The sequence below is a fragment of the Micromonospora sp. NPDC049081 genome (assembly GCF_040648835.1).
GTDB lineage: Bacteria > Actinomycetota > Actinomycetes > Mycobacteriales > Micromonosporaceae > Micromonospora > Micromonospora antibiotica.
This window is the reverse complement of sequence record NZ_JBEZEK010000009.1, coordinates 57,672-109,763: the sequence shown is the minus strand read 5'-3', so window position 1 is coordinate 109,763 and position 52,092 is coordinate 57,672. Positions and strand designations below refer to the sequence as shown.

Annotated in this window: 46 protein-coding genes and 1 pseudogene (1 of these 47 cut by a window edge); 25 read left to right on the top strand and 22 right to left on the bottom strand. The window is 72.6% G+C overall.

Going from position 1 to position 52,092, the window contains the following annotated elements; genetic code table 11:
* Nucleotides 1-134 precede the first annotated feature (134 nt).
* A complete protein-coding gene (gene ddaH, locus AB0B63_RS15810) occupies nucleotides 135-968 on the bottom strand; it encodes a dimethylargininase (protein WP_357018900.1) in 834 nt (277 codons plus the stop codon).
* A gap of 59 nt (nucleotides 969-1,027) precedes the next feature.
* On the opposite strand from ddaH, the gene AB0B63_RS15805 reads away from it, so the two are divergent.
* Entirely contained in the window at nucleotides 1,028-1,486 is a 459-nt protein-coding gene (locus tag AB0B63_RS15805; RefSeq protein WP_208565114.1) for an Lrp/AsnC family transcriptional regulator, read from the top strand.
* 144 nt (nucleotides 1,487-1,630) lie between these two features.
* Here AB0B63_RS15805 and AB0B63_RS15800 read toward each other — a convergent pair whose 3' ends face one another.
* The 3 genes from AB0B63_RS15800 to AB0B63_RS15790 all read right to left on the bottom strand — a co-directional run bounded on the left by AB0B63_RS15800 (nucleotide 1,631) and on the right by AB0B63_RS15790 (nucleotide 4,069).
* A complete protein-coding gene (locus tag AB0B63_RS15800) occupies nucleotides 1,631-2,743 on the bottom strand; it encodes a hypothetical protein (protein ID WP_208565115.1) in 1,113 nt (370 codons plus the stop codon).
* Nucleotides 2,744-2,912: 169 nt separating this feature from the next.
* The gene (locus tag AB0B63_RS15795; protein ID WP_208565116.1) at nucleotides 2,913-3,209 is read right to left on the bottom strand and encodes a DUF6457 domain-containing protein; all 297 of its coding nucleotides are present in this window, start codon (nucleotides 3,207-3,209) and stop codon (nucleotides 2,913-2,915) included.
* Nucleotides 3,206-4,069, bottom strand: a complete 864-nt coding sequence (locus AB0B63_RS15790) for an NTP transferase domain-containing protein (protein WP_357018894.1) — start codon at nucleotides 4,067-4,069, stop codon at nucleotides 3,206-3,208. The genes AB0B63_RS15795 and AB0B63_RS15790 overlap by 4 nt, the downstream gene beginning before the upstream one ends.
* Nucleotides 4,070-4,291: 222 nt before the next feature.
* Between AB0B63_RS15790 and fdhD the strand changes: the two genes are divergently transcribed.
* Nucleotides 4,292-5,146: a formate dehydrogenase accessory sulfurtransferase FdhD gene (gene fdhD / locus AB0B63_RS15785; RefSeq protein ID WP_357018891.1), complete on the top strand. Its 855-nt coding sequence runs from the start codon at nucleotides 4,292-4,294 to the stop codon at nucleotides 5,144-5,146.
* A gap of 306 nt (nucleotides 5,147-5,452) precedes the next feature.
* On the opposite strand, the gene AB0B63_RS15780 is transcribed toward fdhD, so the two are convergent.
* A complete protein-coding gene (locus AB0B63_RS15780) occupies nucleotides 5,453-5,707 on the bottom strand; it encodes a flavin reductase (protein WP_357018888.1) in 255 nt (84 codons plus the stop codon).
* Nucleotides 5,704-6,057 carry a hypothetical protein gene (locus tag AB0B63_RS15775; RefSeq protein ID WP_357019186.1) on the bottom strand — a complete coding sequence of 118 codons (354 nt, stop codon included), beginning with the start codon at nucleotides 6,055-6,057 and terminating at the stop codon, nucleotides 5,704-5,706. The genes AB0B63_RS15780 and AB0B63_RS15775 overlap by 4 nt, the downstream gene beginning before the upstream one ends.
* A gap of 414 nt (nucleotides 6,058-6,471) precedes the next feature.
* On the opposite strand from AB0B63_RS15775, the gene AB0B63_RS15770 reads away from it, so the two are divergent.
* The 3 genes from AB0B63_RS15770 (at nucleotide 6,472) to AB0B63_RS15760 (ending at nucleotide 7,733) form a co-directional block, all read left to right on the top strand.
* Complete coding sequence (locus AB0B63_RS15770; protein ID WP_357018885.1) at nucleotides 6,472-7,218, top strand: Scr1 family TA system antitoxin-like transcriptional regulator; 747 nt, start codon at nucleotides 6,472-6,474, stop codon at nucleotides 7,216-7,218.
* Complete coding sequence (locus tag AB0B63_RS15765; RefSeq protein ID WP_208565123.1) at nucleotides 7,206-7,400, top strand: DUF397 domain-containing protein; 195 nt, start codon at nucleotides 7,206-7,208, stop codon at nucleotides 7,398-7,400. Before AB0B63_RS15770 ends, AB0B63_RS15765 begins: the two co-directional genes overlap by 13 nt.
* 141 nt (nucleotides 7,401-7,541) lie before the next feature.
* Entirely contained in the window at nucleotides 7,542-7,733 is a 192-nt protein-coding gene (locus AB0B63_RS15760; RefSeq protein ID WP_357018882.1) for a DUF397 domain-containing protein, read from the top strand.
* A gap of 437 nt (nucleotides 7,734-8,170) precedes the next feature.
* Here the strand turns inward: AB0B63_RS15760 and AB0B63_RS15755 are convergent, their stop codons facing one another.
* The gene (locus AB0B63_RS15755) at nucleotides 8,171-9,217 is read right to left on the bottom strand and encodes a DUF4192 domain-containing protein (protein WP_357018879.1); all 1,047 of its coding nucleotides are present in this window, start codon (nucleotides 9,215-9,217) and stop codon (nucleotides 8,171-8,173) included.
* Nucleotides 9,218-9,370: 153 nt separating this feature from the next.
* Here AB0B63_RS15755 and AB0B63_RS15750 point away from each other — a divergent pair, with 153 nt between their 5' ends.
* From AB0B63_RS15750 to AB0B63_RS15730, 5 genes are all read left to right on the top strand, one after another.
* Nucleotides 9,371-10,285 (top strand): fructosamine kinase family protein, encoded by a 915-nt coding sequence (locus AB0B63_RS15750; protein ID WP_357018876.1) that lies wholly within the window; start codon nucleotides 9,371-9,373, stop codon nucleotides 10,283-10,285.
* Nucleotides 10,282-11,295, top strand: coding sequence for a GTP 3',8-cyclase MoaA (gene moaA / locus AB0B63_RS15745; RefSeq protein WP_357018873.1), 1,014 nt, complete (start codon nucleotides 10,282-10,284; stop codon nucleotides 11,293-11,295). Before AB0B63_RS15750 ends, moaA begins: the two co-directional genes overlap by 4 nt.
* Nucleotide 11,296: 1 nt before the next feature.
* Nucleotides 11,297-11,542: a MoaD/ThiS family protein gene (locus tag AB0B63_RS15740; RefSeq protein ID WP_088643614.1), complete on the top strand. Its 246-nt coding sequence runs from the start codon at nucleotides 11,297-11,299 to the stop codon at nucleotides 11,540-11,542.
* 12 nt (nucleotides 11,543-11,554) lie between these two features.
* Nucleotides 11,555-12,802: a metallophosphoesterase gene (locus AB0B63_RS15735; protein ID WP_357018869.1), complete on the top strand. Its 1,248-nt coding sequence runs from the start codon at nucleotides 11,555-11,557 to the stop codon at nucleotides 12,800-12,802.
* A gap of 127 nt (nucleotides 12,803-12,929) precedes the next feature.
* Nucleotides 12,930-16,121 carry a UvrD-helicase domain-containing protein gene (locus tag AB0B63_RS15730; protein WP_357018866.1) on the top strand — a complete coding sequence of 1,064 codons (3,192 nt, stop codon included), beginning with the start codon at nucleotides 12,930-12,932 and terminating at the stop codon, nucleotides 16,119-16,121.
* A gap of 108 nt (nucleotides 16,122-16,229) precedes the next feature.
* On the opposite strand, the gene AB0B63_RS15725 is transcribed toward AB0B63_RS15730, so the two are convergent.
* Together AB0B63_RS15725 and AB0B63_RS15720 are read right to left on the bottom strand one after the other, a co-directional pair.
* On the bottom strand, nucleotides 16,230-16,925 hold the full coding sequence (locus tag AB0B63_RS15725) for a prepilin peptidase (protein WP_357018863.1): 696 nt from the start codon (nucleotides 16,923-16,925) through the stop codon (nucleotides 16,230-16,232).
* A 26-nt stretch (nucleotides 16,926-16,951) separates the two neighbouring features.
* The gene (locus tag AB0B63_RS15720) at nucleotides 16,952-17,926 is read right to left on the bottom strand and encodes an EamA family transporter (protein ID WP_208565132.1); all 975 of its coding nucleotides are present in this window, start codon (nucleotides 17,924-17,926) and stop codon (nucleotides 16,952-16,954) included.
* Nucleotides 17,927-18,213: 287 nt separating this feature from the next.
* On the opposite strand from AB0B63_RS15720, the gene AB0B63_RS15715 reads away from it, so the two are divergent.
* The 3 genes from AB0B63_RS15715 to AB0B63_RS15705 all read left to right on the top strand — a co-directional run bounded on the left by AB0B63_RS15715 (nucleotide 18,214) and on the right by AB0B63_RS15705 (nucleotide 22,128).
* Entirely contained in the window at nucleotides 18,214-18,681 is a 468-nt protein-coding gene (locus AB0B63_RS15715; protein WP_357019182.1) for a hypothetical protein, read from the top strand.
* A gap of 1,589 nt (nucleotides 18,682-20,270) precedes the next feature.
* Entirely contained in the window at nucleotides 20,271-20,702 is a 432-nt protein-coding gene (locus AB0B63_RS15710; protein ID WP_357018860.1) for a hypothetical protein, read from the top strand.
* 181 nt (nucleotides 20,703-20,883) lie between these two features.
* A complete protein-coding gene (locus tag AB0B63_RS15705; protein WP_357018856.1) occupies nucleotides 20,884-22,128 on the top strand; it encodes an ATP-binding protein in 1,245 nt (414 codons plus the stop codon).
* Nucleotides 22,129-22,185: 57 nt separating this feature from the next.
* Here AB0B63_RS15705 and AB0B63_RS15700 read toward each other — a convergent pair whose 3' ends face one another.
* Nucleotides 22,186-22,731, bottom strand: a complete 546-nt coding sequence (locus AB0B63_RS15700; protein ID WP_208565135.1) for an N-acetyltransferase — start codon at nucleotides 22,729-22,731, stop codon at nucleotides 22,186-22,188.
* 181 nt (nucleotides 22,732-22,912) lie between these two features.
* Here AB0B63_RS15700 and AB0B63_RS15695 point away from each other — a divergent pair, with 181 nt between their 5' ends.
* Together AB0B63_RS15695 and AB0B63_RS15690 are read left to right on the top strand one after the other, a co-directional pair.
* Complete coding sequence (locus AB0B63_RS15695) at nucleotides 22,913-23,458, top strand: DoxX family protein (protein ID WP_357018853.1); 546 nt, start codon at nucleotides 22,913-22,915, stop codon at nucleotides 23,456-23,458.
* 204 nt (nucleotides 23,459-23,662) lie between these two features.
* Nucleotides 23,663-25,102, top strand: coding sequence for a glycosyltransferase 87 family protein (locus AB0B63_RS15690; protein ID WP_219465345.1), 1,440 nt, complete (start codon nucleotides 23,663-23,665; stop codon nucleotides 25,100-25,102).
* 63 nt (nucleotides 25,103-25,165) lie between these two features.
* Here the strand turns inward: AB0B63_RS15690 and AB0B63_RS15685 are convergent, their stop codons facing one another.
* From AB0B63_RS15685 to moaC, 4 genes are all read right to left on the bottom strand, one after another.
* Nucleotides 25,166-25,597, bottom strand: coding sequence for a molybdenum cofactor biosynthesis protein MoaE (locus tag AB0B63_RS15685; protein WP_208565793.1), 432 nt, complete (start codon nucleotides 25,595-25,597; stop codon nucleotides 25,166-25,168).
* Nucleotides 25,594-26,853: a molybdopterin molybdotransferase MoeA gene (locus tag AB0B63_RS15680; protein WP_208565138.1), complete on the bottom strand. Its 1,260-nt coding sequence runs from the start codon at nucleotides 26,851-26,853 to the stop codon at nucleotides 25,594-25,596. Before AB0B63_RS15680 ends, AB0B63_RS15685 begins: the two co-directional genes overlap by 4 nt.
* 78 nt (nucleotides 26,854-26,931) lie before the next feature.
* Nucleotides 26,932-27,402 carry a MogA/MoaB family molybdenum cofactor biosynthesis protein gene (locus AB0B63_RS15675; RefSeq protein WP_208565139.1) on the bottom strand — a complete coding sequence of 157 codons (471 nt, stop codon included), beginning with the start codon at nucleotides 27,400-27,402 and terminating at the stop codon, nucleotides 26,932-26,934.
* On the bottom strand, nucleotides 27,399-27,890 hold the full coding sequence (moaC, locus tag AB0B63_RS15670; protein ID WP_208565140.1) for a cyclic pyranopterin monophosphate synthase MoaC: 492 nt from the start codon (nucleotides 27,888-27,890) through the stop codon (nucleotides 27,399-27,401). The genes AB0B63_RS15675 and moaC overlap by 4 nt, the downstream gene beginning before the upstream one ends.
* A 698-nt stretch (nucleotides 27,891-28,588) precedes the next feature.
* On the opposite strand from moaC, the gene AB0B63_RS15665 reads away from it, so the two are divergent.
* The 5 genes and pseudogenes from AB0B63_RS15665 to AB0B63_RS15645 all read left to right on the top strand — a co-directional run bounded on the left by AB0B63_RS15665 (nucleotide 28,589) and on the right by AB0B63_RS15645 (nucleotide 34,381).
* Nucleotides 28,589-31,117 carry a bifunctional diguanylate cyclase/phosphodiesterase gene (locus AB0B63_RS15665; RefSeq protein WP_357018847.1) on the top strand — a complete coding sequence of 843 codons (2,529 nt, stop codon included), beginning with the start codon at nucleotides 28,589-28,591 and terminating at the stop codon, nucleotides 31,115-31,117.
* A pseudogene (locus AB0B63_RS15660) lies at nucleotides 31,114-32,373 on the top strand (glycosyltransferase 87 family protein); the annotation flags it as partial. The gene AB0B63_RS15665 and the pseudogene AB0B63_RS15660, both read left to right, overlap by 4 nt.
* 69 nt (nucleotides 32,374-32,442) lie before the next feature.
* Nucleotides 32,443-33,075, top strand: coding sequence for a phosphoribosyltransferase family protein (locus AB0B63_RS15655; RefSeq protein WP_357019179.1), 633 nt, complete (start codon nucleotides 32,443-32,445; stop codon nucleotides 33,073-33,075).
* 29 nt (nucleotides 33,076-33,104) lie between these two features.
* Nucleotides 33,105-33,533, top strand: coding sequence for a zf-TFIIB domain-containing protein (locus tag AB0B63_RS15650; protein ID WP_219465352.1), 429 nt, complete (start codon nucleotides 33,105-33,107; stop codon nucleotides 33,531-33,533).
* A gap of 164 nt (nucleotides 33,534-33,697) precedes the next feature.
* Complete coding sequence (locus AB0B63_RS15645; RefSeq protein WP_357018843.1) at nucleotides 33,698-34,381, top strand: maleylpyruvate isomerase N-terminal domain-containing protein; 684 nt, start codon at nucleotides 33,698-33,700, stop codon at nucleotides 34,379-34,381.
* 21 nt (nucleotides 34,382-34,402) lie between these two features.
* Here the strand turns inward: AB0B63_RS15645 and AB0B63_RS15640 are convergent, their stop codons facing one another.
* Nucleotides 34,403-37,999 carry a replicative DNA helicase gene (locus AB0B63_RS15640; protein WP_357019176.1) on the bottom strand — a complete coding sequence of 1,199 codons (3,597 nt, stop codon included), beginning with the start codon at nucleotides 37,997-37,999 and terminating at the stop codon, nucleotides 34,403-34,405.
* Nucleotides 38,000-38,407: 408 nt separating this feature from the next.
* Between AB0B63_RS15640 and AB0B63_RS15635 the strand changes: the two genes are divergently transcribed.
* On the top strand, nucleotides 38,408-40,171 hold the full coding sequence (locus AB0B63_RS15635) for a hypothetical protein (protein WP_357018840.1): 1,764 nt from the start codon (nucleotides 38,408-38,410) through the stop codon (nucleotides 40,169-40,171).
* Nucleotides 40,172-40,354: 183 nt separating this feature from the next.
* On the opposite strand, the gene rplI is transcribed toward AB0B63_RS15635, so the two are convergent.
* The 4 genes from rplI to rpsF all read right to left on the bottom strand — a co-directional run bounded on the left by rplI (nucleotide 40,355) and on the right by rpsF (nucleotide 42,003).
* A complete protein-coding gene (rplI, locus tag AB0B63_RS15630) occupies nucleotides 40,355-40,801 on the bottom strand; it encodes a 50S ribosomal protein L9 (RefSeq protein ID WP_208565147.1) in 447 nt (148 codons plus the stop codon).
* Nucleotides 40,802-40,815: 14 nt separating this feature from the next.
* Nucleotides 40,816-41,055: a 30S ribosomal protein S18 gene (gene rpsR / locus AB0B63_RS15625; protein ID WP_007073789.1), complete on the bottom strand. Its 240-nt coding sequence runs from the start codon at nucleotides 41,053-41,055 to the stop codon at nucleotides 40,816-40,818.
* Between the two features lie 41 nt (nucleotides 41,056-41,096).
* A complete protein-coding gene (locus tag AB0B63_RS15620; RefSeq protein WP_208565148.1) occupies nucleotides 41,097-41,633 on the bottom strand; it encodes a single-stranded DNA-binding protein in 537 nt (178 codons plus the stop codon).
* Nucleotides 41,634-41,712: 79 nt separating this feature from the next.
* Nucleotides 41,713-42,003: a 30S ribosomal protein S6 gene (gene rpsF / locus AB0B63_RS15615; protein ID WP_067301247.1), complete on the bottom strand. Its 291-nt coding sequence runs from the start codon at nucleotides 42,001-42,003 to the stop codon at nucleotides 41,713-41,715.
* A gap of 553 nt (nucleotides 42,004-42,556) precedes the next feature.
* Here rpsF and AB0B63_RS15610 point away from each other — a divergent pair.
* Both AB0B63_RS15610 and AB0B63_RS15605 read left to right on the top strand, forming a co-directional pair.
* Nucleotides 42,557-43,339 carry a deoxyribonuclease IV gene (locus tag AB0B63_RS15610; protein ID WP_208565149.1) on the top strand — a complete coding sequence of 261 codons (783 nt, stop codon included), beginning with the start codon at nucleotides 42,557-42,559 and terminating at the stop codon, nucleotides 43,337-43,339.
* 456 nt (nucleotides 43,340-43,795) lie between these two features.
* On the top strand, nucleotides 43,796-45,802 hold the full coding sequence (locus AB0B63_RS15605; RefSeq protein WP_357019173.1) for a hypothetical protein: 2,007 nt from the start codon (nucleotides 43,796-43,798) through the stop codon (nucleotides 45,800-45,802).
* A gap of 151 nt (nucleotides 45,803-45,953) precedes the next feature.
* On the opposite strand, the gene AB0B63_RS15600 is transcribed toward AB0B63_RS15605, so the two are convergent.
* The 3 genes from AB0B63_RS15600 to AB0B63_RS15590 all read right to left on the bottom strand — a co-directional run bounded on the left by AB0B63_RS15600 (nucleotide 45,954) and on the right by AB0B63_RS15590 (nucleotide 51,205).
* Nucleotides 45,954-47,462, bottom strand: coding sequence for a glycosyltransferase 87 family protein (locus AB0B63_RS15600; RefSeq protein ID WP_357018833.1), 1,509 nt, complete (start codon nucleotides 47,460-47,462; stop codon nucleotides 45,954-45,956).
* A 177-nt stretch (nucleotides 47,463-47,639) separates the two neighbouring features.
* Nucleotides 47,640-50,561, bottom strand: a complete 2,922-nt coding sequence (locus AB0B63_RS15595; RefSeq protein ID WP_357018829.1) for a transglycosylase domain-containing protein — start codon at nucleotides 50,559-50,561, stop codon at nucleotides 47,640-47,642.
* Nucleotides 50,562-50,758: 197 nt separating this feature from the next.
* On the bottom strand, nucleotides 50,759-51,205 hold the full coding sequence (locus tag AB0B63_RS15590; protein ID WP_208565152.1) for a DUF5318 domain-containing protein: 447 nt from the start codon (nucleotides 51,203-51,205) through the stop codon (nucleotides 50,759-50,761).
* A gap of 175 nt (nucleotides 51,206-51,380) precedes the next feature.
* Between AB0B63_RS15590 and AB0B63_RS15585 the strand changes: the two genes are divergently transcribed.
* Together AB0B63_RS15585 and AB0B63_RS15580 are read left to right on the top strand one after the other, a co-directional pair.
* Nucleotides 51,381-52,022 carry a PadR family transcriptional regulator gene (locus tag AB0B63_RS15585; protein WP_208565153.1) on the top strand — a complete coding sequence of 214 codons (642 nt, stop codon included), beginning with the start codon at nucleotides 51,381-51,383 and terminating at the stop codon, nucleotides 52,020-52,022.
* A gap of 17 nt (nucleotides 52,023-52,039) precedes the next feature.
* A protein-coding gene (locus AB0B63_RS15580) for an inositol-3-phosphate synthase (RefSeq protein WP_208565154.1) crosses the window boundary here: on the top strand, nucleotides 52,040-52,092 show its start. The gene runs 1,027 nt beyond the window's last position; the window shows 53 of its 1,080 coding nt (coding positions 1-53); the start codon lies at nucleotides 52,040-52,042; its stop codon lies beyond the right edge, outside the window.

Sequence of the window (52,092 nt, the reverse complement as noted above, 5' to 3'; positions counted from 1 at the left end):
CGGGGCGCAGCGGTCAGGGGCGCAGCGGTCAGGGGCGCAGCGGTCAGGGGCGCAGCGGTCAGGGGCGCAGCGGTCAGGGGCGCAGCGGTCAGGGGCGTAGCCCGTCAGGGGCGCAGCGGTCAGGGGCGCAGCGGTCAGGGGCGCAGCTCGGCGATGCAGCACTTGACGCTGCCGCCGCCCTTCTTCAGCTCGGCCAACTCCACCGGCACCGGGGTGTACCCGGCCGCCTTGAGCTTCCCGGCCAGCCGGGTCGCCTCGCTGTTGAGCACCACGTTCGCCCCGTCGCTGACCAGGTTCAGGCCGAAGGCCAACGCGTCCTCGTCGTCGGCGAGCACCGCGTCCGGGAAGAGCTGGGTGAGCACCCGCTGGCTGGCCGCCGAGAAGGCCCCCGGGAAGTACGCGACGTTGCCGTCGTCGATCGAGGCGAGCGCCACGTCCAGGTGGTAGAAACGCGGGTCGACCAGGCGCAGCGACACCACCGGGCGGCCCAGCGCCTCCTGCGCCTCGGCGTGCGCCGGCAACTCGGTGCGGAACCCGTGCCCGGCGAGGACCAGCCCGCCGTGCGCCTCCGGCAGGTAGGCGAAGTCGCCCTCCCCCTCGTTGGTCTCGCTCGGCGCGATGAAGTGCCAGCCGTGTTCCTGGTAGAACGCCCGGTGCGCGGCGGCCTCGGCGGCCCGCTGCTCGTGCTTGAACTGCGCGCCGTAGACCGTCCCGTCCACCACGAAGGCACCGTTGGCCGCGAAGACCATGTCCGGCAGCCCCGCCTGCGGGGTCAGCACGTGCACCTCGTGCCCGAGCCCGACCAGCGTGTCCCGCAGCCGGTCCCACTGTTTGACCGCCAGCACGACGTCGACACCGGTGGTGACGTCCATCCACGGATTGATGGCGTACTCGACCGCGAAGTGCTCCGGGGCACACATCAGATATGTCCGCTTTCGCGGGGCGCGCTGCTGGTTCACGGTCACCAAGGGTAGGTAGCGTAGAACGTTGGTAACAGCCACAACCATTGCTTCCACGAGGCGGAACGTTGCAGATAGACGCGGTCGACCAGCGAATCATTGCGTTGCTCGTGGCGGACGCCCGAACCTCGTACGCGGACATCGGCAACCGGGTGTCACTCTCCGCTCCTGCGGTCAAGCGACGGGTGGACCGGCTGCGGGCCACCGGGGTGATCCGGGGCTTCACCGCCGTGGTGGACCCGGCCGCCGTCGGCTGGACCACGGAGGCGTTCGTCGAGTTGTTCTGCGCCGGCCGGACCACACCCACCCAGCTCGGGGTGGCCGCCCGCCGGCACCCCGAGGTGGTCGGCGCCTACACCGTCTCCGGTGAGGCCGACGCGCTCGTGCACCTGCGGGCCGCCGACATCTCCCACCTGGAGGAGGCACTGGAACGGCTCCGGGCGGAGCCGTTCGTCACCTCCACCCGGAGCACCATCGTGCTGTCCCGACTGGTCGAGTCGCCCGGCGTCGGCCCGTCCACCCCCTGACCGCCCGCGCCGCCCATGCCGGCCGCGCCGCCCATGCCGGTCGGGCCGGTCGGGCCGCACCCGGCGGCGCAGCCAGCAGCCGGGCAGCAGCACGGCGGCGCAGCGGCAGGCCGGCGGCGGCGCGGTTGTCTGGTGGGCGGAGGATCAGAGGTACATGCCGGTGCGGTGTTCGCTGTCGCCCCGGCCCGGCTTGTCACCCTCGCCGAAGAACCGCTTCCCGCCGAACTCACCGTGCAGCCGGTCGTCCAACTCGTCGGCGAGCCCCGTCATCACCTGCACCGCCAGCATCAGGTGGGTGGCCTGGAAGTTGCGCCCGAAGACCGGGATGGACGCCCACACCGTGTCGTCGGCGCAGTACAACCGGCCGATCGGCATCCGGTTGGTCAGCTCGGAGAGTTTCACGTACAGCCGCTCGGTCGGCTCGACCTCGGTCAGCACCGGCGAGAAGACGTCGACCAGCGGCGGGTTGTCCCGCACCCGGACGAAGACCATCGCCGACCCGGCCCGGATGTTGATGTCGCCGTCGGAGTCGATCTGAAGGTGGTCGGAGGTCGACTTCAGCATGGTCGACACCACCGTGCGGACCCGTTCGGGCAGGTCCAGGACCTCCTGCTCACCGTTCTGGGCGCTCGCCGCAGCGGCCAGTGCCTCGTCGAGGTCGGCCTCGACGTCCTGGTCGGGGCCGAACTCGCTGCGCGCGGTGCCGAGCGCCTCGATCGGCAACGACTCCCCCTCGGCGTCCTGACTGAGATAGACCAGGAAGGCCGGGTGCGGTGCGCCGTACACGTCCCGCAGGGTGCGGGAGAGCAGCCCGGCCAGCTTGCTGGCGTCGTCGGCCACCCCGTCCAGGCCGAAGTGTTCGCCGGAGCCCGCCACCACGCCGGGCGGCGACCAGCCGAGCGCGATCATGTCGGCCACCGCCGCACGGTCCAGCCGGAAGCCCTGCGGCAGGGTGGCGTTACCCACCGCCCGGGCGGAGATCCGGCCCCCCTCACCGACGCTCACGCTGATCGAATAGACCGCGTCACCCGTGCCGGAGGCGGTCGGGTCCAGAGTGAGTTCGAGCTGCGCCCCGGCGGGCAGCTCACGCAGCCGCGCGGCCAGCGCCCGGGCGAACTCCCGCCACGCCTCGGTGACCTTGGCCCGCAGATCGGCCGTGCTCGGCTCGTCCAGCAGGACCGAATCGTGGTGGTCGTGGTGCGCCGGCGAGGTGCCGGGCTGATCACCGGTCGGCTTCGAGGGGTGGTCCGCCGTCATGATCGCCTCCGTCCGTCAAGGTCACCCTACCCAGGCGGGCCGGAGAACGAATCCACCGCGACCGGCATCGGACACCGTCACCGACGATCGTGGCGGCGAGAGATCACGACGTGACGGGTCACCGGTGGGGCGGCCGGCCAGCCGGCCACGACGCTCGTTGCCGGGCCGCTCAGGGTGCCGGCGGTGCCGACCGGCCGACCTCGGACGCCAGCCGGTCGGGACGCTCACCGCCCAGCTCCACCGGCCACTGGGCGGCCAGTCCGCTGAGCCGGGCCGCCGCCGCTGCCGGGTCCGCACCGCGCCCGACCGCCACCCCCAGCAGGTACGCGGTGACCGGCGCACCCGGCCGCAGCACCTGGTGGGCGACATCCCGGGCCAGGTCCAGCACGGTCGGCACCGACACCTCGGCCGGGTCGAGACCCAGCTCGGCGCAGGCCGCCGTCACCCAGTCGTCCAGCACGGTCATCGCGTCCACTCCTCCGCCCGGCGAATGTCGGAGTCAGTGTCGCAGTCGAACCACGGTGGCGGGCCGGCAGCGGACCAGACCAACTCGCGTACGGTCAGCTCACCCAGGAGTTCCCGCATCGACGCCCCGGCGAGGGCTTCGGCTCCCCCGCCGCCGCCGGCCCGCCCGGTGCCCCGGACGCCCCCGGCCCCGCCGGCCGTTCCGGGCAGCTCGGCGTTGCCGGGCAGCTCCGCGTTGCCGGGCAGCTCCGCGTTCCCGGGCAGATCCGCGTTCCCGGGCAGATCCGCGTTCCCGGGCAGATCCGCGTTCCCGGACAGGTCCGCGTTGCCGGCAGCACCGGCGGTGCCGAGCAGCTCCGCGATCCCGGCGGCCCCGACACTCCCGGCGGCCCCGGATCGGCGGGTGGCTACCCGGGCCAGCGCGGCGTGCAGCGACGGCACCCGCCACACCCCGCACAACGGTTGCCGCCGGCCCCGGTCGTCGAGGAGACAGACGCCGTCCGGTGCCTCCGGGCCGGACCCGGCGGCGAGCGCGTCGAGTAGCACGCCGACGGCCGGGCGGGTGAGCAGCGGCAGGTCGGCGGCGAACAGGGCGACCACCGTCGTACCCGGGTGGAGCAGGGCCAGTCCGGCGGCCGTCGCGGCCACCGGGCCACCGCCCGCCGGCTCCTCCCGGGTCACCAGCACGTCGACCGGCAGCGACCCGCCCGGCCCGACCAGCACCCGGGGCGTGGCGTCAGCAACGGCGGCGAGCACCCGGTCGCGCATCGACAGCCCGTGCACCGGCACCGCCGGCTTGTCCCGCCCACCCATCCGGCGGGCCGCACCACCGGCCAGCACCACCGCCGCGTACGCCGTCATCCGGTCACGGTAGCGGTCCGGTTCCCACCCGGCCCGGCCATCGTGAGCCGGTCCCTGCCCTCCCCGGTCGATCCTGTCGCGTTCCACGGTCGCCGGGGCCGGCACCGGGTGCCCCGCCGGACGGGCACCCGGCAGGCCGACGGGGTCACCGGCCGAGCATGCGACCGCGCAGCCAGGGTGGTCACCGTGCGGGAGGCCGGGTGGGCGGGGCAGGATGGCGGGATGGGACGGGCCACTGACCGGCGGAGCGTGCTCCGGATCGACCTCGACGCGGCGGACGACGCCCGGGTGGCGCTGCGCCGGCCCGACACGCTCGCCGTGGAGGAACCGCTGGAGATCCGGGTCGGTCCGGGTGGCCCGGGTCGACGCCGCCCGCTGGCGGTGACCATGCGTACCCCCGGTGACGACCTCGACCTGGCCATCGGTTTCCTGCTGACCGAAGGGCTGATCCGCAGCGACGCCGACGTGCACACCGCCCAGCTCTGCTCCGGGGTGGAGACACCGAACACGTACAACGTGGTCGACGTGGTGCTCTCCCCCGGCGTGCCGGCACCGGAGACGGACCCGACGCGCAACTTCTACACCACCAGTTCCTGCGGGGTGTGCGGCAAGGCCAGCATCGACGCGGTGCGTACCCGGTCCCGTTTTCCCGTCGCGGACGACCCGCTCACCGTGCCGGCGAAGCTGCTGGCGGAGCTGCCGGACCGGCTGCGCGCCGCGCAGCGTGCCTTCGACCGCACCGGCGGCCTGCACGCGGCGGGCCTGTTCACCCCCGACGGTGAGCTGGTGGTGCTGCGCGAGGACGTCGGCCGGCACAACGCCGTCGACAAGGTGATCGGCTGGGCGGTGCGGCAACGGCGGCTGCCGCTCGCCGGGCACCTGCTGATGGTGTCCGGCCGGGCGAGTTTCGAGCTGACCCAGAAGGCGTGGATGGCCGGGGTACCGCTGCTGGCGGCGGTCTCCGCCCCGAGCACCCTCGCCGCCGACCTGGCCGACGAGGCGGGCCTGACCCTGGTCGGTTTCCTCCGTGGTCGCACCATGAACGTCTACACCGGCGCGCACCGCATCACCCCCTGAACCCCGCAATTCCTGCCCCGGGCGGCGGCTCAGGCGCGGGCGGCGGCTCAGGCGCGGGCGGCGGACCGGTCGATGCGGTTCGGTCGGTGGCGGGTGCGGCGTGCGGCGGGCGGCGCGGGTCGGTGGCCCGGGTCGGTGGCGGGTGCGGCGGGTGGCGGGTGGCGCGGGTCGGTGGATGTCCGGCGGTGGATTGTGGAGAGTTCTTGTCGCCAGGGCCGCAACAATTCTCCACAATCCGCCGGCAGCCGCTGCCGGTTCCAGCGGCGGCACGGCGATCCGGCAGCGGAACGGCGACCGGGAGAGGGATCAGCGGTCCGGCGGGCGGACCCAGGTGAGGAAGCGGTCGGTCACGTCGATCCGGCGACCGTTGTCGAGTTGCGTCAGGTGTTCGGTCGCCTCCGCCGACAGGCTGGCCAGCAGGGCGAGCAGTCCGGGCCGGTCGCCGTCGTACCTCGCGAGGAGGGCGAGTTTCGCCTCCCCGCACGGCCACGGCCCCGCATCGATCCGGCACAGCCAGATCGGCCGCAGCGGCGTGTGCCGGCCGGGCAGCGGCCCGGTCATTGTGTCCCCGCCGACCGGGCCGCCCGCCCTCGGCCGGGCCGCGCGTCCCGGGGGACCGCCGTGCCCCGCCGCGAGACCGGCGCCCCACCCCGCCGGGCCGGGGGAGCCGGGACGGTCCGGGTGGGGGCGCGGTCCGGCTGCGGGGTGGGCCGGCGCGCACCCGCCGGCATCAGGAACAGGGTCCGCCGCCGCACCGCTTCGCCGACGGCATTCAGCTGGTACGCGTCGATCCACACCCACCCGTCGTACGTGTGCCAGTCGGTCAGCACCCGGATGACCCGGACCGTGATCGGCTGGATGAACTGCACGCTGGCGGTACGTGACAGGTGCAGCACGTCTCCCGACCTGATCTCCGGCGGAGTCACCGGGGCCCCTGGTTCGGGCTGAACGCCCAGCGGTGCGTCGGCACGACGCCGGTCATCCGCCCCGGCCCCCGGTACGGCGGGACGAACGGCCCGATCGGTCCGGGCACGATCGGGCGCGCGGGCGGTCCGGGGTCGGGCGCGGGCTTCGGGTCGGGTACGGGCTTCGGACTCTGCTCGGGTTTCGGCTTCTCCCTGGGCACGGGGTCTCCTCTGCGTCGACGTGGAGGAGGGGCCGTCCCGCCCTCCCACGGGACGGCCCCTCCGGCAGACGCCGTCGCCAGCCCTCGACCACTACCGACAGCGCCGCCCCGAATAGACCTTGCCCAGGGTTGCGGATCGATGACACCGCGTAGCAGTCTGTACCGCAGACATTCGGGACGTTCGCTCGGAGGAGCGTGGATGAATCGGGCAGTTCAGAGAGCGATGGCTGCGGTTGGCGAGACCGCCGAGAGCCTCGCCTCTCAGATCGGAGTTGATCCGAAGACGGCAGCCCGGTGGGTGAACCAGGGACGGATTCCCCAAACGCGCCACTGCGCCAAGGTTGCCGAGATCCTGCGTAAGGACATTGAGGAACTTTGGCCGGACATTCTGAAGAAGCTCGAGCCGGCTTGGTTCAGACCATGGGCCGAGATCGAGCGGGAGGCGTCCGGCCTGCGGTGGTTCGAGAATGCCGTTCTGCCGGGCGTACTCCAGACTCCTGATTACGCCCGCGCCATCATCGCCAGCGGACCGCTCGCCGCCGATGCCGAAGATCACGTGGAATCTCGCCTACAACGGCAGGCGGCCGTGCTCGACCGAGCACGACCCCCTTTGCTCGTATTCGTGATCGACGAGGCAGCTCTACGCCGGGGAACCCCAGACGTCATGACTGCCCAGTTGGACCACCTGGTAGAGCTTGCCCAGCGACCGAATCTGATGGTCCACGTCCTGCCGCTACGCGCCGGGCTGCATCCAGGCCAGGCAGGACCCTTCATCATCGCGAACACACCGGAGGGTGAAGAGGTCGGCTATCTGGACGATCAGGCCGCAGGACGCATCACCAAGGACGTTGCTTCCCTTTGGGAGGTCTGGGATACAGTCAGGTCGGTAGCGTTGCCGCGCGACCAGACCATCGAATTTCTGAGGGCACGATCATGGATGAGCTGACCGGCGCGCGCTGGCGTAAGAGCAGCCGCAGCAGCTCCAATGGTGGAGCTTGTGTCGAGGTCGCCGACAACCTTCCGGGAACGGTCGCGGTCCGTGACTCCAAAGACCCCCATGGGCCGGCTCTGACGTTCACACCGACGTCATGGCACACGTTCGTCGCCGGGCTGACTGGCCGGGCTTGATCTTCTGGTCCACCGTGGACCGAGACCCCTCGGCCTCGCAGGAGCATTCTTCCGTCTTGAGTCGGGCGATATGACGCGGAACAGAGCCATCAGCCGGGATATCAGCAGCCCGGCCGATTACCTGCGAGAGGCGGCGGGGCAATGGACCTGACTGATGCGCGGTGGAGGAAGTCCACCCGCAGCGGTGCGAGCGGCGGAAACTGTGTCGAGGTTGCCGACAACCTTCCCGGCGCGGTCGCCGTGCGGGACTCCAAGGACCCGGACGGGCCGGCCCTGACGTTCGCCCCGACCTCGTGGCGCACGTTCGTCGCCGGGTTGGCCGATCGCGCCTGACCACGTCTGCCCGGCGAAATGCCTGCCCCGAGGTTCGGGGCAGGCATCTCGCGTCAGGGGACGACCCGGTCTCCCAGCCCGGACCTACCCGACCCGATGGAGAGCCCTTCGTCCGTCGTCACGGTCGGGGCAAGATTCACCGTCTCGCCGCCGTCGTCGCCGGTCGACCGTGGCTGCCCGCCAACATGTCACCGACAGCCTTATGACTCAGAGGCATAAATATGACTGCTGGGCATAGTCATCTCGGCGAACACATACCCCCGACCGACAGGACGCCGTAGTCCCGGGTAGCGAGAGCGGAAGGCCGCAGCGCCGCGCCGCTCGCAGCGCAGCCAAGTCAGCACAGCCGAGACAGCACGGCCGAGACAGCACGGCCGAGACAGCACGGCCGAGACAGCACAGCCGAGTTTCAGCACGGCCGAGACAACGCAGCCGAGTCAGCGAGGCCGGCGGGGTCGACGACGGCGGCGGCGCAGCACTCCCGGCTCGGTCACGGCCGGCCAGCCGTCCAGGTCGGACGGCGGCACACCGCGCCGGAGCAGGTCGTCGAGGATCTGGGCGAGGGTGTAGTCGGGGCGGAGGCTCAGCGCCCATTCCAGCGCCACGGCGGCGAGCGCGCCCTGGCCGGCCCGCCAGGCGGCGAAGGCGAGCAGGCAGGCGGGGGCGGGGACCAGCTCCTCCTCGGTGCGGCGCAGCACCTCGCTCCAGAAGGCGATGTCCTCCTCGCGCCCGTCGGTGCGTTCCCATGCGTGGTCGCGTACCGGCAGGTGGGTCAGGAGCAGGGTCAGCCAGGCCACCTCGTCGTCGGTGAGCCGGTCGCCGCGCCGGTGCCGGCGTTGGGCCTGCCGTACCGCTGCCACGCCGGCTCTGCGGATGGCCCGTTCGCCGAACTCGTCGGTGGCGGGGGCCGCCTCCAGCAGGCCCAGCAGGCGTTGCTCGGCGCGGTCTCCGGCTTGGCGCAGGGCGACCCGGTCGACGCCCTCGGCGGGGGCCACCTGGGCGGCGAGCGCCGCCCGGTCGGGGAGGGCCACCTGACCGGCGTAGACCGCAGCGGCGGCGACCTGGCTGGCCTCCGGGTCGTACGGGGTGCCGTCGGGTGGGCAGCAGTCCGGCGCTTCGCAGAGGTACGACCAGTAGCGGCGGTCGGTCACCCGCAGCGCGTCGAGCACGGGCAGCCCGATGTCGTCCAGCGCCGACCGGACGGCGTCCACCGCCGGGGTGACCCGTTCGGGCGGGCCGAACCCGATGACCGTGGTGGATTCGGCGTCCTGCCGGCCGATCACGTCGCCGAGATGTCGCGCCGGCAGGGCCGGGTCGGTGCCCGACTCGGGCAGGTCGGCGCGGGCGGCGAAGACGATCCGCCGGCCCCGCATCGCCACCACCACGATGCTGTCGACGGGGTGGAAACCGATCAGGTAGGGCACTGCGGTGATCAGGTCGGCGGGCGAGCGGACGGTGAGCCGGGGGCGGTCGGTCGCGTTCATGTCCGGCAGCCTGCGGCGGGCAGGGTCAGCACCGACAGGCCCTGTGGACGACACGCGGGTTATCCACAGATACGGACGGTAGTCGTGCAGGTCACCGCGATCCGGGAGGCGACGCGGCCCACCGGGGTCGGTCCGAGCGGCTACCTTGCGCTCATGGACCTGGCGTACCTGCGGGCGCACCCGGAGCACCTGCCCACCTTCCTGACCCACCAGCGCATCCGGGAGACCCCGGTGGCCGGCGGGGACAGCTGCGCGGCCTCCCGGTTGACCCTGGACGACGGCCACTCGGTCTTCGCCAAGACCTGGCCGGAGCGGGCCGGTCGACCGGTGCCGGAGGGCTTCTTCGACACCGAGGCCGCCGGGTTGCGCTGGCTGCGCGAGGCCGGCGCGGTGGCCGTACCGGAGGTGGTGGTGGCGCTGCCGGAGCTGCTGGCGCTCGACTGGGTCGACCCCGGCGAGCCGACGCCCGACGCGGCCGAGCGGTTCGGTCGGGAGCTGGCCGGCACCCACCGGGCCGGCGCCGACCGGTTCGGGGCGCCCTGGCCCGGGTTCATCGGCACCCTCGGGCAGGACAACACCCCTGACGACGGGCCGTGGCCGGACTGGTTCGCCCGGCGGCGACTCCTGCCGTACCTGCGGATGTCGGTCGACGGCGGTGCGCTCGACGGCCCGGACGCCACGCTGGTGGAGCAGGTGGTGGCGCGGGTCGGCGAGTTCGGCGGCGACGAGCCGCCGGCCCGGCTGCACGGCGACCTGTGGCCGGGCAACCTGCTCTGGGGCGCGGACGACCGGGTGTGGCTGGTCGACCCGGCGGCGCACGGCGGTAACCGGGAGACCGACCTGGCCCAGCTGGCGCTCTTCGGTGGTCCGCCGCACCTCGACCGGATCATGGCCGGCTACCGGGAGGCGTGGCCGCTCGCCGACGGTTGGCCTGAACGGGTGCCGCTGCACCAACTGCACCTGCTGCTCGTGCACACCGCGCTGTTCGGCGGGGCGTACCGCGATGCGGTCGTCGGTGCCGCCCGAGCGGCGCTGCGGGGTGTCGGTCGCGCTACGGTCGACGGGTGACCGCCGCCCCGACGACCGCCGGCGTCCTCGTCGACCGGTACGGCCGGATCGCCCGGGACCTGCGCGTGTCGCTGACCGACAAGTGCAACCTGCGCTGCACCTACTGCATGCCGGCCGAGGGGCTGCCCTGGCTGGCCGGGTCGCAGCTGCTCACCGACGCGGAGATCGTGCGGCTGGTCGGGGTCGCGGTGCAGCGGCTCGGGGTGACCGAGGTGCGGTTCACCGGGGGCGAGCCGCTGATCCGACCGGGGCTGGTCGGCATCGTCGCCGCCGTGGCCGCGCTCACCCCCCGCCCCCGGATCTCGTTGACCACCAACGGTCTCGGCCTGGACCGGCTCGCCCCGGCGCTGCGCGACGCCGGGCTGGACCGGGTGAACGTGTCGTTGGACACCCTGGACGCGGCCCGGTTCGCCGCGTTGACCCGACGGGACCGGCTGGCCGACGTGCTCGCCGGGCTGGCCGGGGCCGCCGCCGCCGGGCTCGCCCCGGTGAAGATCAATGCGGTGCTGATGCGCGGGGTCAACGACGACGAGGCACCGGCGCTGCTGCGGTTCGCCCTCGACCACGGTTACGAGCTGCGGTTCATCGAGCAGATGCCGCTCGACGCCCAGCACGGCTGGGACCGGGCCACGATGGTCACCGCCGACGAGATCCTGGCGTCGCTGGCCGCCGACTTCGCCCTCACCCCCGACCCGGCGCACCGGGGCGCCGCCCCGGCCGAGACCTGGCTGGTCGGCGGCGGCCCGGCCCGGGTCGGGGTGATCGGCACGGTGACCCGGCCGTTCTGCGGCGACTGCGACCGCACCCGGCTCACCGCCGACGGCCAGCTCCGCAACTGCCTGTTCGCCACCGAGGAGTCCGACCTGCGGGGCGCGCTGCGGGCCGGCGCGGACGACGTCGACATCGCCCGCCGCTGGCAGGCCGCCACGGTGGTCAAGCGGGCCGGGCACGGCATCGACGACCCGACCTTCCTGCAACCCGTCCGGCCCATGTCGGCGATCGGAGGCTGAGGTGGACCTCACCGTCCGGTACTTCGCCGGGGCGCGGGCCGCCGCCGGCCGCAGCGAGGAGACCGCATCCGCCGGCCGGCCGCTGGACGAACTCCTCGGTGAACTCGCGCACCGGCACGGCCCCCGGCTGGCCGCGGTGCTCCAGGTGGCGAGTTTCCTGGTCGACGGCGTCGCCTGCCATGATCGGCAGACGCCGTTGCCGGCCGGGGCCACGATCGACGTGCTGCCTCCCTTCGCGGGCGGCTGAGGAAGGGCTGCCGTGTTGGCGATTCTGGGGTTCGTGGGCACGCTCGCCCTGATCACCGGCCTGATCCACTTCTACCTGTGGAAACGGCTGGTCAAGGACACCACCGGGCCGGGCCGGTGGCGCCGGGTCGGCACGGTCGTCGCCCTGCTGCTGGCGGTGCTCGTCCCGGCGACCATGGCCGGCACCCAGATCGCCGGGGCGTTCTGGCTGGCCTGGCCCGGTTACCTCTGGCTCGCGGTGATGTTCTACCTGCTGATCGTGCTGGTGGTGCTGGAAGTGCCGATGGCGGTGACCCGGCTGGTGCTGCGACGGCGCAGCACCGCCGCCGAGGCCACCACCGCCGCCCCGGAACCGGCGCTGGTCGGTGCGGCCGGCAGCGCCGACCCGCCGGCCGCCGAGGCCGTGGACCGGCCCGACCATGACGAGTCCCGCCGGTTGCTGCTCGCCCGGGGTGCCGCCATCTTCGCCGGGCTCACCGCCGCCGGCATCACCGGGTACGGGGTCCGCTCCGCGCTGGGACCGCCACAGCTCGACCGGGTACGCATCCCGCTGGCGAAGCTCCCCCGCAGCATGGACGGCCTGCGCATCGCCACCGTGTCGGACATCCACCTCGGTCCGCTACGCGGTCGGGTGCACACCGAGCGGATCGTCGAGATGATCAACCGGTTGGACGCCGACCTGGTCGCGGTCGTCGGTGACCTGGTCGACGGCTCGGTCGCCGAGCTGGGCGAGGCCGCCGAGCCGCTGCGTGACCTGCGTTCCCGCTACGGCAGTTTCTTCGTCACCGGCAACCACGAGTACTACTCCGGGGTCGAGGAATGGGTGGCCGAGGTCGACCGGCTCGGCCTGCGGGTGCTCCAGAACGAGCGACAGGAGATCCAGGCCCGGGGCGGGGTGCTCGACCTGGCCGGGATCAACGACGTCACCGCCGACGGCACCGGCGTCGCCGGCCCTGCCGACTTCACCGCCGCGCTCGGCGGCCGGGACGTCAACCGCCCGGTGGTGCTGCTCGCCCACCAGCCGATCGCCGTGCACGAGGCGGCGAAGTTCGGCGTCGACCTGCAACTGTCCGGGCACACCCACGGCGGTCAGCTCGCCCCGTTCAACCTGGCCGTCAAGCTCCAACAGCCGGTGGTCTCCGGGCTCGGTGAAATCGACGGCACCAAGGTCTACGTCACCAACGGGGCCGGTTTCTGGGGTCCCCCGGTCCGGGTCGGCGCACCGCCGCAGGTGACCCTGGTCGAACTGCGCGCCCCGTGACCTGCCCGGATGGCCGGAAAGCCCGGCTCATACCGCGTCCGGCCGCAGTAGTCCAGCACCGGATTGCCCTCCTCACGCGTACGCGTGGCGGCAGGCGGGTAGTGGACCGGCCGTGACAGGATGCGGCGTGCCTCCGTTCAGCGCCGCTCCCCCTGGTGGCGTCCCGCCGTTCGTCGCGGACCTGCACATCCACTCGAAGTACTCCCGCGCGTGCAGTCGCGATCTCACCCTGCCCAACCTCGGTTGGTGGGCCCGACGCAAGGGCATCGGGGTGCTCGGCACCGGCGACTTCACCCATCCCGCCTGGTACGACCACCTGCGGGAAACCCTGCAACCGGCCGAGCCCGGCCTGTACCGGCTCGGCCCGGACGCCGAGGCGGACATCGCCCGGCGGCTGCCACCCCGGCTGGCCGACGCGGCGGAGGCCGACCCGGTCCGGTTCATGCTGAGCGTGGAGATCTCCACCATCTACAAGCGGGACGACCGGACCCGCAAGGTGCACCACCTGATCTACCTGCCCGACCTGGACGCGGTGGCCCGGTTCAACACGGCGCTGGGCCGGATCGGCAACCTCGGCTCGGACGGCCGGCCGATCCTCGGCCTGGACTCCCGGGACCTGCTGGAGATCACCCTCGACGCCAGTGAAGACGGCTACCTGGTGCCGGCGCACATCTGGACGCCGTGGTTCTCGGCGCTCGGCTCGAAGTCCGGTTTCGACGCGATCGCCGACTGCTACGCCGATCTGGCCGAGCACGTCTTCGCGGTGGAGACCGGGCTCTCCTCCGACCCGGCGATGAACTGGCGGGTCGGCAGCCTGGACCGCTACCGGCTGGTCTCCAACTCCGACGCGCACTCCCCGCCGGCCCTGGCCCGGGAGGCCACCGTCTTCTCGTCGGCCCGTGACTACTTCGCCATCCGGGACGCGCTGCGGACCGGTGACGGGCTGGCCGGGACGATCGAGTTCTTCCCCGAGGAGGGCAAGTACCACGCCGACGGGCACCGGCTCTGCGGCGTCAACTGGTCGCCGGAACGGACCCGGGCGGCCGGCGGGCGCTGCCCGGAGTGCGGCAAGCCGCTGACCGTGGGGGTGCTCAGCCGGATCGAGGAGCTGGCCGACCGGCCGGACGGGCACCGCCCCGAGCACGCCCGCGAGGTGACCCACCTGGTGCCGCTGGCCGAGATCCTCGGTGAGCTCAACAAGGTGGGGCCCCGGTCCAAGAAGGTCGAGGGCAAGCTCAACGAGCTGGTCGCCGCGCTCGGCCCGGAGTTGGAGATCCTCACCCGTACCCCGGTCGACGAGATCGGCCGGGTCGGCGGGGAGTTGCTCGCCGAGGGCATCGGCCGGTTGCGCCGCGGCGACGTGCGCCGGGTCCCCGGCTACGACGGCGAGTACGGCGTGATCACCCTCTTCGACCCGGCCGAGCTGGGCGGGGCCGCCGGCTCGGGGCAGGAGACGCTGTTCGACGTACCGGTGCCGGCGCAGCGCAGGCCGACGGAGCCGGCGGCGAAACCGAAGGCCAAGCGGCCGACGGCGGCGAAGGCCGAGCCGAAGCCGAAGCCCGCGCCGACCCCGCCGCCACCGATCGCCTCGACACCGTCGCCGCACGAGCCGTTCGAGCCGATGCTCGCCGGGATGGAGGAGGTCGGCACCGGCCTGCTCGACCGGTTGGACGCGATGCAGCGGGTGGCCGCCTCCGCGCCCGGTGGCCCGCTGCTGATCGTGGCCGGGCCGGGCACCGGCAAGACCCGCACGCTGACCCACCGGATCGCCTACCTCTGCGCCGAGCTGAACGTCTTCCCCGAACAGTGCCTGGCGATCACCTTCACCCGGCGGGCCGCCGAGGAGCTGCGGCACCGGCTCGACGGGCTGCTCGGCCCGGTCGCCGAGGACGTCACCGTCGGCACCTTCCACTCGCTCGGGCTGAGCATCCTGCGGGAGAACGCGGAGGCGGCCGGCCTGCCGGCGGGGTTCCGGATCGCCGACGACGCCGAGCGGTCGGCCGCCCGGACGGAGGCCGGCGACGACCCGGCCCGCTACACGGCGTTGCTGCGTAAGCAGGACCTGGTCGACCTGGACGAGTTGCTGACCCTGCCGGTCGCACTGCTCAAGGGCGACAAGAAGCTGGTCCGGGACTACCGGGAACGCTGGCGGTGGATCTTCGTCGACGAGTACCAGGACGTCGACCCCGTCCAGTACGACCTGCTGCGCCTGCTCAGCCCCGCCGACGGCAACATCTGCGCGATCGGCGACCCGGACCAGGCGATCTACTCGTTCCGGGGTGCCGACGTCGGCTACTTCCTGCGGTTCTCCGAGGACTTCACCGACGCCCGGCTGGTCCGGCTCAACCGCAACTACCGCTCGTCCGCGCCGATCCTCGCCGCCGCCGTCCAGGCCATCGCCCCGTCGTCGCTGGTCCGGGGCCGCCGGCTCGACCCGGCCCGGCTCGACCCGGAGGCCCCGCTGGTCGGCCGCTACCCGGCGGCGTCCGTCGCCGACGAGGCCGATTTCGTGGTACGCACCGTCGACGACCTGGTCGGCGGCCTCTCCCACCGGTCGTTGGACTCGGGGCGCATCGACGGCCGGTCCACCACCCTGTCCTTCTCCGACATCGCGGTGCTCTACCGCACCGACGCGCAGGCCGCCCCGATCGTGGACGCGCTGGCCAGGGCCAACATCCCGGTGCAGAAGCGGTCCCACGACCGGCTCCGGGACCGGCCCGGTGTCCTCGCGATCGCCCGGGAACTGCGGCACGCCGACGGCCTCGCCGGTGGGCTGCCCGCCCGGGTCCGGCTCGCCGGTCAGGTGCTCGCCGAACGGTTCGCCGCCCCCACCCTGGACGCCGCCGGCACCGTCCGCCCCGAGGACGTCCGGACCGCCGTCGACCTGCTCACCCCGCTGGCCCGACGCTGCGGCGACGACCTGGAACTCTTCCTCTCCCAGCTCGCCACCGGGGCCGAGGTGGACGCGCTGGACCCGCGCGCCGAAGCGGTCACCCTGCTCACCCTGCACGCCGCGAAGGGGCTGGAGTTCCCGGTGGTCTTCCTGGTCGGCGTGGAGGACGGTCTGCTGCCGTTGCGCTGGCCCGGCTCAACACCGGACGACGACGCGATCGCCGAGGAACGTCGGCTGTTCTTCGTCGGGTTGACCCGCGCCCAGGACCGGCTCTACGTCAGCCACGCCGCCCGCCGGGTGCGCCACGGCACCGAACGCGACTGCCGACCGTCGCCGTTCCTGGACGTCGTCGACCCGGGGCTGTTCGAACGGTTCGGCGAGGCCGAGCCACGCCGACCCAAGGACCGGCAGCTCCGCCTGATCTGACTGTCCGTCGACCGACCTGCGGGGTCGCCGCAGCGGTATCCGCCCGCGCTGATACCGCTTGATGCGTGACGTTGCTGCCCGCCCGCCCCGGCCCGCCCGACGGGCCGGTCAGGCGAGGAGGACGGCCAACCAGGCACCGGTGAGCAGGGCCGGGCCGAACGGCAGGGCGGTGTCCCGGCGTACCCGGCGGGCGGCCAGCAGCGCCAGCACCAGCAGCCCCTGGAGCAGGTGCGGCAGGAGCAGGCCGAGCCAGAGGGTGGGCCAGCCCAGCCAGCCCAGCGGCAGCCCGAGCACCGCCGCCAGCTTCACGTCACCGAAGCCGAGCCGGGAGCGGGGCAGCAGCGCCAGCACGACGTACAGCAGGAGGGAGAGGGCGGCCCCGGCGAGCGCGAGCGCCAGACGACCGGGCGTGCCGGTGACGACGGCCGCGACGGTCAACGCGGTGCCGCTGCCGAGCGCGGCCGCGCCGACCAGCGGGTCGGGCAGGCGGAGGCTGGTCAGGTCCGCCACCGCCAGCACCAGACCCACGGCGGCGACCAGCAGGAACGCCGGCAGTGCCGGCTCCGGCCACCGTGCGGCGGCCAACCCACCGAGGACCACCGCCCCCACCACCGCGATCCCCACCGGCGCCGGAGCCGAGGCCACGGCCGGCGCTGGAACCGGCGCACAGTCGGGCGCTGGAGCCGAGGCTACGGCCGACGCTGGAGTCGGGTCCACGGCCGGCGGGGTGTGGGGTGGGAAGGCGCGGGCGAGCCGGGGTGCGGCGAGGCCGGCCAGGACGCCGAGCATCGCGGCTACGGTCACCGGGCCGACGGGCACGGCCCTCGACGCTACCGCCGGGACGGTACGGCGGCTGCCCCGTCACCGGCCGGCCGGCGGGCCCGCTCGGTGGTCACCACCAGCGCCACCCCGGCCACGATCACCGCACCGCCGAGCAGCACCTGACCGGTGATCGGCTCGGCCACCAGCAACGCGCCGAGCGCCACCGCCACCACCGGGTTCACGTAGGCGTAGGTGGAGACCAGCGAGATGGGCGCATGGGCCAGCAACCAGACGTACGCGGTGAAGGCGACCAACGATCCGGCCACCAGCAGGTACGCCAGGGCGAACCAGGAACGGGTCGTCACCTGCGCCGGGGAGAACCCGCGCAGTTCACCCCGGGTCACGGACAGCACGACGAGCGCCACCGCCCCGGCGACCATCTCGTAGACGGTGGCGACGAACGGGTCAGCGGGCATCCGCAACCGGTTGGACAGGAACGACCCCACCGACCAGCAGGTGGCCGCCGCGACCACGGTCAACGCACCGACCAGCGGCACCGTCCCCGTCCCGCCCCGGGGGAGCACCAGCAGCACCAGCCCGAGAAAGCCCACCGTCACCCCGGCGAACGTCCACCCCGGCGGGCGGTCCCCGGTGACCGTACGCAGCAGCACCACCAGCAGCGGGACGGTGGCCACCAGCAGCGCGGCGATGCCCGACGGCACCGCCACGCCGGCCGGGCCGGACTCGGCGAGCACCACCAGGCCGTTGCCGCCGGCCAGCAGCAGCACCCCGACCAGCGCGGCCGAGCCGAGTTGCCGCCGGTCGACCCGCAACGCACCCGCGCCACGCCGCAGCCGCAGGACCACCGCCAGCACCAACGCGGCACCACCGAAGCGGGCGGCAGCCGAGCCGAGCGGCGGCATCGACTCCACCACGACCCGGATACCGAGGTAGGTGGAACCCCACAGCACGTAGACCAGGATGAGTGCGGTCCAGATCAGCGCTGGTCGGGCGGGTGTCGCGGCCGAGGAAGGTGAGGTCATCGCGGGACCACGCTACGGTGACCACGTCGGTGGCGTCCTTCCGGACGACCGGCATCTCGGCACGCGGGAGGACGGGCATGGCGAACTACGGACCACCGGGCGGTTCCCCGGACCCGTGGGGTGGGCGACGCCCGGACGACCGTTGGGGCCAGCCCGCCCCGGACCAGCCCCACCCCGCGACCGTGCCGACCCAGCCGACGGGTGGACAGCAGCCCCACCATCCGGCGTACGACCAGTTCCAGTCGGAGCCGTACGGGCCGGCGGGGCAGTTTCCGGCGGGCGGACCGGTGGCCTACCCGGGCAACCCCGGGTCGGGGCGCGGCCGGGGTCCGCTGATCGCGGTGCTGGTTGTGCTCGCCGTGCTGACCGTCAGCGGTGGCACCCTGTGGTACCTGCTGAGCGACGACGAGCCGACGAACACCGGTGCGGCGCTGCCGACGGCACCGGACGCGGCCACTGCCGAACCGGGTGGGTCGACCACCGCCACCCCCGCACCCGCCGCCTCGGCCGACCCGCGCTTCGTCAAGGCGGGGCAGTGCGTCCGCAACGAGGGTCCGGCCGGCGGCAAGCCCAAGCTGCTGATCACCGAGTGCGCCCCGAGAACGTACGAGGTCTTACGTCGTTTCGACGGGGCGACCAGTGGTGAAAGGGACGCCGAGGCGAAGTGCGGCAAGGTGGAGGGCTACACCAACTGGTACTTCTTCGACAGCGAGCTGGACACCCTCGACTTCGTCCTCTGCCTGAAGCAGCGCTGAGCCCACCCCTGGGGGAGAGATTGTCAACCTTCGGCCCACCCGACTCCGGCCGCCCCGACGAGGAACAACGTCCCTCGAACAGCGACCCGGAGCCACCCACCGCGCCCCTCGCGCACCCCGACCCCGAACCAGCGACGAAGCCCATCGTCCGCGCCGAGCCGGAGCCACCCACCGTGGGAATTCCGTCGGAGGCGGAACCACCGACGGCACCGATCCCGGGCGGATCGGACGAGCAGCCGACGGCACCCCTCACCCGCAACCAGGACGAGCAGCCGACGGCACCGATCTCCCCGGCAGTTCCACACGCCGCCGAGGAACCGGTGACCGCCGTCAACTCGCCGGCTGCCCCGCATCCGGCTGACGAGACGCCGACCGCGCCGATCTCCGCGCCTGCCCCGGGCGCTACCGAGGAACCGGTGACCGCACCCATCCGGGGTGACGCGGACGACCAACCGACCGCCCCGCTCTCCGCCGGGCCGACCGGACCCGATGCCGGCCCGGACGAGTCGCCGACCGCACCGATCCGCCCGGAAGACGTCGAGCCACCGACCACACCGATCCGCCGGGAGGACGTCGAGCCACCGACCGTGCCGGTGTCACGGGAGGCGGGCGAGCCGGCCACGGCACCCGTTCCGAGTGCGGAAGAGCCGCCCACCGCACCAATGGCCGCGTCCCCGCCGGAGCCGCCGACGGCACCGATCTCGGCCACCGCGCCCGAACCGCCGACGGCACCCTTCGCCGCCGAACCGCCGACCGCCCCGATCACGGCCACCACGCCCGAACCCCCGACGGCACCCTTCGCCGCCGAACCCCCGACCGCCCCGATCACGGCCACCACGCCCGAACCCCCGACGGCACCCTTCGCCGCCGAACCCCCGACCGCCCCGATCTCCACACCACCTGAGCCGCCGACCACCCGGCTGCCGGTGTCGGGAGCCGGGCAGCCGGCCACCACGCCGATGCCCGCAGCGGGTGGCGGGTACTCGCCGACCACCCAGATGCCCGCAGCGGGCGGGTACTCGCCGACCTCCCAGATGCCGGCAGCGGGGGCCGACTACCCGACGCCGTCTTCCGGAGCGGGCTACCCACCTCCGTCCTCGGGGGCGGGTTATCCTCCGCCGGACACCTATCTCCCGCCGACCGGCACGCCGGTGCCGTCCTCGGGGGCCGGCTACCCGCCGCCGGGGCCCTTCCCGCCCGCCGGGCCGACCGCCGCACCGGCGGCCGGCGCGTTCAGCGCACCGGCGTCACCACCACCGGCCAGCTACCCGGCCCAGTCCCCACCGCCCCCGGCACCCAGCTACCCGGGGCCGGCCGCACCGTCATCCGGCTTCCCTGGCGCAGCCGCACCATCGTCCGGCTTCCCAGGGGCAGCCGCACCATCGTCCGGCTTCCCGGGCGCAGCCGCACCGTCATCCGGCTTCCCAGGGGCAGCCGCACCGTCATCCGGCTTCCCAGGGGCAGCCGCACCGCCGTCCGGCTTCCCGGGGCAGCCCACGCCACCGGGATATCCGGGGCAGGGTTTCCCACCTCCGGCGGCACCGCCGGCAAAGGGCCGGGGCGGTCGGATCGCGCTCATCATCGGGCTGGTGGTGGTCCTGCTGCTGTGCCCGTGCCTCGTGGGGGGCGGCTGGTTCCTCCTGGCGTCGCGGGACAGCGACGATCCGGCTCCGAGGGCGGTCGCGTCCGCCTCGCCGACGGAGAACGGGCCGACCGGGAACGCACCGACGGAGCCGACGGAGCCGACCGTCGAACCGACCACGGACGAGCCGACCCCGACGCCGACCCGGGCGGAGCAGATCGTCCGGGGCGACTGCGTGGTCAACGACGGTACGGCCAGTGACGCCGACCTACGCAAGGTGCCGTGCGGTCCGAACACCTACGAGGTGCTGCTGCGGATTCCGGCGTCCACCAACGGGGACCGGTGTAAGTCGCTGGCCCCGGAGTCGAACGCCAACTATGTGCACGACAACTCGGTGGACCTCTTCGACTACGTGCTCTGCCTGCGCAAACGCAGCTGAACAGGGAAATATGGGGCTGTCTAGCATCAACGCTAGACAGCCCCATATTCGTGTCGAGAGGGTCGCGGGCACCCCCGTCGCCTCCACCACGGGACCTGCCCGGGCCCGGTGGGCGACACGCCGGTAGCCCCGTCTACGCATCTCTAGTCCGCAGGCTAGACCGCCCGATACTGTGCGATGCGTGGATCCGGTCCGCAACCCGTACGCCCCGGGCGCCGGTCAGCGCCCGCCCGAGCTCGCCGGGCGGGGGCGGGAGCTGGACGTCTTCGACGTGGTGCTGGAACGGATCGCCCGGGGACGCCCCGAGCGCAGCCTGATGCTCACCGGCCTGCGCGGCGTCGGCAAGACCGTCCTGCTCAACACCCTGCGCTCCCAGGCGATCAACCAGCTCTGGGGCACCGGCAAGATCGAGGCCCGACCGGAGCAGTCGCTGCGTCGACCGATCGCCGCCGCGCTGCACATGGCGGTCCGCGAACTCGCCCCCCGGCACCGGGCACCGGAGCGGATCGACGCCTTCCTCGGCGTACTCAAGGCGTTTGCGCAGCGCAGCGCACCGACCACCGGGCGGGCCGGTGCGGCCCCCCGGCTGCGTGACCGGTGGCAGCCCGGCATCGACGTGCCGGCCAGCAGCGGCCGGGCCGACTCCGGGGACATCGAGATCGACCTGGTGGAGTTGCTGACCGACGCGGCGGCGGTCGCCGGGGACGTGGGCACCGGTATCGCCGTCTTCATCGACGAGATGCAGGATCTCGGTGCGGAGGACGTGTCGGCGCTCTGTGCGGCCTGCCACGAGTTGTCCCAGCTCGGCGCACCCTTGATCGTGGTCGGCGCGGGCCTGCCGCACCTGCCGGCGGTGCTCAGCGCCGCCAAGTCGTACTCGGAGCGGCTCTTCCGTTACCTGCGGATCGACCGGCTGGACCGGATCGCCGCCGACCAGGCACTGTGCGCGCCGGCCGGGCGGGAGCAGGTGGAGTACGAGCAGAAGGCCCTCGACCTGCTCTACGAGGCGTCCGGCGGCTACCCGTACTTCGTCCAGGCGTACGGGAAGGCGACCTGGGACCATGCGCCCCGTTCCCCGATCACCGACGCGGACGTCCGGGTCGCCGCCCCGGAGGCGGAGGCGGAGCTGGCGGTCGGTTTCTTCGGTTCCCGGTTCGAGCGGGCCACCCCTGCCGAGCGCGAGTACATGCGGGCGATGGCGACCCTGTCCCAGGTGGCGGGCGAGGCCGACGGCGGTGGTCGGGACGACATGGACGCCGCCGTGCCGACCGCCGAGATCGCCCGTGCGCTGGGGCGCAAGCCGGCGAGTCTCTCCCCGGCCCGGGACGCGCTGATCAAGAAGGGTCTGATCTATTCGGGGGAACGCGGCACGGTCGCCTTCACCGTCCCGCACTTCGGCCGCTACCTGCGTACCCAGCCGGCCTGATCGGCACCGGCCACGGGGCGACCGGACCCGCCGGACGGCCGGCACCGGCCACGGGGGTCAGACCCGGGACCAGGGGGGTGGGAAGACCACCTCGCCGCGCGGGGGTGGTGGCGCGTCGCTGGTCTCCGGCGGCAGCACCAGCGCCTGCCACGGCTCTCCCAGCCCCGACCAGGGGCTGACCAGCCCCATCCGGTCGGCCCGGGTGAAGCCGAACCGCCGGTAGTACGCCGGGTCGCCGAGGACCACCACCAGCCGCTCGCCCAGCTCGGTGGCGGCCTCCAGCGCGGCCTGCACCACCGCCGTGCCGTGCCCGACCCGTTGCCGGTGCGGGGCCACCGCCACCGGCCCGAGCACCAGCGCCGGGGCGCGTTCCCGGTCGGCCTCGACCCGGACCCGGGTGAGCAGCGCGTACCCGACCACCTCGCCGCCGTACTCGGCGACCATTGCCAGCTCCGGCAGCCACGCCGCACTGCCGCGCAGCTCGTCGACGAGCGCGACCTCACCGGGGGTGGTGCGGTCGGGGCGGGCGAAGGCGGCAGCCAGCACCCGACGGATCGGGCCGGCGTCGGCCGGGCCCTCGGGACGCAACCGCAGGGTCGTCACCGGCGCGACGTTACCGGTCGTGGCAGGTCCATCAGCGACGGTCGCCCGGTTCGGCGTGGCGTGTCATCGGTGCGGCACGGCCCGGAACAGCGGCGCGCCCCGCTTCGGACGACGGCACGCAGAGCGCTCCGGATCGGCCGTTGCCCGGATAGCAGGGGTCCAAACGGGGTATGACTGAGCAATGAAACCCGTGCGCTCCCTCGCCCGTGTCATGTTGAGCGGCATCTTCGTGGTCAGCGGCGCCCGCAACTTCCAACACCCCCAGCGGCTCGTGCCGGCTGCCCGGCCGGTCACCGACCGGGTCGCTCCGCTGATCCAGCGGGCCGCGCCGCAGCTCCCCACGGACCCCGAGACGCTGATCCGCGCCAACGCCGCCGTGCAGCTCGCCGCCGGCCTGATGCTGGCCACCGGGAAGTTCACCCGGCCGGCCGCACTGGTCCTGGCCGGCACGCTGGTGCCCACCACCGCCGCCGGTCACCCGTTCTGGGACGACGACGATCCGACGACGCGGAACAACAACCAGGTGCACTTCCTGAAGAACCTCGGGCTCTTCGGTGGTCTGCTGCTCGCCGCAGCCGACACCGAGGGCAAGCCGGGCCTACGCTGGCGGGCCGGTCACCGCATCGGCCACTCTCGACGGTCGGTCGGTCGCGCGGTGCGCACCGCCCGGCGGGAGGCCCGGATCGCCGTCCGGTCGGCCGCCGCCGCCCGCCGGCTTCCCGGCTGACCTGCATCGATTCGGCCACCACCCCCCGTAAGGCCGCGAATTACCTGAACCACCCGACACCCGTTAACGCGGTGGAAATGTCAAAAACTGGTGTGGGATCGGACACGGTCGGATAACGCGGGAGGCAGCAACGTGAGGCGCCGTTCTAGGCTCCCTACCGGACCTGGACGGGTAGGACGACCTTGGTATGGGGGTGGCCACGCCATGCCGACGACCGTCGGTAGACGGGCGGACCGCCTCGCCCCAGTCCGTCGCGCAACGCGTGGGATCGATCGTAGGACAGTCGTACGGGTCGGCATCGTGGCCGCCGTCGCCTATGCCGCATGGCTCGCCATCGGTGCTTTCGGGCGGCCGTACAACTTCTTCGACATGAAGATCTACCACGGCGCGGTGGTGTGGTGGGCGAGCGGGCACGAGTTGTACGAGTTCATCGCGCCCACCACCACGCTGGGTTTCACCTACCCGCCCTTCGCCGCGCTGGCCATGCTGCCGATGGCGATGCTGCCGATCGAGGCGGCCGGCTGGATCAACGCGGCCGGCAGCATCGCCGCGCTGGCGGTGATCCTCGCCGCGCTGCTGCGCCCGATCGTCGACCGGCTCGGCTGGCCGCTCTGGTACTCCGTGGCCATCGCCACCCCGATGGCCACCGCCCTCGAACCGGTCCGGGAGACCCTGGGGTACGGGCAGGTCAACCTGCTCCTTTTCGCGTTGATCATGGCGGACCTGGTGGGTCTACGCTGGCGTTCCCGGCGGGGCACCCACGGACGCGGCACCGACGGCCCGTTCCTGCGGCTGCTCTACAGCGGGTCCTGGGCGGGCATGGGCATCGGCCTGGCCACCGCCGTCAAGCTCACCCCGGCGCTGTTCATCGTCTACCTGCTGGTCACCCGGCAGTGGCGGGTCGCCGCCACCGCCGTCGGCACCATCATCGGCGTCACCCTGGGCAGCTTCGCGCTGGTCGGCACCGAGTCGCGGGCCTACTTCGGTGGGGTGCTGTGGCAGACCGAGCGGGTCGGGGCCGCCGACATGACGCCCAACCAGTCGCTGGCCGGCCTTCTGGCCCGGCTCTACGACTCGATCGAGACGCCCGGTCTGCTCTGGTTGGCGTTCTCGGTGCTGATCCTGGCCGTCGGGTTGTCCCGGGCCGCCAACGCCCGCGCCGACGGCGACGAGCTGACCGCGTTCACCCTGGTCGGGCTGACCGCCAACGTGATCAGCCCGATCTCCTGGTCGCACCACCTGGTCTGGGTCATCCCGGCGATCGTCGTGCTCGCCGACGCCGCCGTACGCCGCCGTGAGGCGAGTCGGGGGCTGTCGGTGCGTACCGGCCCGCAGTCGTTCGGCGGGCCACCCGGGGTGAGTGGGCTGCGCCCGCCGATCTGGTACCCGACGCTGACCGGGTTGCGGCACGGGGTCGCGGCGCTCGGGTTGTACCTGCTCTTCGTGATCTCGCCGATCTGGCCGTACGAGCACAAGCTGCCCGAGGTGTCCCACTACCAGAACGGCCTGTTCGGCGCGCTCATGGAGAACTCGCTCGCGTTGGCGCTGATCGTGCTGGTCGCCGCCCTGCCGTGGCGGCCCGGTGCCGAGCCCGCCTTCTATCCCGACCGGTCGGCCCGTGTCACCACGGCCGGTCGGCGCTGACCCCGCCCGGCCCGCGCCACGGTCGGCCGACCCCGGCCGGCCCGGTGGGGCACGACGCCACGGTCAGGGGCAGTTGACCCACTCCTCGGTGCCGTCGGCGAAGACCTGCCGTTTCCAGATCGGCAGCCGCGCCTTCACCTCGTCGACCAGCCGGGCGCAGGCCGCGAAGGCCGCCGCCCGGTGTGCCGTGCTGACCGCCGCCACCAGCGCCACGTCCCCGATGTCGAGCCGACCGATGCGGTGCGACACGGCCACCGCGTAGACGTCGGGGTCGGCGGCGATCTCGGCGGCCACCGCGCGCAGCGTCTCGACGGCGCTCGGGTGGCCCTCGTATTCCAGCAGGGTGACCGGTCGGCCGTGGTCGTGGTCGCGGACCACGCCCTGGAAGGAGACGACCGCGCCGGCCCGGCGGTCGGCGACCGCCGCCTCGTGCGCGGCCAGGTCCAGCGGCTGGTCGGTGACCGCGAGCAGGGCCGTGGTGGGGTCGGCCGTCACCACGTGCGCTCCCCGGGCAGCAACGGCAGCGGTACGACGGGCACCCGGGCCCCGACCTCGCCGGAGGTGCCCGGCCGGATCACCGCGAACCCGTCCGCGCCGGCCAGCCCCCGCAGCATCGCCGAGCCGACGTGCCGGACCGGGTGGGCGGTGCCGGCGGCCCGGTCCAGCCGGACCAGGGCCAGGTGGGTGTAGTCGCCCCGGCCGGGCACCGGCCCGGCGAGGGTGGCGTACGGCAGTGCCGGCAGCACCCGGCCCTGGAGCCCGGCGAGCAGCGGCGCGACCAGCGACACCAGGGCGACGATCGCGGACTGCGGATTGCCGGGCAACCCGGCCACGAAACGGACCCGTCCGTCGTCGTCGACCAGCCGGGCCAGCAGCATCGGGAAGCCGGGCCGGACGGCGACGGTGTTGACCACGTGGTCGGCGCCGAGCGCCTCCAACGTGGGGTGCAGGTGGTCGACCGGGCCGTGCATGGTGCCGCCGGTGGTGCAGACCAGGTCGGCCACGGCCAGCGCCCCGCGCAGGGCGGCCACGTGGGCGGGCAGGGTGTCCGCCACCGGGCCGACCACGTCGGAGGGCCGCACCTGGCAGCCGTAGCGGCGCAACCAGGACGGCACGGCGGGACCGAGCGCGTCGCGGACCCGGCCCGATCCGGGCGGACCGGCGGTGAGCAGTTCGTCGCCGAAGACCAGCAGCGCGGCCCGGGGCTGACGGCGGACCCGGAGCTGGTCGTGCCCGCAGGAGGCGGCCAGCCCGATCAGCGCGGGGTCGACCGGGGTGCCGGCCGGCAGCAGCTCCTCACCGGCCACCGCCTCCTCGCCCGGCTCCCGCCACTCCGGGTTCGGGCGCGGCGTGCCGGTCACCCGCCCGTCCGGGGTACGACCCGAGTCCTCGATGCGCAGGATGGCGGTCGTGCCGGCGGGGACCATCGCGCCGGTGGCGATCTCGACGGTGGTGCCGTCGGCGGTCAACCCGGCCGGGGTGTGCCCGGCGAGTACCCGCCCCACGACGTCCCACGGGCCGGTGCCGCGCACCGCCCAGCCGTCGACGCTGGAGGTGGGGAAGGCCGGCAGGTCGGTCCGGGTGGTCAACGGTTCGGCCAGGGTGTGCCCGTCGGCGTCGGCCAGCGCCCGGTTGACGGCGGGCAGGGCGGCGGCCAGGCCGACCGCGTAGACCCGGGAGCGGGCCTCCTCCCATCCGGCCGGCGGCGGCGCGGCGACCTGGGCCGCGGTGGCGGCGGTTTCCGTGCTCACCGGGGGCCTCCGTTCGGACGGGACGCGGGGCTCCGCGTTCACCCCCGCGAGCCTATCGCCGCCGGGGCGGCCGTGCGGTCAGTGGTCGCCGCCGCGCAACTGGTCGACCGCGTGGGCGAGGATCGGCCCCAGCACGGCCAGACCGTCCTTCGCACCGCCCCGCGAGCCGGGCAGGTTGACCACCAGCATCCGGCCCAGCACCCCGGCCAACCCCCGGGACAGCGCCGAGGTGGGCACCCGGTCCCGGCTGTGTGCGCGGATCGCCTCGGCGATGCCGGGGATCTCGTGGTCGAGCAGCGCCCGGGTCACCTCCGGGGTCCGGTCGGTGGGGGTGATGCCGGTGCCGCCGCTGGTCAGCACGACGTCGATCCCGTCGGTGTGGGCGGCGCGCAGTGCCTCGCCGACCGGTTCGCCGTCGGGCACCACCACCGGTTCGTCGACCTGGCAGCCCAGCTCGCGCAGGCCGGTGACGAGCAGCGGGCCGCTGGTGTCGGCGTACACCCCGGCGGCGGCCCGGTTGGACGCCACGATCACCCGGGCCCGGATCACGGCCGGTCCTGGGGGCGCACCCACTCGCCGGTCTTGCCGCCGGTCTTGCGCAGCACCCGGACGGCGTCCACGGTGGCGGCCGGGTCGACCGCCTTGACCATGTCGATCAGGGCCAGCCCGGCGACGGCGACCGCGGTCAGCGCCTCCATCTCCACCCCGGTCCGGTCGGCGGTGCGGGCGGTGGCGGTGATCTCGACGGTGTCGTCGGTGAGGCGCAGGTCGACGTCGACGCCGTGCAGGGCGATCGGGTGGCAGAGCGGGATCAGGTCGGGGGTGCGTTTGGCGCCCATGATGCCGGCGAGCCGGCCGACGGCCAGCGCGTCACCCTTGGGCAGCCCGTCGCGGCGCAGCAGGTCCACCACCTCGGCGGTGGTGTGCAGCCGGCCGGCGGCCACGGCGACCCGGCCGGACACCGGCTTGGCGGAGACGTCGACCATGCGGGCCGCGCCCGCGGCGTCGACGTGGCTGAGCTGCGCGGGATCGGTCACGTCCGCGAGCCTAGCGGGCGGGTCCGACCGGGGGGTACGTCCCATTCACCCCGGGCGGTGGGGATCAAGCGGGTCGACGCCGTACGGGATGATTCGTGATCGATAGTTCACCGTCGATTTCATCGGTCGCCACTAATACGTTCTCGGGTCGGCGGGAGAGCGGGAAACGTCATCGCACGAGAGATCGGACACCCCGTCGTCACGGGCGAGAAACCCAACGTCGCGTCGCGACCGCGAATCGCCACCGGGCCACTTCGTCGGCACTGGCACCAGCGCGCCCACACGACTACGCTGCGTTCCGCAATCGGGTGATCCGTCGCACTCACCCGCCGGTCACCGCACAGTTGCTCCAACCAGCGACCCTCACCCGATGTCGCAAACCCCGCCGCTGCACCATTATCTAGCGTTAACGAGAACGGTCAGGAGCACTCAGCACTCCGTTTCCCCTTGGAAACGGAAAGTCACCAACCTGCACTCAATTCTCACCTATCGCTCATAGTTACATTTATACCTCCAAAATCGTCCTAACCGCCCTTAGGCTGTCCCCTGTCAGATCCCGACCGGAAGGTCGGACACGGCGACCAGGGGAGGCGAAAGCGATGTCCGCACACGAGTGGCTCTGAACGATTGTGGTGGCGGCGTGACCCCACGTAGCCTTGGCCTCTGCTCAGCGACACGGAGTGGTTGTCGAGGACACGATGGCACGACCGGACGAAGGCAAGACGGAGGCCGAGCGGCAGCTGACGCTGCACGTCGGCCTCGTCTGCGTGGTGGCCACCGCAGCAGCGGCCGTCGCCCTGTACCAACTGGTCCACCTGGACCTCACCGGCGGCGACCTCACCCGATCCGTCGCCCTGGCCTTCATGGCCGCACTCGGCGTCCGGATCAACTGGCGAATTCGAATTCGGGCAACGGTCCACGCAATATCCTGGAGCGAGACCGCGATCGTCCTCGGCCTGGCCGTCGCCCCCGCACCCCTGGTCGTGCTGACCACCGGCACGGGCGTCGCGATCGCCCTGCTCTCCATGAAGCCCTCACCCCTCAAGACCGCCTTCGGCATCGCCAAGAGCATGCTGCTGGCGGCCGGCGGTGGCATCGCCCTGCACACCCTCGGCTGGTCACCACAGGACACCGACCTCCGACACGTCATCGGCATGATCGGGCTCGCCTACCTCGTCGCGGTCGTCCTCGACGAACTGCTCACCCTGCCGGTCATCGCGATGGCCACCGGCACCGCGCTGCGCAGACTGTTCTGGGACGACCTCGGGCTCCGCCTGACCAGCGTGCTGGCCCGGTTCGTCCTCATCGCCGTCACCCTGGCCATCCTCCAGGCCGACCCCCGGCTCCTGCTGGCCGTGCCGCCCCTGGTGCTCAGCCTCCACCTGCTCTACTCCAACCAGGTCAAGTCCCGCACCGAGCAGCAGGCCTGGCAGCGCCTCGCCCGCACCACCGACGCGCTCAACGTGGTCGACCTGGACAAGGTCCTCACCACCGCCGTCACCCAGGCCACCGAACTCTTCTCCGCCGACGAGGTCGAGATCGAGCTGCGCGACGCCGGCCGCACCGTACGAGGAGCCAGCGGCACCATCACCTACGACGGTCCCGCCGGCACCCCCAGCGACATCGAGGGCACCGTCCTGCCCGCCCGGCTCGAAGGCCACGACCGGACGGCCGACGTCGGGATGCTCCGACTCCGGTTCCGTGGCCCGGTACGCCTCAACGAACGCGAGCAGTACACCCTGCGCACCTTCGCCTCCGCCCTGTGCACCGCCGTCCGCAACGCCCAGGCGTACGCCGAACTGGCCCGGGTCGCCGCCGAACACGCCCACGCCGCCAGCCACGACGCGCTCACCGGCCTGGCCAACCGCCGGCAACTGCTCGACCGGGGCACCGAGCAGCTCGGCACCCGGCACGCCGAGGGGGTGACCGCCCTCGTCCTGATCGACCTCAACCACTTCAAGGAGGTCAACGACACCCTCGGCCACGCCGCCGGTGACCAGGTGCTGATGCAGGTCGCCGACCGGCTGCGCGCCGCCGCCCGCGACGAGGACCTGGTCGCCCGCCTCGGCGGGGACGAGTTCGCCGTGCTGATGCGCAACCTGCCCGCCCCCGCCGTCGCCGCCCACCGGGCCGAGACCCTGCTCGGTGCCCTGCACGAACCGCTCGACGTGGACGGCATGCGGATCAGCGTGGAGGCCAGCGGCGGCATCGCGGCGGCCCCCGCCACCGGCGGCATGCCGGAGCTGCTGCGCCGCGCCGACGTCGCCATGTACCAGGCCAAACGGGCCGGCCAGCGGATCGCCACGTACGCCCCGACCCGGGACACCGCCGACCTGCGCCGGCTCACCCTCGGCGGTGAACTGCCCCGCGCGGTGGCCGACCACGAGTTCACCGTCAACTTCCAACCGCTCGTCGACCTCGGCACCGGCGAGGTGACCGGGGCCGAGGCCCTCGCCCGCTGGCACCACCCCCGGCACGGGGTGATCGACCCGCTGCGCTTCATCGAGGCGGTGGAACGCTCCGGCATGCTCCCCGCGTTCGCCGAGGCCATCCTCGACCAGGCACTCGTCGCCGCCGTCACCTGGCGGACGGCCGGCTTCGACCTCCCGGTCTCGGTCAACGTCTCCCCCCGCAGCCTGCTCGACGCCCGATTCCCCAGCGCGGTGCTGGCCCGCCTCCAGGCCCACGACTTCCCCCCCGACCGGTTGGTCCTGGAGCTGACCGAGACGCTCACCCTCAGCCAACTCGACGTGGTCGACCGGGTGCTGAGCCGACTGCGCGACTCCGGCATCCGGCTCGCCCTGGACGACTTCGGCACCGGTTACTCCTCCCTCTCCCTGCTCTCCCGCATCCCGGTCCACGAGCTGAAGATCGACCGCAGCTTCGTCACCGCGATGGAGAGTTCCGCGGAGGCGGCGGCCGTCATCCGCTCCACCCTCGACCTCGGCCGCAGCCTCGACCTCGCGGTCGTCGCCGAGGGCGTGGAGAGCGAACCGCAACGCCGCGCCCTGTGGTCACTCGGCTGCGCCGCCGGCCAGGGGCACCTGTTCGCCCGCCCACTGCCGGCCGGCGCGCTCCTCGCCGCCCTCCAACGCGGCTCCGGCGGCCGGCCCGGCACCCTCGCCACCCCGCTGCACGACACCGGCGCGGTCATCCGCCTCAGCACCCCCGGCCGCCGCCAGCCCGCCCGGAACCGCGCGACCGGTCTGCCACACTTGCCGGCGTGACCGTCGCCGACCGAGCCGCCCGCCGCTGGCGGACCGTCGACACCGCAGCCGGCGGACTCGCCCTCGACCTCGGCCTCTACACCGTCTCCGCAGCCTTTGCCGCCGTCACCGCCGCCACCTCCACCCTGCCGCCGCACCGGGGCTGGGGGAGCGTCGCCGCCGTCGGCTACCTCGCCGCGACCCTCCTGGTCGCCGCCCAGTTCCTGCTGCGACGCCGCCGCCCCGGGCTGGCCGGCACCACCGCCCGCGCGATCGTCACCGGCCTCGCCTGGGTCGGCACCGCCCTGCTCCCGCTGCTCGTGCAGGCCGGGCAGCGGGCCGCCGGGCGGACCGACCGGGCCCAGGAGGAGGTGGTGGTCGTCGAGCAGGCCGGCATCCGGCTCGCCGAGCACGGCACCCCCTACCTCGGGCCGGACGCCATCGCCGCGTTGCCCGCCGACGAACGGCTGCTCGGCTACACCCCGTACCAGCCGGGGATGGCGTTGTTCGGGCTGCCCCGGGCCGCCGCCGACGCCTGGTGGACCGACTCCCGCGTCTGGTTCGCGCTGGTCACCGCCGCAGCACTGGCGCTCGCCGTGGTCGCCCTGCAACGGACCGCCAGCCCCGGCGGAGGCCGGGCCGACGAGGGCTGGGTCGGGGCGGCGGCGGTGCTGCGCGGCGTGCAGGCGGCAACCGTCCTGCCGATCTGCGCGCTCACCCTGGCCACCGGCGGCGACGACCTGCCCGTACTCGCGCTCTGCCTGCTGGCCCTGGCCCTCGCCGCCGCCGGACGGCCCGGCGGGGCCGGGGTGGCGGTCGGGCTGGCCGGCGCGTTGAAACTCTTCGCCTGGCCGGTCGCGCTGGCCCTGATCTTCTGGGGGACCACCCGGCGGGCCGGGCTGCGGGTCGCCGTCGGTGCGCTCGGCCTACCCGCCCTCGCCCTGCTCCCCGCCCTGCTGGTCGACCGGGACGCGCTGGTGGAGAACGTGTTCCGCTTCCCGCTGGGCCACGGCCAGGTCACCAGCCCCGCCCAGTCCCCCTTCCCCGGCCACCTGATCGCCACCGCCCTGCCCGGTGGTCGGCTCGTCGCCGCCGCGCTGCTCGTCGCCGCCGGTGCCGCCATCGCCGTCCGGCTCGTCCGCCGCCCACCGCGCAGCGCCGCCACCACCACGCTGATCTGCGGGTACGGCCTGCTCGCCGCGATCCTGCTGATGCCCACCACCCGCTTCGGCTACCTGCTCTACCCCATCGCCCTGCTGAGCTGGGCACCCGCCCTGACCACCCACCGGACCCCGGTTCCGCCGAGTCCCCGGCACGCCCCGCCCGCAGGGCGTAAACCTGAGCACATGAGCAGCTACCACGATCGGGACGACGCCGGTCGGCAACTCGCCGCACGACTCACCGCGCTGGCCGGTCGACCCGACGTCGTCGTGCTGGGCCTGGTCCGCGGCGGGGTGCCGGTCGCCAGGGTGGTCGCCGACCGGCTCGGCGTACCGCTCGACGTGCTGGTGGTCCGCAAGCTCGGCCTGCCCTGGGCCCCCGAGGTGGCCTTCGGCGCGCTCGGCCCCGGTGGTGTGCTGGTCCTCAACGACCAGGTCGCCGCCCAACTCGATCCGACCGACAGCGCCGACGTGCAACGCCGTGAGCAGGCCGAACTCGACCGTCGGGAGGCCCGCTACCGGTCCGGTCGCCCACCACTGGACCTGACCGGACGCACCGCCCTGATCGTCGACGACGGGCTGGCCACCGGTGCGACCGCCCGCGCCGCCGTACAGGTCGCCCGGCGACTCGGTGCCCACCGGGTCGTCGTCGCCGTGCCGGTCGGCGCGCAGCAGGCGTACGAGATGCTCACCGCCGAGGCGGACGAGGTGGTCTGCGCCCGGCGTCCCGCCGACTTCGGCGCGGTCAGCGCCTACTACGACGACTTCCACGAGGTCGACGACGACGAGGTGACCGGGGCGCTGATCGCCACCGCCTGAATACTGCGCCGACCGGGTACCGTCGAGCGATGCAGCTCACCTGTCCCAAGTGTCGCGGAGAAATGCGCCAGTACGAGCGCAGCGGAGTCGTCATCGACCAGTGCGGCGAGTGCCGGGGGATCTTCCTGGACCGTGGCGAACTCGAAAAGCTGTTCGAGGCCGAGGCGAACTGGAACCAGCAGCGCGGTGCGCCCGCGCCCGGTCAGCCGGGGCCCGTCCCCGGTCAGCAGCACGTCCAGACGCCCGGCGGATACCCACCGCCGCCTCCGCCGCCACCCGCCCCGAGCCACCAGCCGGGTTACGGCGCCGTGCCGCCGCCCCCGCCCCCGCCGGGTTACCCGCCGCAGCCCGCGTACGGCACCCACGGTGGTTACGGTCACCCGCAGCAGCACCACGGCTACCACGGCCACTACAAGCGCAAGAAGCACAAGGGTTTCCTCGACGAGATGTTCGGCTGAGCGATCCCGTCGACGACCGGGCCGCGCCCTCCCGTGCCCGGCCCGGTCCCGCCGGGCGCTTCCGTGCCCGGCCCGGTCCCGCCGGGCGGCACTGCCGGGTGGCCACGGTAGGTGGCCCGTCAACCGCCGTGCCGGGGCACGCCGCTCGTGCGACGCTGCACGGCATGACGTTCGTCCGGCAGCACACCGCGTTGGCGCAGGTCTACGACGGGATCACCCGGGTGGTCACCGGCCTCGACGACGCGGCGCTGCAACGACCCACCCGGTGTCGCGGCTGGGTCGTCGCCGACCTGCTCTTCCACCTGCTCGGCGACGCCCAACGGGCGCTGGTCACCCTGGCCAGCCCCGCCGACGGGCCGGCCGACACCGACGACGTCAGCTACTGGCGGTCCCTCCCGGCAGGTGAGGACCCCGACGCCGCAGCCCGGCACGCGTGGTGGGTCCGCCGCTCGGCGGCCGCCTTCGACCGGCCCACCGGCGTGGTCCGAATCTGGGCGGACACCGCACCGGCTGCCGTCCGCGCGGCGGGTGCCGCCGACCCGCAGGGGCACGTCACCACCCAGGGGCACGTGCTGCGGGTGCCCGACTTCCTGGCCACGCTGACCACCGAGGCCGTCGTACACCACCTCGATCTGGTGCACCACCTGCCCGAGGGGCCGCCGCCCGGTCCGCTGGCCGTCGAGGTCGCGGTCGCCACCATGGACGGCCTGCTCAGCGACGACGCCGTCCGGCCCGCCGACTGGGACGATCTGACCTACCTGGGCAAGGCCACCGGTCGGGAGCCGTTGATCGACCGGGACCGGGTGGCGCTGGGCGAGGCCGCCGGCTGGTTCCCGCTGCTCGGCTGAGTCACCGGCCACAGCGTCGGATCAGACGATCGCCATGTCGACGAAGCGCGACAGGTGCAGCTGGGCCGCCACCGTGATCGAATCGGTGGGCCCATTCCGATGCTTGGCAACAATGAAATCCGCCTCCCCGGCGCGCGGCGACTCCTTGTCGTAATAGTCGTCGCGGTGCAACAGGATGACGACATCGGCGTCCTGCTCGATCGAGTTGTGGGTGGCGATCCCGTTGGCGACGAAATTGTGGGTGCCGAGTACCGTCGCGTCGAAAACGTCCTGCTCGCCGAGCGACTCGATCGAGGTGATCTCGTCCCAGAAGATGTCGTTGGTGGCATGCAGTTCGAGGTCGGCGGCGTCGAGTACCGAGGCGATCTTCGCCAGTCGGGATCGGCTCGGTGCGCGCTCCCACAGGGCGCTGCCGCAGAATTGTGTACCTATCGCCCGCGCGAACTCGCGGTGGCTGATGCCCCGCTCTACCAGGACATCCCGAACCTGGCTCCACACCTCGGTCGGCACTGTGTCGACGTTGGTGTTGCTCACGACCGTCTCCAACACGGCGAGCAGCGCTTCGCATGCAGCTGCGCGCTCGCCGTGCACCCCGATCTCCCGTAGGAACCGCAGTTGGTCGTCCCGGCCCGAGATGTCGAGGGTGTACTGGGGACGGTGGTCAGCTACCGGAACGACTTTGAGGCGTGCGGTGATGCCGTACCGCAGGAGGAGACGGGAGATGTCCTCGAGCATTCTGCGACTGGTGGAGGGGAAGTAGACGCGTCCACCCCTACCCGACTTGTTGACATGGACCGAACCGTCGGTTGCCCACAGGTGGCGCAGGAAAAGCGTGACCTGCTCCTTGGGCATACTGAAGATCGCCTGCGGAATGAATTTCTCGTGCGAACGCAGCCCGAAGAGCCCCAGCCCGTCGAGCCATTCTGCGATCGGATTACGCCGTCCACGGGCCAGTCGGTACGGTGCGGGCAGCCGGAGCGTCGTGACCCGGGCGGCCTCGTACTCGTCCCGTACGGCGCTGATTCCGAAGTGCTTCGCGGCCTCGGCCACTGCCACCAGGTTTTCCTCGTCCCGGCTGGCGTACCGGATCGGCTGGCGTCTGACGAACGAACCGTCACCAAGCAGGTGCGCGAGCAGCACCACCTCCGCCTCCACCCACGGCCGGACCGCCAGCGGCGGGGGCAGGTGTCTCGGCGTGGCCAGCCGCGCCCCGACAGCCAGCTCACCGAGCGGCACCCACCCGGCGAAGGTGAGGAAAGGGTGGTTCGCCGTCGCGTCGATCTGCTTGCCCGACGCGAGAGTCAGCCGGAACACCTCGCGCCGACCGCTCGGGAAGACATGGGTCATGGTCCGGGGCGAGTACCGCAGGTTCTCGTCGAGCGCCCAGACCGGGATTTCCCTCGTCCCGGCCTTCAGCAGCTCGCCCATGGTGACTTCCGCATTGGTGTCGGCCCGGATGAGTCGGGTCTCCGCCGTCAGACAGCCGGATTCCCGCAGATCGGACAGCTGCGGTCGCTTGTCGGTGCGTTGCTCGGGGCCACGGTTGAGCTGGCTGACCGCGATCACCGGGCACTCGACCTCCTTGGCCAGCAGCTTGAGGCCACGGGACAGGTCCGCGACCTCCTGCTGACGGCTCTCGGTGCGCTTCGGTGAGGTCATCAGCTGGAGATAGTCGACGACGATCATTTTGAGGTCGTGCTTCTGCTTGAGCCGCCGCGCCTTCGCCCGGATCTCCATCAGGTTCATGCTCGGCGTGTCGTCCACGAACAGCGGCGCCTCGCTGATCTCACCCATGCAGCGGGCCAGCTTGGTCCAGTCGTCGTCGGAGAGCTGCCCGCTGCGCAGCACGTGCAGCGGGACCCGCGCCTCGGCCGAGAGCAGCCGCATGACGATCTCGACCTTGCTCATTTCCAGCGAGAAGATGGCGGCGGCCTGGTTGGCCCGGATCGCCGCGTTGCGGGCGAAGTCCATGCTGGCCGTGCTGTTGTGGGTGGGGATCATCGACCGGCCGGCCAGGTAGAGGTGGTCCGGGTTGTCGACGGTCACGCACCGCACCGGCACGCTGGCCACCGGCCGCACGTCCACCACGTACCGGACACCCGGGTCGGTGCGCAGGCGGACGGCCTCGGCGGACGCCCTGGGCTCGCGGCGGAAGACGGCGTCCTGGGTGGCGAAGGCGACCGTGTACGTCGTCCCGGTCCGACCGGGTGCCGGCTGCTCGGTGACCGTGCAGCGGTACCCGAGACCCACCACGAGTTCCCGTACGTCACCGGTCAGCCGACGTGAGGTCGAGGTGTACCGGAGGTCGCCGGTCGGGGTGAGGGTGCCGGCGGTGTCCATCAACCCGGCGAGCAGCGCCCGACGTTGCGCCTCGGAGCCGCGCAGGTAGTCCCGGGGGATGTGCTTGTCCGCGAGGACGCCGATCTCCCGCAGCGTCGCCAGGAAGGACCCGGCGAGATGACCCGGGTCGGCCCGGCCGTCGCCGAGCCAGCCACCCAGGCCGTACGGGGGGATGGGCACCGCCCGCTCGGGCAGTTGCAGGGGGGCGCAGGTGGCGACGGCGTGGCGGGGGCTTCCCTCCGGGCCGGTACGCAGCGTCGCCGCGATCTGCGCCGTGGTGAGTACGCCGTCGCCGGCCTCGGCGGGGCCCTGAGCTGCGTCTGCCGGTATGCCGCCCGCCGGCGCGAGGGCCCACCTCCGGGTGCTGGTCTGCCACAGGTGCTCGGCGTCGGCGACGATCACGCTGCCGTCGGAGAACTCGACCTCGTAGCAAGGACGCCCGCGCATCACGGCGAACGCGGCGGTGACCGTGGTCGGCGTACCGTCGGCGGCGAGCAACCGGTCGCCGACCTCGAGCTCACCCATGGTGGTCCAGCCGTCGGGGGTGGGCAGCGGCGTGTCCAGGGCGAGCGCCTTGCCGAGACCGGGCCGGCCGGCCACGATGATGAGCTGCCCCGGGTGCAGGCCGTTGAGCAGCCGGTCCAGGTCGGTGAAGCCGGTCGGCACCCCGGTCATCACGCCGCCCTGCGCGCCGACCGCCTCGATCTCGTCGAGGGTGGGCTGGAGCATGTCGGCGAGGATCGCGAAGTCCTCGCTGACCCGCCGTTCGGTGATCTCGTAGACCGCCTGCTGGGCCAGGTCGACGACGTCGTCGACGTCGCGGCTGCCACCGGCGGCGGTGCCGTAGCCGAGCTGCACGATCCGGGTGCCCGCCTCGACCAGCCGGCGCAGCACCGCGCGTTCGCCGACGATCCGGGCGTAGTAGGAGGCGTTCGCCGCCGTCGGGACGGCCGCCATGCAGGTGTGCAGGTAGGGGGCACCACCGACCCGGGCGAGGTCCCCCGAGTCGGCGAGGGCCGCGGCGACGGTGATGCCGTCGGCCGGCTCACCGCGCCCGTAGATGTCGAGGATCGCGTCGAAGATGGTGGCGTGGACGGGCCGGTAGAAGTCGGTCGACTTGAGGATCTCGACGACGTCGGCGATCGCGTCCTTGGAGAGCAGCATGCCGCCGAGGACGCACTGCTCGGCGGCCACGTCCTGGGGTGGGGTCTTGTCGAACTGGCCGTCGCGGGGCGGTGGGGCGGACGACTGCCCCGCTGCCCGGGGCTCCGCCCGCATGTCGTCGGTGACCGACACGGTTCCCCCTCCACAGCGTCGAGCTGGCCCCAGCGGTACGCCGGTGGTGTGCCACCTGCCGGTCGGGTCGATCGGGGGGCCATCGCGCGACCGGTCGGTGCCCCACGATACGGACCCCGAGGTCAGACCCTCAACCGGCGCGGTGGATGAGCCTCGGGACAACCTGTGGACGCGAGTGGACAACCATGTGCGCAGCGTGTGCACAGCCTGTGGAAAACTGTGGAGGAAATCCGGGCCCAACGGCTCTGACCTGCTGTTTCTTTGTCCCCACCCTGTGGACGAATAATTTCTGGTAAGGCTCTTGGGTCGGTCTTCCCGTACTATCTCTGCGAAACGGCTACACCTGGACAGCGGATTGCACTTTCGGTTGAGAAGGGTCACGCTCCGGCCGTGAGTTACCGGGACTGGGAGCGCGGGGAGGGCAACCCGCGCGAGCGTCAGCCGATCGCCCCGTGGGACGACCTCGGCGACCCGGTCCTGTCAGCTTCACACTCCTCGACGGACCGCTACCGCACGCCGAGCCGCCGCCGGGCGGTCGAGCGTGGCCAGGAGGAGCCCGTCGACGCCTACCTGCCCCGGTGGGCCGTCGAGTCGGGGATCGCCCACGCCGACGGCCGTGGCCGGCACGCCGCCCCGGACGACGAGGACGACGACGCCCCTCCGGTCTCCGGGGTGGGTCGTCGTGCCGCCAGACGGCGGCGGGAGAGCGAACGGCGGGAAACCCGCGCCATCGCCGCGGCCCCCGAGTCCGACCACACCCGGGAGTGGACTTTCGACCGCCCACAGGATCAGGGGTACGTCGGCAGCCGGCGGGCGGACACCGATGAGGGTGCGCCGGTCTCCGGGGCCGCCCCGACGGCCCGCCCGCGGCGGTCGCCGTCCCGCCGGCCCGAGGTGATCTGGTCCGGCGGTGACGACTCCGACCTGCCGGTGGAGGCCGTACCCGAGCAACCGCCCCGGCGACGGCGGCGCAACACCGACGATTCGTGGGCCCGGCCGTTGACCGACCCGGGAAGCCGTCCGGCGAGCGACCCGTGGAGCCGTTCCGCCGAGCCGGAGCCGGAGTACCGGCCTGCGGTGGACCCGTGGGACGCGTCCGGCGTGCACAGCTGGCAGAGTCCGGTGGCTGACGACCGCTGGGAGCGTCCCGGCGGGGCGTCGCGGTGGGAGCAGAGCGACGACACCGGCCAGTGGGACCGGTTCACCGACACCGCGCAGTGGGACCGGACGGACGTCGGCCGGTGGGGATCGGTGACCGCGGATCGTGACGAGGTCGGCCGCCGGGACACGGGCGGTGTCGGCCGGTGGGGGTCGGTGACCGCGGATCGTGACGAGGTCGACCGCCGGGACACGGGCGGGATCGACCGCCGGGACACGAGCGGGATCCGCCGCCGGGACACCGGCGGTGACGACCGGTGGGGCCGGGACGACGCCGACCGGTGGGACGCCGACGGTGTCGGCCGCCGGGCCCGGGACGACGTCGACCGGTGGGAACGGTCGGTGCCTCCCCGGTCCTCGCAGCCGGTGACGGGTGGCGAGGGCTGGCCGTGGGGTGAGCAGCCGGAGGGGTTCTGGTCGGGCACCCGGCTGGCCGGCGACGATCCCCGGTGGATGGACCCACCGACCTCGGCACCCCGCTCTCCGGTGGTGGGTTACACGGCACCGAGGCCCCGGCCGGTGCCCCGGCGTCGGGCCGAGCCGGCGTCGGGCCGGTCGGTGGCGACGGCCGCACTGCGGGACCGGATCGGATCGGTGGGTGCCGGTTCGTGGAACCGCCGCCTGGAGGACGACCTGCTCGACCCGGACCCGGGTGGCCCGCTGCGCCCGCTGGTCTACACCGCCGCCTGCTACCTGGTGCCGGCGGTGCTGGTGTTTCTGTGGCTGTTGACCCTGGACGGTCAGCCGCCGGCCGGCTGTGTCACGGACATCAGCGGCGGCGGGTGTGAACCGCCCCGGGCGCACGCCTTCGGTTCCCTGGTCGCGGGGGCACCCCGGTTCGGGCTGTCGCTGCTGAGCAGTCTGGTGGTGGCGGTCCTGCTGCGCCGGGTGGGGACGACCTGGCGGCCGGCGACGGTGGCGTTGGCGGCGGCGGTGGTGGGTGGTGGCCTGTCCACCGTGTTGATCAGCGCGATCACCGGTCAGCCGATCGGCTGACCCGCGCGGTGCTCCCGGCGTCGGTGGGGCCGCGGTGCCGCCGAGCCTGGCTCCGGGTGTTGTGCGGTCGACGGTTGCCGGGGTGAGAGGACGCCGCCGCAGAGCCCCGGGCCGTGGGTGGACATGACTTGGCCCGCACCGGGTGCCGGTGCGGGCCATGTCGGGTGATGCTGTGCGGTGAGGTCAGCCCTGGACGACGTTGAGGTCGAACTTGGCGGACACCTCGGGGTGCAGCTTGACCCGCACCGGGTAGGCGCCGGTCGACTTGATGTGACCGGGCATCTCCAGCCGACGACGGTCGAGGACCGGGCCGCCGGCCGCCTTGACGGCGTCGACGACCTCGGCCGGGGTGACCGAGCCGAAGAGCCGGCCACCGTCGCCGGCGCGGACCTTCAGGTTGACCTTCAGGCCCTCAAGCTGGTCCTTGACCTCGGTGGCGTGGCCCAGGTCGCGGATCTCCCGGGCCGAGCGGGCCCGCTTGATGACCGTGACCTGCTTCTCCGCACCCTTGGTCCAGCTGATCGCGAAGCCCTGCGGCAGCAGGTAGTTACGGCCGTAGCCGTTCTTGACCTCGACGATGTCGCCGGGGGCACCGAGACCGGAAACTTCCTGGGTCAGGATGATCTTCATGTCGGTGCCTCCTCTCAGCGGGCCGTGGCGGTGTACGGCAGGAGCGCCATCTCACGGGCGTTCTTGACCGCACGGGCGATCTGCCGCTGCTGCTGGGAGGTGACCCCGGTCACCCGCCGAGCGCGGATCTTGCCGCGGTCGGAGATGAACTTACGCAGCAGCGCGGTGTCCTTGTAATCGATATAGGTGATCCCGTCCTTGTCGAGCGGGTTCACCTTCTTCTTCGGCTTGCGAAGTGCCGCAGCCTTGGCCATTGCACGTGCTCCTGGTTTACGATCGCGGGCGCTCGGCGCCATTAGAACGGTGGCTCCTCATCAAAATTGGCGCCCGAACCACCGCGCGAGGAGGGAGCCGGAGCAGCAGAGGCCCAGGGGTCGTCGAAGTTGCCTCCGCCGCCGCCCTGATTGCCACCGCCACCGGAACCGAAGCCACCGCCGCCACCACCGGAACGCGACATCTTCTGCACCTTCGCCGTGGCGTAGCGCAGCGACGGGCCGATCTCGTCGACCTCGAGCTCGATGACGGTGCGCTTCTCACCCTCGCGGGTCTCGTACGACCGCTGACGCAGCCGACCCGAGACGATCACGCGGGCGCCCCGCTGGAGCGACTCGGCGACGTGTTCCGCCGCCTGCCGCCACACGGTGCAGGCCAGGAAGAGCGGCTCGCCGTCCTTCCATTCGTTGGTGGTCTTGTCCATGAACCGGGGCGTCGAAGCGACCCGGAACTTGGCGACCGCCGCACCCGACGGGGTGAACCGCAACTCGGGGTCATCGGTCAGATTGCCGATGACCGTGATGGTGGTGTCTCCTGCCATGACCAACTCCTCGCGCACTCATCGTTGCGTCGTACAGACTCGCAGAGCCGTACGACATCACCGACGAGGCTGATCCGGGCGAACCGGGGTTGAATGCTTAGCGCATCTCCGGCCGGATGACCTTGGTGCGCAGCACGGACTCGTTGAGCCGCAGCTGGCGGTCGAGTTCGGCCACCGCCTCCGGCGTCGCCTGAAGGTCGATGACGGCGTAGATGCCCTCGGCCTTCTTGTTGATCTCGTACGCGAGGCGCCGGCGGCCCCACACGTCGGTCTTCTCGACCGAGCCACCCGCGGTCCGGATCACGTTCAGGTACGTGTCGAGCGAGGGTGCGACGGTGCGTTCCTCGAGGCTGGAGTCGAGGATCACCATTACTTCGTAATGACGCAAGACGTGCTCACCTCCTGTGGGCTAGGCGGCCACGGTCCTTCCGTGGCAGGAGGTCGTGCGTCGTGCCCGTCCCGGAGCGGGGGAACCCGACCGGACGCGGACAACCGGACCAGAATACCCGGCCCCGACGATCATGCCCGGGCAGGTCGACCCGACGGGGTGACCCGGCCGGGCAGGAAGGGCGACAGGGGCCCACCGCGACACCCGAAGGCCGGCGGTGGACCCCTGTCCACGGGGCCGCGGGGCGTCCCGTCCGCATTCCTTGGGTGGGACCTGGGGAGGAACGACCACACCGATGAGGTTGGATCGAGGACACCCCGCGGAGCTTCATCCTGTTGTTATCTGACGGTACAACGGCAATCGTCACGTGATAGCCGAATTGCAACTATTCGTCCCACTGCCCTATCTCGGTCAACGATCGCCGCGGTCACCGGGTGACGCCACGCACCCTGCGGCGCGGCGCACCGGGGCGGCGGGACGGGGCGGCGGGACGGCGCGACTTGCCCGCAGCCGTCACCACCCGGCGTCGGGGACGGGACGTAGGCTCGCCTGCATGCGTATCGGAGCCCACGTCGACCAGGCCGACCCGCTGGCGGAGGCGGCCACCCGTACCGCCGAGGCGGTGCAGTTCTTCCTCTCCGACCCGCAGGGCTGGAAGGCCCCGAAACCCCGGGAGGACGCCGACCGGCTGCGCGCCGCCGACGTGGACCTCTGGGTGCACGCCCCGTACGTCATCAACGTGGCCACCCTCAACAACCGCATCCGCATCCCCAGCCGCAAGCTCCTGCTGGCCCACGCCACTGCGGCGGCGCAGCTCGACGCCCGGGGGCTGATCGTGCACGGCGGCCACGTCAACGCCGGTGACGACCTCGCCGTCGGCTTCGACAACTGGCGCAAGACCTTCGCGTACGCGGCCGACTCCGGTGGCTTCCCCGTGCCGGTCCTGATCGAGAACACCGCCGGCGGCGACAACGCCTGCGCCAGGCGGCTCGACGCGCTGGCCCGGCTCTGGGACGCCCTCGGTGACTACGAGGTGGGCTTCTGCCTCGACACCTGCCACGCGTACGCCGGTGGCGAGGAGCTGCTCGACCTGGTCGACCGGGTGAAGGCGATCACCGGCCGGATCGACCTGGTGCACGCGAACAACTCCAAGGGCGGATTCAACTCCGGGCAGGACCGGCACGACAACCTCGACGGCGGCACCATCGACCCGGAGCTGCTGGTGGCGGTGATCCGGGCGGCGGACGCCCCGGTCATCGTGGAGACCCCCGGCGGGGCGACCGGTCAGGGTGCCGACATCGCCTTCCTCCGTGGGCAGCTCGGCACGGGGGCCTGAGCGCCGATGACCACCAACGCGACGGGCGGCAGCCCACCCCCACGGCAGACCGGCGGCACGGACCCCACCCCCGGGTCGCCGCAGGACCGGCCGGCACCCGACGCGCGGGACAGTTCGGAGCCGGGCAGGAACGACCCGCCCCCGCCCCCGGCCCTGTCCTCGGCCACCGAACCCGACCCGCAGCCGGCCGGGTCGGGCGCAGAGCCGGCCGGGTCGGACGGTGAGCCGGCCGGGTCCGCCGGCAAATCGGCCGGGTCGGTCGGTGAGCCGGGCGGACCCGACTTGCAGGCCGACGGAGCCGGCGTGGAGCCCGCCGAGGGCGGCCCGGTGACCGACGAGAGCCGGGCCGAGGGTGGGAAGGCCGGCGGTGGGAAGGCCGGGGCCGACCCCGGGCCGACCGGGGCGAAGGCCCAGCCGGCCGGGACGACCACGGAGAAGGCCGCAGCGCCGACCACGGTGGCGACCGACCGGGCCGGCACGCCGACCGCAGTGGCAGCCGACCAGGGCACGACGATCGCGGTGGCAGCCGACCAGGCCGGCACGACGATCGACCCGGCTGCGAAGCCCAGGACCTGGAAAGACCGGCTCAGGAGAAGCAGGGCCGGGAAAGACGAGGCCGGGAAAGACGAGGCCGGGAAGAGCCGGGGTGACGGGCCGGCCGGGGGCGAAGCGGAGCAGCAGGAGCCGGCGGCCGAGGCCGATCCGTGGACCTCGTTCGCGCCCGCGCCCGAACCGGTGCCCGGCCGCCCCGTCCGGGCGGCCCACGCCACCGGCCGGTTCCTGGTGCACGAGTGGACGCTCGCCGTCCTCGGCTCGCTCACGCTGGCCGTGGGGATGACCTGGCCGACCCTGCGCTACCCGCTCTACACGCTCCCCCAGGACTACTGGGACCCGAGCCTCCAGGCCTGGCAGATGGCCTGGTCCGGGCATGCCCTGCGGACCGACCCGGGGCAGCTGTTCCAGTCCAACACGTTCTTCCCGGAGCCGTGGAGCTTCGCCTTCTCCGACATGCTGCTCGGGTACGCCCCGGTCGGCCTGCTCGGCACCGGCCCGGACGCCGCCGTGCTCCGCTACAACATCATGTTCGTGCTGGCGCACGCGATGGCCACCTTCGGGGCGTACGTGCTGGCCCGGCAGTTGGGCGCGGGACGGATCGGGTCGGCCGTCGCCGGGGTCAGCTACACGTACGCGCCGTGGCTGCTCGCCCAGGCCGGTCACCTGCACATCGTCTCCAACGGTGGTATCCCGTTGGCGCTGGCCATGCTGGCCCGGGGCCACGGCTGGTCGCTGCGGCACGGCTACCGCCCCGAACGCCGCCGGGTCGGCTGGGCGTACGCCGGGTGGGCGGTCGCGGCCTGGCAGCTCAGCCTGGGCTTCGGCATCGGCCTGGTCTTCGCGTACGTCCTCGCGGTCATCCTGCTGGTCTCGGCGGTGGTGTGGTTCTGGCGGCGGCGGCAGGGGCGGCGGCCCTTCGGGCGGCGGCTGTTCGTGGCCGACCTGGTCGGTGGGCTCCTCTTCGCCGCCGTCGGCGCGCTACTGGCGGTGCCGTACTTCAAGGTCGCCGAGCTGCACCCCAACGCGGAACGGACGATCGGCGACATCGGTGTCTACTCACCACCGGCGAGCGGCTTCTTCACCGCACCCGGCGAGTCGTGGATCTGGGGTGGGCTGCACGAGGGGGCGCGGGCGGCGCTGCCCTGGCATCCGGAGATGACCCTGCTGCCGGGCTTCGTGCTGTACGCGCTGGCGGCCGGCGGGCTGTTCTTCTCGGTGTGGCGGCTGCGGCACCGGCTGTTCATGCTGGCCGGGGTGCTGGTCACCATGGTGCTGGCGATGGGCACCCGGTTCTTCGACGGCACCTTCACCTATGCGCCGCTCTTCGACCACCTGCCGGGCTTCAACGGTCTGCGTACGCCAGGTCGGATGATGCTCTGGACGACGCTGCTGCTCGGCCTGCTGGCCGCCGGTGCGGTGAGTGCCCTCGCCCAGCGGGTCCGCGAGCTGAGCACCGAGCGGGTGTCCTCCCGGCCGTCGCCGTGGCTGCGCGTGGCCACCCTGCTGCCGCTGCTGCTGGTGGTCGTGGAGGGGTTGAACACCACACCGCACCCGGTGGTGCCGGAGCAGCCGGCGGCGATGCGCACGGTGGACGGTCCGCTGCTGGTGCTGCCCAGCAGCCAGAACCAGGACCAGCCGGTGATGCTCTGGTCGACCAGCCGCTTCCAGCAGGTGGTCAACGGCGGCAGCGGCTTCACCCCGAAGCAGCTCGACGACGTCCGTCGGGTGACGGCGGCCTTCCCCGACCAGACCAGCGTCGACTACCTGCGCACCCTCGGCGTACGCAATGTGGTGGTGCTGCGGGACCAGATCGTCGGTACGCCGTGGGAGGTGACCGTGGACGCGCCGGTCGAGCAGTTGGGCATCACCCGCCAACAGGTCGGCAATGCCGTCGTGTTCCGTCTCTGAGGTCGGGTTGCGGTGGGGGTTTGCGGGGGAGCCCAGCCGGCTCCGGGCGGTCAGGCTTGATCCATGCGCCGGCCGGGCTCCCCCGCAAACCTGACGGGCGCACGGCCGTCTTGGACTTGCGCGTCTGGGTGGGGGTTGGGGTTGCGTGGTGTCAGGCGGGGGTGGGGGCTGGTTCGGGTTCGGGGTCGGGGGTTTTGCGACGGAGTTTGGTCAGCCAGGGGGCGTCGGGGGCGCCGTCGAGCACGCCGCCGTCCGGGTCGTCGAGATAGGTCTGGCGCACCGCGTCCCGCTCCGGGTGCAGGATGTCCTTGACGATCAGGACGCAGAGCACCACCACCGTGCCGAGCCGCAGCGACGAGGCCAGCACGAAGACCCCCTCGGGGAAGACCGGGCGGCTGGTGGCCGAGCCGAGCAGTTCGCCGTAGAAGGCGACGAAGTAGCACACCTCGGCGAACTGCCAGGCGAGGAAGGCCCCCCAGCGGGGCCGGGCGAGCACCGCCAGCGGCAGCAGCCAGAGCACGAACTGCTGCGACCAGACCTTGCTGAAGATCAGGAAGGCGGCCACCACCAGGAACGCGAGCTGGGCGAGCCGGGGGCGGCGGGGTGCCCGCAGAGTCAGTACGGCCACGCCGATGCAGGCCAGCCCGAACAGGGCGTACGACAGGTTGTTGAGGGTCGGGATGTTGCCGTTCAGCCACTGGAACGGGCCCTGGTCGCCGGGGGTGCCGGTGTTGACCTTGCCGTCGAGGTACCGCCCGATGTACCACAGCGTGCCCCAGTCGATGGGCCGGGTGGTGTTCAGGTCGAAGAACCGCCCCCAGTTGTCCGGGTAGCGGATCGCCGTCGGCAGGTTCACCGCGACCAGCGCGACCAGGCCGGTGGCGACGGCGGTGAACGCGGCCCGCAGCCGATTCGCCCGCAGGCCGAGGATCAGGATCGGGCCGAGCAGGAACAGCGGCCACATCTTCGCCGCACCGCCCAGGCCGAGCAGGATGCCGGCCAGTACGGGTTGTCGTTTCGCCCAGGCGGCCAGCCCGAGGGCGGCCAACCCGATGGCGAGGAAGTCCCAGTTGACGGTGGCGGTGAGGAACAGCGCCGGGGCCAGCGCGAACAGGGCTCCGTCCCACGGTCGTCGGCGGCGCAGGGCGAGGATCACCCCGACGGTGGCGACGGCGAGCGCGCTGAGGGCCAACGCGTTGGCGTTGTAGAACCACCGGCCCTGGTTGATCGTCGGGTCGTCGACGCCGACGGCGTGCACCGGCAGGCCGAGGGCACCCATCATGTAGCCGGTGAGCACCGGGTATTCCACCGGGTGGTCCCGGTAGGGGACCTTGCCCTCGTGCAGGCCCTCGGCGTAATAGAGGGCCAACACGTCGGTGTAGCACATCCGGGTGTACTGGATGTTGTTCTGCCAGGCACCGTTCTGGCAGGGCGCCTTCTGCACCCAGTGCAGGGCCAGGGTCAGGCAGGCCAGGGCCAGCACGATCCGGGCCGCCGTCCAGAACCGGCTCTCCCGGCCGGCGGGCCGGTCGACGGCGACGGCATGGTCGCCGAGCGGCCCGCCGATCGCCTCCGAAACGCCTCGGACGAAGCCGTCCGATCGGGACGGGTGGTCGCTGCTCCCGGCGTCGTCGATGCCGGCCGTCGGCTGGGTGCTCATGAGAATGCATCCTGCCCTATGAATGGCTCCCGGACGAGCAGCATGTTCCGCCGGCGGCCCGCTTCACCCCGCGCGGACCGCCCCGGTGGGGGCCTGCCGAAAGACGCCGCTGCCGGCGATCCGCAGGTCTGCGGGTCGCCGGCAGCGGCATAGACGCTCGTCGGTGTACTGGTCAGCTCACTCCCGGGTACGCGGGGTCGGCAGCAGTCCGCCGCCGTTCCCGCCGTTCTGGCCGGGAAGGTTCTGGTTGGGTGGGGTCGGCGGACCGCCGCCCTGGTTCCCTCCCTGATTACCGCCCTGGTTCCCACCTTGGTTGCCGCCCTGGTTGTTGCCGCCCTGGTTCCCGCCGCCGAGGAGGCACTGCAGGTCGGTCGGGGCGCAGTTCTGGCCGTTCGGGTTCGGCGGTGGCGGCGGGGGCGGGGGCGGCGGTGGGGTGCCGTTGCCGGACTCCGGGTCGCCGACCTTCGCCGCCGGCGGGAAGTCCAGCTTCTCCTCGCCCTTGAGCGCGCCGTTCATGACCCGTTCCCAGATCTCGCCGGGCATGGAGGAACCGGTCATGTTGGCGCCGTTGTTCAGCTTGATCGCTTCCCGCTTGCCCTTGTTGCCCACCCAGACGGCGGTGGCGAGCTGCGGGGTGTACCCGACGGTCCAGGCGTCACCGTTCTGGTCGGTGCCCTCCTTGAGCTCCCAGGTGCCGGTCTTGGCGGTCGCCTTCCGGCCGTCGGCCAGGGTGTGGTTGATCCGGCCCGGGTAGGCCTCCAACACGTCGGTCACGTCGGCGACCACGTCCGGGTTGATCCGCTTCTGCGGCTTGAGCTGCTCGCCGCCGAGCTTCTCCCACTTGCCGGTCTCCTTGTTCTGCTTCTCGGCGGAGATCAGGAAGTGGGCCTTGTTGTAGATGCCCTTGTTGGCGAAGGTGGCGAGGCCGTTGGCGTGGTCGAGCACGGTGATCGGGTACTGGCCGTAGGCGACCACATGGTAGAAGGGGTCGGGCGCGAGGTCGCTGGCCTTCTCCTTGGTCAGGTCGTGCCCCTTGGGCGGGCTCACGTTGGTCTGCCACATCATGCTGACGCCGGCCTTGGCCGCCATGTCGACGATCTTGTCGGGCCCGATGTCGAGGCTGACGTGGTAGAACGGCACGTTCAACGACTTCAACGTCGACTCCCGCAACGTGCAGGAGTCACCACAGGACGGGTTGTCGGTGCCGGCGTTGCTGACCCGGAACTTCACGCCCTCCGGGGTGAACGCCCGGCCCTTCCAACGCGACTCGACGGACTTGCCGGCCTCCAGCGCCGCCGCCAGCGTGTAGATCTTGAAGCTGGAGCCGGGCGAGTGCCCACCGGTGACGTTGCCGTTGGTGTCGGTGTTGGTGCCGGCGTAGTCGGTACCGGTGCCGTCGTCCCCGCCGTAGTAGCCGAGCACCCGGCCGTTGCGCGGGTCGATGGAGACCACGGCGGCCATCAGGTTCTTGCGGGAGCCATCCAGCTCCGAGCCCTTGGTGCTGCGCTGGGCGGCGCCGGTGACGGCCTTCTGCACCTTGTTGTCGATGGTGGTCCTGATCCGGTAACCACCCTCGCGGAGCATCGCCGAACAGCGCGGCTTACGCTCGGTCACTTCCGCGTCGTTGTCGGTGCAGAGCTTCTTCTCCCGCATCTCCGCCGACACGTAGTTGATGACGTTGCCGATCGGGGTGTTGACCCCGAACTTGACGCCCGACCGGGATTCCTTGGGGGTCTGCAACGTCTTCGTCGGGTACTCCGTCGGATGCGCCGGCCGGCCGGGGGCGTCGACCCAGCGCATCTCGATCATGTTCTTGATGACGTAGTCCCAGCGGTCCTTGGCGTCGGCGGGGTTGAGCGCCGGGTCGAAACCCTTGTGGGTGGCGCTCGGCTCCGGCTGCTTGATCAGGGCGGCCAGCACGGCGGCCTCGGCCACGTCGACCTTGGAGACCGGCTTGCCGAAGTACGTCTGCGCCGCCGCCTCGATGCCGTACGCGTTGCGGCCGAAGTAGATGGTGTTGAGGTAGTGCTCCATGATCTGTTCCTTGGTGAACTGATCGTTGAGCTTGGAGGCGACGATCGCCTCCTTCACCTTTCGCGCGTACGAGTCGTCCTGGAGGTTCTCGTAGGCGTTGCGGGCGTACTGCTGGGTGATCGTCGAGGCGCCCTGCTTGTCGCCGTTGGAGAGGTTGTTCCAGGCGGCGCGGGCGATGCCCTTGTAGTCGACACCGGCGTGCTCGTAGAAGTTCTTGTCCTCCGCCGCCGCCACCGCGTCGCGCATGTGCTGCGGGATCTGGTTGATCGAGACGAAGGTGCGGTTCTGCTCGCCCACCTTGGCGATGACCGTCTTGTTGTCGCTGGCGTAGATGGTCGTGGCGAGCGGCAGCTTGATCTGGTTGGGCAGCACCACGGTGGTGGAGTAGTAGGTGAAGCCGACCACCCCGAGGCCGGCGAGCATGATGAAGACCGCGAAGCCGGCGATCAGCAGGTTGATCCGCTTGCGCCGCTTGGCCTTCGCCATCGCGTCCGGGTCACCCGGGCCGCGTCCACGCCCACCGCCGGCACCACCGCCGTAGCCGCGACCCGGCCCGTTCGGGCCGCCCGGCCCACCCGGCCCGCCGCCGCCGACCGGCGCGACGCCGGCCCGCGCCACCGAGGCGCGACCCGCGGAGCCGACCGAGGCCGCGCCGACGCTGGCCCGGCCGGCGGAAGCGGTCCCGACGCTGGCCCGCCCGGCCGGTCCGCCCGCCGGGGAGACCGGCACCGAGGCCCGACCCCCGCCACCCCATCCCGGCGAGGCCGGGGAGACCGGCACGGAGGCCCGACCCGGCCCGGCCGGTGAGACCGGCACCGAGGCCCGACCCGGGGTCGCCCGGCCGACCGGGGCCGCGCCACCTGTCGCGCGCGGCGGGGGCACCGCCGCCGAAGCCCGCCCGGTGGGCGCGGCACCGCCGACCGAGGCCCGGCCCGACGGGGCGGCACCCCGGTCGTCACCGCCCCATCGGGGGTACGCGTCGTCCGCCCCCGGTCCGGGGCCGCCGTTCGAACCCGGTACCTGGGCCCGCGCGCGCGGGGAACTGGGATCGCCGTACGAGTTCATTCCTCACACCCTGCCGGTCGCGGTGGGACGCGGGGGCGCCACCACCGGGTTGCCGTGAGCTGACACACGCGCCATGAGGCCGGCGATGAGCCGGGTGCGCGCTGCAATTTCCACATCATTCGGGCCAATCGGGCCGATGGGCCGCCGGTCGCGGTGTCTGTGTCGTACGACACCCGAGTCGACCGGATCAGCCAGGTTCACCGTTGCGCCTCTCGCCTTCGCTCCTGCCGGGCGGCGGCGGCGGACTCCGCAGCGCCCTGTTCCGGACCGCCGTCGGCCAGCCCGTCCCTGCCGAGCAGGAACTGCTCGACGAGGTGGTTCCAGTCACAGCCGAGGCACACCTCCACCACGAAGACCTGAAACTCACGCAGTGTCATCGCCAGCGCGGGCAACTCGGCCAGCGTGCGGGCCTGGCCGGCGGACTGCTTGAGCTCGTCCCCGTAAATGTAGTGGACGTGGGTGAGGTTCTCGCTCCGACAGATCGGGCACCGCTGTTCGGTCGGTTCCCCGTGGAACCGGGCCGCGTTCTTCAGGTAGGGCGAGGCGTCGCACACGTCGTACGTGCCGATCCGCCCGGCGAGCACGTCACGCAGCACTGCTCGCTTCTGCAGCGAGTAGTCGACCACCTGACGAGACGTGCGCATGCGGGAAAGGGTACGCGTTCCGATCGGGTGGGGCGACCACCGTCACGATCCGTGCACGGGCTGGCGCAGAACGGGGGTTTGCCCTGACAGCGGGGGAGGTACTAACGTGCGATGTATCGGTCCGATACATCGAGGCGGTTAACCGGCCGCTCCGAGGGTAAGGAAAGGGTGGCCCGTGCTCGAGCTCGCCATCCTCGGCCTCCTGCAGGAGGCCCCGATGCACGGCTACGAACTCCGCAAGGAGCTCACCGCCAAGCTCGGCGCCATCCGGGCGGCGATCAGCTACGGCTCGCTCTACCCGACCCTGCGCAGGTTGCAGGCGGCGGGCTGGATCACCGAGGCCGCCGACGCACCGGCCACCGCCGAGGAGGTTCCCGCACTGACCAGCCGACGAGGTCGGGTGGTCTACAAGATCACTGCGGAGGGCAAGGAACGCTTCGCCCAACTGATCGCGCAGGCCGGGCCCGAGACGTACGACGACACGGGCTTCGGTGTGCACTTCGCGTTCTTCGCCCGCACCGACCAGGCGACCCGGCTGCGCATCCTGGAGGGTCGCCGCCGCACGATCGAGGAACGTCGCGAGGGACTTCGGGACGTGCTGGGCCGGGCGGCCGAGCGTCTCGACGCGTACACCCTGGAACTGCAACGCCACGGCCTCGACGCCTGCGAGCGCGAGGTCCGCTGGCTGGAGGAGCTCATCGCCAACGAGCGCTCCGGCCGTGCCCCGACAGTCCCGCGACCCGGGACGGCCGGCGGTCCACGAGACAACAACAGCCCGCCTCCGCCTGGAGAGTCCAGGAATGAGCGGCCGTCATGAAGAAGGAGGCAGACGCTATGGGCTCCGTCCGCGTCGCCATCGTCGGTGTGGGTAACTGCGCCTCGTCCCT

Excerpts from the sequence above, each read along its gene's own strand:
- AB0B63_RS15800 (WP_208565115.1), bottom strand. The coding sequence starts at position 2,743 with ATGACGGCGGACCACCCCTCGAAGCCGACCGGTGATCAGCCCGGCACC.
- AB0B63_RS15795 (WP_208565116.1), bottom strand. The coding sequence starts at position 3,209 with ATGACCGTGCTGGACGACTGGGTGACGGCGGCCTGCGCCGAGCTGGGT.
- AB0B63_RS15790 (WP_357018894.1), bottom strand. The coding sequence starts at position 4,069 with ATGACGGCGTACGCGGCGGTGGTGCTGGCCGGTGGTGCGGCCCGCCGG.
- fdhD (WP_357018891.1), top strand. The coding sequence starts at position 4,292 with ATGGGACGGGCCACTGACCGGCGGAGCGTGCTCCGGATCGACCTCGAC.
- AB0B63_RS15780 (WP_357018888.1), bottom strand. The coding sequence starts at position 5,707 with ATGACCGGGCCGCTGCCCGGCCGGCACACGCCGCTGCGGCCGATCTGG.
- AB0B63_RS15770 (WP_357018885.1), top strand. The coding sequence starts at position 6,472 with ATGAATCGGGCAGTTCAGAGAGCGATGGCTGCGGTTGGCGAGACCGCC.
- AB0B63_RS15765 (WP_208565123.1), top strand. The coding sequence starts at position 7,206 with ATGGATGAGCTGACCGGCGCGCGCTGGCGTAAGAGCAGCCGCAGCAGC.
- AB0B63_RS15760 (WP_357018882.1), top strand. The coding sequence starts at position 7,542 with ATGGACCTGACTGATGCGCGGTGGAGGAAGTCCACCCGCAGCGGTGCG.
- AB0B63_RS15755 (WP_357018879.1), bottom strand. The coding sequence starts at position 9,217 with ATGAACGCGACCGACCGCCCCCGGCTCACCGTCCGCTCGCCCGCCGAC.
- AB0B63_RS15750 (WP_357018876.1), top strand. The coding sequence starts at position 9,371 with ATGGACCTGGCGTACCTGCGGGCGCACCCGGAGCACCTGCCCACCTTC.
- AB0B63_RS15720 (WP_208565132.1), bottom strand. The coding sequence starts at position 17,926 with ATGACCTCACCTTCCTCGGCCGCGACACCCGCCCGACCAGCGCTGATC.
- AB0B63_RS15695 (WP_357018853.1), top strand. The coding sequence starts at position 22,913 with ATGAAACCCGTGCGCTCCCTCGCCCGTGTCATGTTGAGCGGCATCTTC.
- AB0B63_RS15690 (WP_219465345.1), top strand. The coding sequence starts at position 23,663 with ATGCCGACGACCGTCGGTAGACGGGCGGACCGCCTCGCCCCAGTCCGT.
- AB0B63_RS15665 (WP_357018847.1), top strand. The coding sequence starts at position 28,589 with ATGGCACGACCGGACGAAGGCAAGACGGAGGCCGAGCGGCAGCTGACG.
- AB0B63_RS15655 (WP_357019179.1), top strand. The coding sequence starts at position 32,443 with ATGAGCAGCTACCACGATCGGGACGACGCCGGTCGGCAACTCGCCGCA.
- AB0B63_RS15650 (WP_219465352.1), top strand. The coding sequence starts at position 33,105 with ATGCAGCTCACCTGTCCCAAGTGTCGCGGAGAAATGCGCCAGTACGAG.
- AB0B63_RS15645 (WP_357018843.1), top strand. The coding sequence starts at position 33,698 with ATGACGTTCGTCCGGCAGCACACCGCGTTGGCGCAGGTCTACGACGGG.
- AB0B63_RS15640 (WP_357019176.1), bottom strand. The coding sequence starts at position 37,999 with ATGCGGGCGGAGCCCCGGGCAGCGGGGCAGTCGTCCGCCCCACCGCCC.
- rplI (WP_208565147.1), bottom strand. The coding sequence starts at position 40,801 with ATGAAGATCATCCTGACCCAGGAAGTTTCCGGTCTCGGTGCCCCCGGC.
- rpsR (WP_007073789.1), bottom strand. The coding sequence starts at position 41,055 with ATGGCCAAGGCTGCGGCACTTCGCAAGCCGAAGAAGAAGGTGAACCCG.
- AB0B63_RS15610 (WP_208565149.1), top strand. The coding sequence starts at position 42,557 with ATGCGTATCGGAGCCCACGTCGACCAGGCCGACCCGCTGGCGGAGGCG.
- AB0B63_RS15600 (WP_357018833.1), bottom strand. The coding sequence starts at position 47,462 with ATGAGCACCCAGCCGACGGCCGGCATCGACGACGCCGGGAGCAGCGAC.
- AB0B63_RS15595 (WP_357018829.1), bottom strand. The coding sequence starts at position 50,561 with ATGAACTCGTACGGCGATCCCAGTTCCCCGCGCGCGCGGGCCCAGGTA.
- AB0B63_RS15590 (WP_208565152.1), bottom strand. The coding sequence starts at position 51,205 with ATGCGCACGTCTCGTCAGGTGGTCGACTACTCGCTGCAGAAGCGAGCA.